The organism is Acinetobacter sp. NIPH 1852 (assembly GCF_022549455.1).
Lineage (GTDB): Bacteria > Pseudomonadota > Gammaproteobacteria > Pseudomonadales > Moraxellaceae > Acinetobacter.
Genome location: NZ_JAKZGG010000021.1, coordinates 1 through 57,671, shown reverse-complemented (window position 1 = coordinate 57,671; position 57,671 = coordinate 1). Strand labels below are relative to the sequence as shown.

The 57,671-nt window shown below is 40.7% G+C and carries 54 protein-coding genes and 1 pseudogene (1 of these 55 running past the window's edge); 27 read left to right on the top strand and 28 right to left on the bottom strand.

Annotated elements, in window-relative coordinates:
- Window positions 1-625 (bottom strand): annotated as a pseudogene (locus MMO38_RS14440) (tyrosine-type recombinase/integrase); it reaches 301 nt to the left of the window's first position.
- 121 nt (window positions 626-746) lie between these two features.
- Here MMO38_RS14440 and dusA point away from each other — a divergent pair.
- The gene (gene dusA / locus MMO38_RS14435) at window positions 747-1,763 is read left to right on the top strand and encodes a tRNA dihydrouridine(20/20a) synthase DusA (protein ID WP_241323985.1); all 1,017 of its coding nucleotides are present in this window, start codon (window positions 747-749) and stop codon (window positions 1,761-1,763) included.
- A gap of 544 nt (window positions 1,764-2,307) precedes the next feature.
- Window positions 2,308-2,772, top strand: a complete 465-nt coding sequence (locus MMO38_RS14430; protein ID WP_004672716.1) for a CHAP domain-containing protein — start codon at window positions 2,308-2,310, stop codon at window positions 2,770-2,772.
- A gap of 21 nt (window positions 2,773-2,793) precedes the next feature.
- Here the strand turns inward: MMO38_RS14430 and MMO38_RS14425 are convergent, their stop codons facing one another.
- The 8 genes from MMO38_RS14425 to MMO38_RS14390 form a co-directional block, all read right to left on the bottom strand.
- Window positions 2,794-3,585 carry a tRNA threonylcarbamoyladenosine dehydratase gene (locus MMO38_RS14425; RefSeq protein ID WP_241323984.1) on the bottom strand — a complete coding sequence of 264 codons (792 nt, stop codon included), beginning with the start codon at window positions 3,583-3,585 and terminating at the stop codon, window positions 2,794-2,796.
- Between the two features lie 62 nt (window positions 3,586-3,647).
- The gene (locus tag MMO38_RS14420) at window positions 3,648-4,841 is read right to left on the bottom strand and encodes an MFS transporter (protein ID WP_241323983.1); all 1,194 of its coding nucleotides are present in this window, start codon (window positions 4,839-4,841) and stop codon (window positions 3,648-3,650) included.
- A gap of 109 nt (window positions 4,842-4,950) precedes the next feature.
- The gene (acnA, locus tag MMO38_RS14415; protein ID WP_241323982.1) at window positions 4,951-7,707 is read right to left on the bottom strand and encodes an aconitate hydratase AcnA; all 2,757 of its coding nucleotides are present in this window, start codon (window positions 7,705-7,707) and stop codon (window positions 4,951-4,953) included.
- A 141-nt stretch (window positions 7,708-7,848) separates the two neighbouring features.
- Window positions 7,849-8,661, bottom strand: a complete 813-nt coding sequence (locus MMO38_RS14410) for a TatD family hydrolase (protein ID WP_241323981.1) — start codon at window positions 8,659-8,661, stop codon at window positions 7,849-7,851.
- Window positions 8,661-9,572: an RsiV family protein gene (locus MMO38_RS14405; protein WP_241323980.1), complete on the bottom strand. Its 912-nt coding sequence runs from the start codon at window positions 9,570-9,572 to the stop codon at window positions 8,661-8,663. The genes MMO38_RS14410 and MMO38_RS14405 overlap by 1 nt, the downstream gene beginning before the upstream one ends.
- A gap of 104 nt (window positions 9,573-9,676) precedes the next feature.
- A complete protein-coding gene (locus tag MMO38_RS14400) occupies window positions 9,677-10,504 on the bottom strand; it encodes a hypothetical protein (protein ID WP_241323979.1) in 828 nt (275 codons plus the stop codon).
- Window positions 10,505-10,629: 125 nt separating this feature from the next.
- Window positions 10,630-12,219, bottom strand: a complete 1,590-nt coding sequence (locus MMO38_RS14395; protein ID WP_005198595.1) for a peptide chain release factor 3 — start codon at window positions 12,217-12,219, stop codon at window positions 10,630-10,632.
- 167 nt (window positions 12,220-12,386) lie between these two features.
- Window positions 12,387-12,770 (bottom strand): hypothetical protein, encoded by a 384-nt coding sequence (locus MMO38_RS14390; protein WP_241323978.1) that lies wholly within the window; start codon window positions 12,768-12,770, stop codon window positions 12,387-12,389.
- A gap of 278 nt (window positions 12,771-13,048) precedes the next feature.
- Here MMO38_RS14390 and MMO38_RS14385 point away from each other — a divergent pair, with 278 nt between their 5' ends.
- The 3 genes from MMO38_RS14385 (at window position 13,049) to MMO38_RS14375 (ending at window position 16,574) form a co-directional block, all read left to right on the top strand.
- Window positions 13,049-13,435: a carboxymuconolactone decarboxylase family protein gene (locus tag MMO38_RS14385; protein ID WP_241323977.1), complete on the top strand. Its 387-nt coding sequence runs from the start codon at window positions 13,049-13,051 to the stop codon at window positions 13,433-13,435.
- A gap of 289 nt (window positions 13,436-13,724) precedes the next feature.
- Window positions 13,725-15,236, top strand: a complete 1,512-nt coding sequence (locus MMO38_RS14380) for a hypothetical protein (RefSeq protein ID WP_241323976.1) — start codon at window positions 13,725-13,727, stop codon at window positions 15,234-15,236.
- A 192-nt stretch (window positions 15,237-15,428) separates the two neighbouring features.
- Window positions 15,429-16,574, top strand: a complete 1,146-nt coding sequence (locus MMO38_RS14375; RefSeq protein ID WP_241323975.1) for an alpha/beta fold hydrolase — start codon at window positions 15,429-15,431, stop codon at window positions 16,572-16,574.
- 90 nt (window positions 16,575-16,664) lie between these two features.
- On the opposite strand, the gene MMO38_RS14370 is transcribed toward MMO38_RS14375, so the two are convergent.
- The 4 genes from MMO38_RS14370 to MMO38_RS14355 form a co-directional block, all read right to left on the bottom strand.
- Window positions 16,665-18,728, bottom strand: coding sequence for an EAL domain-containing protein (locus MMO38_RS14370; RefSeq protein WP_241323974.1), 2,064 nt, complete (start codon window positions 18,726-18,728; stop codon window positions 16,665-16,667).
- 718 nt (window positions 18,729-19,446) lie between these two features.
- Entirely contained in the window at window positions 19,447-20,463 is a 1,017-nt protein-coding gene (gene ilvC / locus MMO38_RS14365; protein ID WP_004672686.1) for a ketol-acid reductoisomerase, read from the bottom strand.
- Between the two features lie 105 nt (window positions 20,464-20,568).
- Window positions 20,569-21,060, bottom strand: a complete 492-nt coding sequence (ilvN, locus tag MMO38_RS14360) for an acetolactate synthase small subunit (protein ID WP_004672684.1) — start codon at window positions 21,058-21,060, stop codon at window positions 20,569-20,571.
- Entirely contained in the window at window positions 21,060-22,784 is a 1,725-nt protein-coding gene (locus MMO38_RS14355) for an acetolactate synthase 3 large subunit (RefSeq protein WP_241323973.1), read from the bottom strand. Before MMO38_RS14355 ends, ilvN begins: the two co-directional genes overlap by 1 nt.
- A gap of 506 nt (window positions 22,785-23,290) precedes the next feature.
- On the opposite strand from MMO38_RS14355, the gene MMO38_RS14350 reads away from it, so the two are divergent.
- The 7 genes from MMO38_RS14350 (at window position 23,291) to MMO38_RS14320 (ending at window position 32,815) form a co-directional block, all read left to right on the top strand.
- Complete coding sequence (locus MMO38_RS14350; protein WP_241323972.1) at window positions 23,291-23,641, top strand: DUF4124 domain-containing protein; 351 nt, start codon at window positions 23,291-23,293, stop codon at window positions 23,639-23,641.
- A 143-nt stretch (window positions 23,642-23,784) separates the two neighbouring features.
- Window positions 23,785-26,409: a leucine--tRNA ligase gene (gene leuS, locus MMO38_RS14345; RefSeq protein WP_241323971.1), complete on the top strand. Its 2,625-nt coding sequence runs from the start codon at window positions 23,785-23,787 to the stop codon at window positions 26,407-26,409.
- 48 nt (window positions 26,410-26,457) lie between these two features.
- Entirely contained in the window at window positions 26,458-26,967 is a 510-nt protein-coding gene (gene lptE / locus MMO38_RS14340) for an LPS assembly lipoprotein LptE (protein ID WP_004672680.1), read from the top strand.
- Window positions 26,968-26,976: 9 nt separating this feature from the next.
- Complete coding sequence (gene holA, locus MMO38_RS14335; protein ID WP_241323970.1) at window positions 26,977-27,972, top strand: DNA polymerase III subunit delta; 996 nt, start codon at window positions 26,977-26,979, stop codon at window positions 27,970-27,972.
- 127 nt (window positions 27,973-28,099) lie between these two features.
- Window positions 28,100-29,422: a MacA family efflux pump subunit gene (locus MMO38_RS14330; protein ID WP_241323969.1), complete on the top strand. Its 1,323-nt coding sequence runs from the start codon at window positions 28,100-28,102 to the stop codon at window positions 29,420-29,422.
- 1 nt (window position 29,423) lies between these two features.
- Complete coding sequence (locus MMO38_RS14325; RefSeq protein ID WP_241323968.1) at window positions 29,424-31,415, top strand: MacB family efflux pump subunit; 1,992 nt, start codon at window positions 29,424-29,426, stop codon at window positions 31,413-31,415.
- Window positions 31,416-31,426: 11 nt separating this feature from the next.
- A complete protein-coding gene (locus tag MMO38_RS14320) occupies window positions 31,427-32,815 on the top strand; it encodes an efflux transporter outer membrane subunit (RefSeq protein WP_241323967.1) in 1,389 nt (462 codons plus the stop codon).
- Between the two features lie 10 nt (window positions 32,816-32,825).
- Here the strand turns inward: MMO38_RS14320 and MMO38_RS14315 are convergent, their stop codons facing one another.
- Window positions 32,826-33,257 carry a hypothetical protein gene (locus MMO38_RS14315; RefSeq protein WP_241323966.1) on the bottom strand — a complete coding sequence of 144 codons (432 nt, stop codon included), beginning with the start codon at window positions 33,255-33,257 and terminating at the stop codon, window positions 32,826-32,828.
- Window positions 33,258-33,659: 402 nt separating this feature from the next.
- Between MMO38_RS14315 and MMO38_RS14310 the strand changes: the two genes are divergently transcribed.
- Window positions 33,660-34,124, top strand: a complete 465-nt coding sequence (locus MMO38_RS14310) for a hypothetical protein (protein ID WP_241323965.1) — start codon at window positions 33,660-33,662, stop codon at window positions 34,122-34,124.
- 935 nt (window positions 34,125-35,059) lie between these two features.
- Here the strand turns inward: MMO38_RS14310 and MMO38_RS14305 are convergent.
- The 3 genes from MMO38_RS14305 to orn form a co-directional block, all read right to left on the bottom strand.
- A complete protein-coding gene (locus MMO38_RS14305) occupies window positions 35,060-35,863 on the bottom strand; it encodes an enoyl-ACP reductase (protein ID WP_034595189.1) in 804 nt (267 codons plus the stop codon).
- A gap of 145 nt (window positions 35,864-36,008) precedes the next feature.
- Entirely contained in the window at window positions 36,009-36,737 is a 729-nt protein-coding gene (locus tag MMO38_RS14300) for a Bax inhibitor-1/YccA family protein (RefSeq protein ID WP_241323964.1), read from the bottom strand.
- A 130-nt stretch (window positions 36,738-36,867) separates the two neighbouring features.
- A complete protein-coding gene (gene orn, locus MMO38_RS14295; protein ID WP_004672669.1) occupies window positions 36,868-37,422 on the bottom strand; it encodes an oligoribonuclease in 555 nt (184 codons plus the stop codon).
- 124 nt (window positions 37,423-37,546) lie between these two features.
- On the opposite strand from orn, the gene rsgA reads away from it, so the two are divergent.
- The 4 genes from rsgA to secB all read left to right on the top strand — a co-directional run bounded on the left by rsgA (window position 37,547) and on the right by secB (window position 39,876).
- Window positions 37,547-38,605 (top strand): ribosome small subunit-dependent GTPase A, encoded by a 1,059-nt coding sequence (rsgA, locus tag MMO38_RS14290; protein WP_121930476.1) that lies wholly within the window; start codon window positions 37,547-37,549, stop codon window positions 38,603-38,605.
- 94 nt (window positions 38,606-38,699) lie between these two features.
- Entirely contained in the window at window positions 38,700-39,116 is a 417-nt protein-coding gene (locus MMO38_RS14285; protein WP_004672665.1) for a rhodanese-like domain-containing protein, read from the top strand.
- Window positions 39,117-39,127: 11 nt separating this feature from the next.
- The gene (gene grxC, locus MMO38_RS14280; RefSeq protein ID WP_004672664.1) at window positions 39,128-39,385 is read left to right on the top strand and encodes a glutaredoxin 3; all 258 of its coding nucleotides are present in this window, start codon (window positions 39,128-39,130) and stop codon (window positions 39,383-39,385) included.
- 32 nt (window positions 39,386-39,417) lie between these two features.
- Complete coding sequence (gene secB, locus MMO38_RS14275) at window positions 39,418-39,876, top strand: protein-export chaperone SecB (RefSeq protein ID WP_004672663.1); 459 nt, start codon at window positions 39,418-39,420, stop codon at window positions 39,874-39,876.
- Window positions 39,877-39,934: 58 nt separating this feature from the next.
- On the opposite strand, the gene MMO38_RS14270 is transcribed toward secB, so the two are convergent.
- From MMO38_RS14270 to coaBC, 3 genes are all read right to left on the bottom strand, one after another.
- A complete protein-coding gene (locus MMO38_RS14270; protein WP_241323963.1) occupies window positions 39,935-40,543 on the bottom strand; it encodes an alpha-ketoglutarate-dependent dioxygenase AlkB in 609 nt (202 codons plus the stop codon).
- The gene (locus MMO38_RS14265; protein WP_241323962.1) at window positions 40,530-41,369 is read right to left on the bottom strand and encodes a methylated-DNA--[protein]-cysteine S-methyltransferase; all 840 of its coding nucleotides are present in this window, start codon (window positions 41,367-41,369) and stop codon (window positions 40,530-40,532) included. Before MMO38_RS14265 ends, MMO38_RS14270 begins: the two co-directional genes overlap by 14 nt.
- Before the next feature lie 82 nt (window positions 41,370-41,451).
- Window positions 41,452-42,708, bottom strand: coding sequence for a bifunctional phosphopantothenoylcysteine decarboxylase/phosphopantothenate--cysteine ligase CoaBC (coaBC, locus tag MMO38_RS14260; protein ID WP_004672659.1), 1,257 nt, complete (start codon window positions 42,706-42,708; stop codon window positions 41,452-41,454).
- A 115-nt stretch (window positions 42,709-42,823) separates the two neighbouring features.
- Here coaBC and radC point away from each other — a divergent pair, with 115 nt between their 5' ends.
- A complete protein-coding gene (gene radC / locus MMO38_RS14255; protein ID WP_004672658.1) occupies window positions 42,824-43,558 on the top strand; it encodes a DNA repair protein RadC in 735 nt (244 codons plus the stop codon).
- Between the two features lie 44 nt (window positions 43,559-43,602).
- On the top strand, window positions 43,603-44,514 hold the full coding sequence (locus tag MMO38_RS14250; protein ID WP_004672657.1) for a bestrophin family protein: 912 nt from the start codon (window positions 43,603-43,605) through the stop codon (window positions 44,512-44,514).
- A gap of 64 nt (window positions 44,515-44,578) precedes the next feature.
- Here MMO38_RS14250 and MMO38_RS14245 read toward each other — a convergent pair whose 3' ends face one another.
- On the bottom strand, window positions 44,579-45,628 hold the full coding sequence (locus MMO38_RS14245; RefSeq protein ID WP_241323961.1) for an aldo/keto reductase: 1,050 nt from the start codon (window positions 45,626-45,628) through the stop codon (window positions 44,579-44,581).
- Window positions 45,629-45,734: 106 nt separating this feature from the next.
- Between MMO38_RS14245 and MMO38_RS14240 the strand changes: the two genes are divergently transcribed.
- The gene (locus MMO38_RS14240; RefSeq protein ID WP_241323960.1) at window positions 45,735-46,652 is read left to right on the top strand and encodes a LysR family transcriptional regulator; all 918 of its coding nucleotides are present in this window, start codon (window positions 45,735-45,737) and stop codon (window positions 46,650-46,652) included.
- A 5-nt stretch (window positions 46,653-46,657) separates the two neighbouring features.
- Here MMO38_RS14240 and MMO38_RS14235 read toward each other — a convergent pair whose 3' ends face one another.
- The gene (locus tag MMO38_RS14235) at window positions 46,658-47,509 is read right to left on the bottom strand and encodes a PHP domain-containing protein (RefSeq protein WP_241323959.1); all 852 of its coding nucleotides are present in this window, start codon (window positions 47,507-47,509) and stop codon (window positions 46,658-46,660) included.
- Window positions 47,510-47,554: 45 nt separating this feature from the next.
- Here MMO38_RS14235 and MMO38_RS14230 point away from each other — a divergent pair, with 45 nt between their 5' ends.
- The 4 genes from MMO38_RS14230 to mnmC are packed head-to-tail and all read left to right on the top strand — an operon-like array spanning window position 47,555 to window position 50,824.
- Complete coding sequence (locus MMO38_RS14230) at window positions 47,555-48,166, top strand: septation protein IspZ (protein ID WP_004672652.1); 612 nt, start codon at window positions 47,555-47,557, stop codon at window positions 48,164-48,166.
- A 24-nt stretch (window positions 48,167-48,190) separates the two neighbouring features.
- Window positions 48,191-48,493, top strand: coding sequence for a YciI family protein (locus MMO38_RS14225; RefSeq protein ID WP_121930469.1), 303 nt, complete (start codon window positions 48,191-48,193; stop codon window positions 48,491-48,493).
- A gap of 3 nt (window positions 48,494-48,496) precedes the next feature.
- Window positions 48,497-48,898, top strand: coding sequence for a hypothetical protein (locus MMO38_RS14220; RefSeq protein WP_004672649.1), 402 nt, complete (start codon window positions 48,497-48,499; stop codon window positions 48,896-48,898).
- Window positions 48,899-48,916: 18 nt separating this feature from the next.
- Entirely contained in the window at window positions 48,917-50,824 is a 1,908-nt protein-coding gene (gene mnmC, locus MMO38_RS14215; protein ID WP_241323958.1) for an FAD-dependent 5-carboxymethylaminomethyl-2-thiouridine(34) oxidoreductase MnmC, read from the top strand.
- A gap of 91 nt (window positions 50,825-50,915) precedes the next feature.
- Here mnmC and MMO38_RS14210 read toward each other — a convergent pair whose 3' ends face one another.
- Window positions 50,916-51,230 carry a rhodanese-like domain-containing protein gene (locus tag MMO38_RS14210; protein WP_004672647.1) on the bottom strand — a complete coding sequence of 105 codons (315 nt, stop codon included), beginning with the start codon at window positions 51,228-51,230 and terminating at the stop codon, window positions 50,916-50,918.
- A gap of 90 nt (window positions 51,231-51,320) precedes the next feature.
- On the opposite strand from MMO38_RS14210, the gene MMO38_RS14205 reads away from it, so the two are divergent.
- Together MMO38_RS14205 and MMO38_RS14200 are read left to right on the top strand one after the other, a co-directional pair.
- A complete protein-coding gene (locus MMO38_RS14205; protein WP_004672646.1) occupies window positions 51,321-51,809 on the top strand; it encodes a YajQ family cyclic di-GMP-binding protein in 489 nt (162 codons plus the stop codon).
- 14 nt (window positions 51,810-51,823) lie between these two features.
- A complete protein-coding gene (locus tag MMO38_RS14200; RefSeq protein ID WP_005198679.1) occupies window positions 51,824-52,318 on the top strand; it encodes a DUF4442 domain-containing protein in 495 nt (164 codons plus the stop codon).
- A gap of 62 nt (window positions 52,319-52,380) precedes the next feature.
- On the opposite strand, the gene MMO38_RS14195 is transcribed toward MMO38_RS14200, so the two are convergent.
- The 4 genes from MMO38_RS14195 to MMO38_RS14180 all read right to left on the bottom strand — a co-directional run bounded on the left by MMO38_RS14195 (window position 52,381) and on the right by MMO38_RS14180 (window position 54,696).
- Complete coding sequence (locus MMO38_RS14195) at window positions 52,381-52,860, bottom strand: GAF domain-containing protein (protein WP_241323957.1); 480 nt, start codon at window positions 52,858-52,860, stop codon at window positions 52,381-52,383.
- Between the two features lie 83 nt (window positions 52,861-52,943).
- Window positions 52,944-53,360, bottom strand: a complete 417-nt coding sequence (locus MMO38_RS14190) for an acyl-CoA thioesterase (protein WP_004672633.1) — start codon at window positions 53,358-53,360, stop codon at window positions 52,944-52,946.
- Window positions 53,361-53,370: 10 nt separating this feature from the next.
- Window positions 53,371-53,799: a thioredoxin TrxC gene (gene trxC / locus MMO38_RS14185; protein ID WP_241323956.1), complete on the bottom strand. Its 429-nt coding sequence runs from the start codon at window positions 53,797-53,799 to the stop codon at window positions 53,371-53,373.
- Complete coding sequence (locus tag MMO38_RS14180) at window positions 53,800-54,696, bottom strand: alpha/beta hydrolase (RefSeq protein ID WP_241323955.1); 897 nt, start codon at window positions 54,694-54,696, stop codon at window positions 53,800-53,802. It lies immediately after the preceding gene.
- Window positions 54,697-54,819: 123 nt separating this feature from the next.
- On the opposite strand from MMO38_RS14180, the gene MMO38_RS14175 reads away from it, so the two are divergent.
- The gene (locus MMO38_RS14175) at window positions 54,820-55,155 is read left to right on the top strand and encodes a TIGR01244 family sulfur transferase (RefSeq protein ID WP_005198691.1); all 336 of its coding nucleotides are present in this window, start codon (window positions 54,820-54,822) and stop codon (window positions 55,153-55,155) included.
- A gap of 60 nt (window positions 55,156-55,215) precedes the next feature.
- Here the strand turns inward: MMO38_RS14175 and MMO38_RS14170 are convergent, their stop codons facing one another.
- Window positions 55,216-57,207 carry a hypothetical protein gene (locus MMO38_RS14170; RefSeq protein WP_241323954.1) on the bottom strand — a complete coding sequence of 664 codons (1,992 nt, stop codon included), beginning with the start codon at window positions 57,205-57,207 and terminating at the stop codon, window positions 55,216-55,218.
- Window positions 57,208-57,671 lie beyond the last annotated feature (464 nt).

Genomic DNA, 57,671 nt, shown 5'->3' with positions numbered 1-57,671 from the left:
TCATGACCTATTAAACGTTCAATCATCGTTTTGCAGGGTTCTAAGACATCAAATGTCTTGTGGTTTCCTTTCGAGCCATTAGGATTTTTCAAATCATGAACTTTCCAATTTGACATGTTTTTCTCAGTTGTGCGGTAGCTTTATCAAAACTATATAAATCAATATCTATATCCCACATCACAGAGGCATGAGCCAAGAAATGAAGCAGCTCATGTTGCTGGGTACTTGTTGCAAGTGGGTCTAAATCCAAGTGAGGAATCCCAGCTTTTCTTAATGCGACGTGATCAGCCAAATGTACTGATTTTTTTTTTGTGATAATATTGCGCGCTATCGGAAATTTCTTAATTAAGAGTAGAGAATAGCGTTTCGTCCTTCCGTACTCGCTCCCAACCTCTTCTAAATATTTATCAATGGCATCTGCCAAGGTTAGGTCAATGAGTTGTTCTTTGCCTAATAGAATATCTGGATTTTCAACTTCTCTTTTCTTAATCCAGTTTTCCGCCATTTTCTTTGAATGGAAGGTTTTGCTTTCAGAATAGACTGGATATCCTTTTCGATTGACTCGGATAGCTACGCGGTAACTCAAACTACCATCAGCACCTTTTCTAGCTGTAACTGAACCCATAATTTACACCACAAACCTTTTCTTGGATTATGGTGTAAATGCAAACAGCAAAACCCACATTCATCGGTGTTACCATGCGTTTACGCAGATTCAAATACTAGATTTAAAGGCATGATTTTAAATGACTATTAGTAAAAACCTTAAAAACATTAGTAATCCAAGAATCAGTGTTGCCCCGATGATGGATTGGACAACCAAAGATTACCGTTTCTTTGCACGTTTATTTAATCCAAATGTGGTGCTGTATACGGAGATGGTCACTACGGGTGCAATCATTTATGGTGGAGCGAATCGTCATTTAGACTTCAATAAACAAGAACATCCGATCGTGTTGCAGCTCGGTGGTTCAAATCCACAAGAATTAGCCACTTGTACCAAAATGGCTGAAGACTGGGGCTATGATGAAGTCAATTTAAATGTCGGCTGCCCAAGTGATCGTGTTCAAAACAATAAGATCGGCGCATGCTTAATGGCTGAGCCAAATCTGGTTGCTGACTGTATTCATAGCATGCAAAAAGCGGTATCAATTCCTGTGACGGTCAAACATCGTATCGGCATCGATGACATGCACTCTTATGAAGAAATGCTGCATTTTGTTGATACCGTTGCAGCAACAGGATGTACTCACTTTATCGTACATGCGCGGATCGCAATCTTGCAGGGCTTATCGCCGAAAGAGAACCGTGAAGTGCCCCCTTTACGCTATGAAGATGTCTACCGCCTAAAACAAGAACGTCCACATCTTACTATTGAAATTAATGGTGGCATCAAAACCCTTGAGGAAACTCAACAACACCTACAACATGTCGATGGTGTGATGATTGGCCGTGAGGCTTATCACAACCCTTATTTGCTCGCGGAAATGGGACAGCTCTGGAATTTGCAAGCGCCAGACCGTTTTGAGATTATGCAGCAAATGATGCCGTATATTCATCAACGCATTGCTGAGGGTGCCCCACTCTCCATTATCACACGCCACATTTTGGGTTTATTTCAAAACTTACCGGGTGCTCGTAAATGGAGGCAAGCTCTGAGTGGTGGCAACGCAAAGACCATTATGGATATTGAACATGCGATTCAGAACATCCAAGTGGCGATGCAACGCACCGAAGACTATATTCGAGAACAGCAACACTAAAGCTTGTTCTCCATGCATGCGCAAGGGTGTCGCGTGAAGCTCATCCTCTTGCGTATCAAAATTTACTTTATAACAAGATCTTAAGCGATTTTAGCTAACTTCATATAAAGCTGAATAACGCCTAATTCGTACTTTAAAATCCAGATCTTCATCGTGAATACTCACAAAAGCCAATCACTTGTTAAATTTTCTAATGAATGATAAAAATCTTCAAATTTCACACAAAAAAATTAATACCATTATAAAACAAAGCTTTAGAATAAATAAAATGGATGATTTTTTGTTTTTTAGCACAAAAACGCTTATTTAATACACAATTTTGAAATATAATTTTACAAATTATTTTATCTAAAGTTAACACTCGCCAAACTAATGATAATTAATAAAAAAATTGTTCTGTGATTTAGCTAAGTTATCCCCAAGCCATCACAAATGATACATTATTACATTACAAAGGGGCTTTTCTGCTCTTTTTCGCTTACCATGTCTTTCGCCAAGAGTCTGGCATTAGTCTGGTTATTTAGAAATGCGATAGAGATTGAAGATGATTTATGATGCGCCCTCAGTTGATCACAGTATGGTTCACACCCCACCTCATCAAATGATTGTGACGACCAAAGATGTACCAAAACAGCCTTCACTCGATGTTATGGCATTTGCACAAAAGTTAACGCGCAGAGCGTCTTATCGTAGTTCATCTCAATGTGCCAAGTTCGTTAGAATCGCCTTACAATCTGCGGGTGCAAAAATCGTCAACCATCCTGTAGCTGCTTCTGACTGGGGTAGAACCTTACAAGAAATTGGCTATAAAAAAATTACCCCTGCTTTTGATAACCCACAGAAAGGTGATATCTATATTATTCACCGCACACAAAAACATCGTTATGGCCATATTGCTGGCTTCTCTGGCACACAATGGATTTCAGACTTTAAACAACGCAGTCACGATATATATAAAGATAAAAATGTGACTTATAGTTACTACCGCTTAGGTTCAAATTACATCTAAATTAAGCAAGGGCTGTAATCATCAACCCTTCTTTGCATCTAACTTTTTCAAAACCTCTGCCACTGCAACCATAGCAAAGCTTGATGTCACGACAACGGCTGACCCATAGCCACCACAGCGTAAGCCTGCACTTGGATTAAATGCGGCATCTCCCGACGTCGAACAAACTTCTGTATTTGAAAATGGATTATCGATTGAATACACACAAGTAATCCCAAACTTTTCTTTTGGTTTTTTACAGATGCCCTTAGAACGAAGTTGTGCTCGCAGCTTTGCCAACATCGGGTCTTGTTCAGTTTTAGATAAATCAGCCACCCGAATCTTAAGCGGATCAAGCTTGCCCCCAGCCCCACCCGATACAATCAATGGAATCTTGTTAAAGCGACAATGCAGCATCAACGCCAGTTTGGCTTTGACATCATCAATACAGTCTAAAATGATATCGGGAACAGGACTTAAAATCTCTTTGACATTTTCAGGTGTTAAATAGTCATCAATCACATTCACTGTCATGCGTGGATTGATCTGACGACAGCGCTCAGCCATCACTTCGATTTTTTCTTGTCCTAACGTTGAGGTCAATGCAGGAAGTTGACGGTTAATATTCGATGCAGCAATCACATCCATATCAACGAGCGTTAGCTGACCAATCCCTGTACGAGCCAGCGCTTCTACAGCCCAACTCCCTACGCCACCCACGCCGATCACCATCACATGACTGTTTTCATAATGGCTAAATGAACTTTCTCCATAAATCTTTGCCACACCAGCAAAACGGCGGTCATATTCATCATTTACAGGCACATCAGTCATAACAGTGGCGATCTATATCTTTCAATCAAAGCACTATTTTAACTCGTTTAATATGGTTTAGGTTAGGAAGATGAGACTTTGATTGCGAATCGATGACGTCCACTTAAAATAATCAATATTACCAAAATAAGAACACTGATTGATAAAGCCAGCAGATTAGCATTCATCCAGCCAACCTTCGTCAAAATCGGTGCAGGCAAGAAAGCACCGAGCGTCGCGAATAAGGCAATTATAGTTTCATTAATACCTTGCACACGATGCTTTTGCTGTTCGTTTAATCCTGCCAATAACGTAGATGCACCTGAATAAGCAAAGTTCCAGCCTACACCAAGCACAATCAGAGCGACATTAATATAAATTCCCTCTTGGCCAAATATTGGAATCAAAGAGGACAACATCAGCAAAACAAACCCGATATAAATCGTGCGATGTGTTCCCCAGCGTTGAATCAGCTTAGATACAAAGAATGAAGGAATAAACATGGCCAAGACATGTAACTGAATCGAGACAGAAGCATAGTGAAATGAATGATGTTCTTTCAAATGTAAGGAAGACATAATCATCATGACATTCATAATATAGTATGCAAATGCCCCACTAATCACTGCCACCACAATAAAATTGACAGGCAATTTAGCTCGCTGTAGCGACTCAGTCACGACTTGTTGTACTTGCTGTAATTTAAACTTCTGATTCCATACATATAGAATTGGCGACAACAATAATGCCAACACACTGAAAATTAAATAAATCGCAGTGAAATCAGGTAAGCCTTGCACCTGTTGAAATTGAATCGCCAAAACAGGCGCAATAATCGCTGCGACGACACCGCCAGAAATCACCATCGCTGTGGCTTTCGGGATTAAATCAGAAGCTAGACGATCAGAGGCAGCAAAACGGTAAAAGTTTGCAGTAGAAATAAATAAGCCCAGTGAAAAATGACTAAGGCACAATAAATAAAACTGTTCACTTTGTAATGCGAGATACCCAAACACACCCGCTAAAAAAAGACAAAAGCATCCAAACTGAAACACCAGATGTCGACCCAACTTTTTCATTAAAAATGAGAAGATAAAAGTCGTTAGCAACATAGCCAAAAATTGCAAACCATACGGTACTGTCGCCAAAGCCTGAGTGGGCGCAAGTTTTAAGCCAACAATCGCTGAAACTGTTACCGATAATACTGCTGCAATTAAATTAAATGCTTGTGCAACCAATAAATAATAAACATATCTCGGCAACTGATTCAAAGCCATCACCCTCACAGATTAATGGCTATCACCTTAACGTCGAAACGGTAAAATTCAAACAAAAAAAAAAAGATGAAAGACTAGCTTTCATCTTTTTACAACAACTTTTTTGGTGCTATGCAGCGATTAAATTCCGCAGTACATAATGCAAAATCCCACCCGCTTTAAAGTATTCCACCTCATTTAAGGTATCGATTCGGCATAACACCTTAAATTGCGCTTGGCTGCCGTCTTCTCGAATCACACTTACATCTAAAGCTTGATGTGGTTGAATCTCATCAGATAGACCGTGAATAGAGAGAACTTCTCGCCCGGTTAAATTTAACGACTGGCGTGTTTGCTCATCAATAAATTGAAGTGGTAATACGCCCATGCCAACAAGGTTTGAACGATGAATTCGCTCAAAGCTTTCTGCAATCACTGCTTTAATGCCAAGTAAATTTGTACCTTTCGCAGCCCAGTCTCTCGATGAGCCTGTGCCATATTCTTTACCTGCAATAATAATCAGCGGTGTTTGCTCCTGTTGATAACGCATAGAAGCATCATAAATCGACAATTTATCACCACTTGGTATATGAATAGTATTGCCGCCTTCTTCGCCACCTAACATTTCATTCTTAATTCGAATGTTGGCAAATGTTCCTCGCATCATCACTTCATGATTACCACGACGCGAACCATAGGAGTTAAAGTCATTCGGGTCTACGCCTTGTTCCTGTAAATAATGACCTGCTGGACTATCTTTCTTGATATTCCCCGCTGGAGAAATATGGTCAGTCGTTACTGAATCACCCAACACTGCCAAGATACGTGCCTGATCAATATTGGTGATTGCTTTGGGCGGTTGCTCAATTCCCTCAAAGAAAGGCGGATGGCGAATATAAGTCGAATTGTCCTGCCATGCATAAGTTTGGCTTTGCGGGATTTGAATCGCTTGCCACGTTTCATCACCATCAAATACTGCGGCATATTCTTTATGGAACATGGCGGTGGTGACTTGTTTCAGTGCTTGATCAATTTCAGCCTGACTTGGCCAAATGTCCTTCAGATAAACTTCTTGTCCCTCTTTTCCGATACCAATCGGCTGTGTGGTTAAATCGGTACGGATATTGCCAAGCAAACCATACGCCACCACCAAGGGCGGTGAAGCCAACCAGTTGGTTTTCACCAATGGATGTACACGGCCTTCAAAGTTACGATTGCCTGAAAGCACAGATGCTACATTTAAATCATGACATTGAATGGCTTCTTCAACAGGATCAGGCAAAGGTCCAGAATTACCAATACAGGTCGTACAACCATAACCCACAAGGTTATAACCCAATTGATCGAGGTATGGTGTCAATCCTGCTGCGGCCAAATAATCTGTCACCACTTTGGAACCGGGTGCGAGTGAGCTTTTTACCCAAGGTTTGCGTTGTAGGCCTTGTTCAATCGCCTTTTTCGCTAATAAACCTGCAGCCAACATAACACTTGGGTTCGAGGTGTTGGTACATGAAGTGATCGCGGATATCACCACATCGCCATGATTTAAAGGATATATCTGTCCATCAATGGTACAAGATGGACTCTCATGTGGAAGATTGGCCTGATGAGCTGCAACCGCTGTACCGCCACCACCTTCATTTTCCAATCGCTCTTTCATCTCTTGGGCTGGTTTTAATGTCAGCTCCATGAGCGCATTAAAGGTTTTGGGTACATCTGCCAGTAATACACGATCTTGTGGGCGCTTAGGACCAGCCATGCTTGCTTGCACCGTACTCATATCAAGACTCAATGTATCGGTAAAGACTGGCTCATCTCCCGCATTTCGCCATAAGCCTTGTGCTTTACTATATGCCTCAACCAAATCGATGCGTTCTTGTTGGCGACCAGTCAGTACCAAATACGCCAGTGTGACTTCATCAATAGGGAAGAAACCACAGGTTGCACCATATTCAGGTGCCATATTGGCAATCGTAGCACGGTCAGCGAGTGGCAAGTCCGCCAAACCATCCCCATAAAATTCAACAAATTTACCAACCACGCCTTTCTGACGAAGCATTTGGGTAATGGTTAAAACCAAGTCAGTTGCGGTAATGCCTTCATTGAGCTTACCAGTCAATTTAAAACCGATTACTTCAGGAATTAACATCGAAACAGGTTGTCCGAGCATGGCGGCTTCCGCTTCGATTCCGCCGACACCCCAACCCAATACGCCAAGTCCATTAATCATGGTGGTATGCGAATCTGTTCCAACTAAGGTATCTGGAAAAGCAAAGGTCTGCCCGTCTTCTTCGTTGAGCCAAACGGCTTGAGCCAAGTATTCTAAATTGACTTGGTGACAAATACCTGTACCCGGCGGCACTACACTGAAGTTATTAAATGCTGACTGCCCCCACCGTAAGAACTGATAACGCTCGCCATTGCGCTCCATTTCAATTCTGACGTTTACAGAAAATGCATTTTGATTGGCAAAATGATCGACCATGACCGAGTGATCAATCACCAAATCAACAGGTGACAATGGATTGATTCGATTCGGATCACCGCCTGCTTTGGCCATTGCTGCACGCATGGCGGCTAAATCGACCACCGCAGGTACACCGGTAAAATCTTGCATCAATACTCGCGCGGGTCGGTATTGAATTTCTTGATCGGAACTGCGCGTTTTTTGCCAGTCGACTAAGGCTTGGATATGTTCAACTTTTACACTTTCTTGGTCTTCAAAGCGAAGGAGATTCTCTAATAAAACTTTTAAAGATTTAGGTAGATGGTCAATATTACCAAGTGTCTGCGCGGCTCGTTTCAAGTTAAAAATTTGATATTGTTTTGAACCGACATCAAGCGTTTGTAATGCATTAAAACTATTGATTTTGCTATATCTGGCCATAGGATGATCCTCCCAGTTTGGCGATTTCATTCGTTTATTATGAAGTTCTTTATTTAATGTAAGCCAGTTTAGGAAATGCTGTGTTCCCTTTTAGTTATCTTATTTAAAATTACATGATTATTATTATATTAGAGACAGATATTAGTTGAGATGTAGCGCCTCAAATGAGTTGTGCCAGAGTTGCGCGGCAAGCTGTGTTTGGGGTAACTGTAGTGTTTGAGCCAAGCCTTCTAACACATAAGGCAAATTCACAGGTGTATTACGCGTTCTATGTTCGGTAGATGTCTGACAACACAACGGCGTCATATCAGGACAGTCTGTTTCAATCACCAAGTTTTCTATACCAATCGCATGTACCACTTGATGTAATTTTTTGGCATTTGGATTGGTAATTTGCCCAGTTACACCAATTTTAAAACCAAGTTTTACCAATGCCTTCGCTTCTTCAACACCACCACTAAAGGCATGTGCAATTCCACCCAATTTGAATTTTTTCGCTTTTAAGATCGCAAGGGTTTCTGCATGGGCTTTGCGAATATGGAGTAACACAGGCTTGTTATATTGGGCTGCCAACTCAAGCTGTGCGTTAAAATAATACTGTTGCTTGGCAAATAATTCGGGCTGTTTGTGTTGCTTTAAAAAAGTATCTAAACCAATCTCACCCACTGCAACACAATGATGTTGCTGTAAAATCTGTTCCAAATGATGTAAATGTTCTGACTGATGTTGCTCGATATAAAAAGGATGCAGACCGGGAGCTAAATGAGATCGAGGTACGTCTTGCCACTGTTGTAATTGTTGATGTTTGGCCATTAACTCATCAAAACGGGATGCAACAAATCCGATCAGAACCAAATCCTGCACACCCGCTTTTTTGGCTTGTCGCGCCAGTTGTTGCCGATCATGATCAAAATCAGCAACATCAAAATGGGTGTGGGTATCAAACAGTTGCATTAGGTCTTGCTTTTAGTATCTGCAACAACGGTCGAAGCTGCTGGTGCATCTACTTTTGGCAAATATTCAGGCTTGATTACCCCTTGTAATTGATCATACGGAATCACCAAGCGCGGTAAACCCACCACATAAGGACCGATTTCATATTCGCCGTATTGTAGGATTAAACCATTTTCGCCTAACAAGAAGTTATCGGTCATTTCAAATGGCCAAGCCTGCTCATATTCTTCAGGATTATTGGCTAGTTTAGAATCTACAATCCATGCCTTAAATGCATCATGGGTCAGCTTTTTCAAAGCTGCTTGCTGTTTTGCTAACAACAAATCATTGAGATTAATTTGCTTTTGATTGACCAAATCGAAATTATAATAACGTTGTGAAGTTGAGCCATGCGCTCCGCCCATATAACTACTACTATTCAATACCACCGTCGCCAAAGAGCCTTCTGTTTGTAATATCTTTGGTTTAACCAATAAACTAATTTGATGACTGATACTCAGCGCCTTTAACTCTTCATCAATTTTAATAAAAGCATTGGCGTAGTGCTGTACTTGTGTATCTAAATTTGGCTTTTGCTCAGCGGCTTGTACCGTCGATATGGCCTTATCTGCATCGACTACATCCAACATTTTGCTGAGTTGATCGAGGATTTGCTCATCCAGAAATTGATCAATAAATGAAAAATTACTCTGCAAACGTTCAACCACAAAATCAGGGCAAGTATTACCCTTACACTCTGGTAAAGTCAGTGCTACTTTTACACTCTCTCCACGCAATGTAGATTCTGTTTGCTGCTGTATCATCGCTGGGTCTTGTGACTGATCCTGTGATTCTTTTGGCTCTGATTTCGGTTGGCATGCTGCGAGTAAAATTGCACAAGTAAGCACACTATATTTATAAAAATTTTTCATCTAAACCTATCACCATTATTCGTATACAAGCTTTTTAAAATGCTATCTGACTTCGCTCGAAACTACCATAAACACATGCGATTTCTATACATATCTAAGCTAAGTTAGAACATTTGCTGATAAATATCGGGCTGTAACATCTGTTTCGTTTGCGCTGCTGTGAAATAAATATCTAGTTGCGGCGCATCTTTACTGATCTCATTGGCACGATAATGCAATCCAATGCCCTCGCCATCAAAGAACCAATCTGCTTGCCCCCAGTATAAGGTCTTTGGTACTTGTTTCTTCACTTCGATAGACTGTTGTTCAATCCATTTCTGATAATGGACTTGAATCACATCATGCATGGCACTTTGCTGCTTTTTTTGAATGACATCAAGCACCGTTAAATGCTTTTGTAATTTGCGATCGGCAACAAAGAAATAATAACGATCTTTTACTTCAATATCTTCTTGTTTGGTATCGACACCCACTTGTAACAAGACATACTGATTGCGTTGTGATGCAATTCGCGTATTTAAATGTAATGCATAGGCTTTATTTTCTGAATATTTATCCTGCCATTCATCAGACTTTTTCACATAAGCATTTATGGCTTGTTGTAGGGTCATACTTTGTTTGAGTTCTATTTGCTGTTGAATGACCATGGCTTGATTTCTCTCAATCCAAGTATTCAGCCATTCATCTTGAGTTTTAACGGTTTGAATATCAACATCAATACAATTTTTCTTTTCACAGAAAGGCAACGCATATTTCGCTTTGCTTTCTTGGATATTTAAATAAGGAAGGATCTCTGCTTTTTCAGTCTTTGCTGTTTTCGACTCAATCGTTTCTGCTGAGTCAGATTCATTTTTTTTAGGAGAATCACATGCTGTTAAAGCCATCATTCCAATCATTAACGTTATGCTGAAAATTGGTTTTAAAGCGTTCATATCATTATCCTTTATTTTTAAATCCCTCCTAACCTCCCTTTTAAAAGGGAGGTATATCACGAATTTAGATACCAATAGGACTCGTGACAAAGTCCCTCTTTTCTAAAGAGGGATTTAGGGAGATTCTAATGTTCTCGCGTACTGCTAAATTGAATATCAGGCCAACGCTCTTGCATCAACTGCAAATTGACACGGCTTGGCGCAAGATAAGTGAGGTGACCACCACCATCTACTGACAGCTGATCATGCGCCTTTTTCTTAAACTCATTGAAGATTTTTTCATCATCACAATGCACCCAACGCACAGTGTGAACACTCACTGGCTCATAGATACAGTCTACTTTATATTCTTCTTTCAGACGGTAAGCAACCACATCAAACTGTAACACACCCACTGCACCAACAATGAGATCGTTACTAATTTGCGGCATAAACACCTGCGTTGCGCCTTCTTCAGACAACTCTTTCAAGCCTTTTTGCAATTGCTTCGACTTTAATGGATCACGCAAACGGACACGGCGGAACATTTCAGGTGCAAAGTGAGGAATACCTGTGAAATGAAGGTTCTCACCGCTGGTAAAAGTATCACCAATTTGAATAGTGCCATGGTTGTGTAAACCAATAATGTCACCCGGCCAAGCTTCTTCTAGTTGTTCACGCTCACCAGCAAGGAAAGTCAAAGCATCACTAATACGCACGTCTTTGCCGATACGCACATGATTCATTTTCAAACCTTTTTCATATTTCCCTGAGCAGATACGCATAAAGGCAATACGGTCACGATGCTTCGGATCCATGTTGGCTTGGATTTTGAAGACAAAACCAGTAAAGCCAGCTTCATTGGCATCCACAACACGTTCTTGCGCAGGATGTGCCTTCGGTTCAGGCGCCCAATTGATAAAAGCATCAAGGACATGGTCAACTGCGAAGTTACCCAATGCTGTACCAAACAAAACTGGGGTCTGCTTCCCTTGTAAGAATAACTCTCGGTCTAAAGGCTCATTTGCCATCTGCACCAATTCAAGAGATTCTTCAAAAGATGCCCACGCTAAATCGCCGACTTTTTCACGAATATCAGGATAGTCATAACCATCACGCACTTCGATATCAGTAATGGTTGAGCCAAAACCTGCTTTATACACATACAATTTATTTTCGAGCAGATTATATACGCCCGCAAAATCACGCCCCATACCTAACGGCCATGTAATCGGTACACAGCGAATTTTTAGGACGTTTTCAATTTCATCGAGCAATTCTAACGGTTCACGAATTTCACGGTCCATTTTATTCACGAATGAAATGATCGGTGTATCACGCATACGACACACTTCCATCAATTTAATGGTACGTTCTTCGACCCCTTTTGCACCATCGATCACCATCAACGCAGAGTCAACGGCGGTCAAAGTACGATAAGTATCTTCAGAGAAATCTTCGTGTCCCGGTGTATCGAGAAGGTTAATGGTGTGCTTTTTATAAGGGAATTGCATCACAGAGGTGGTAATCGAAATACCACGTTCTTTTTCCATTTCCATCCAGTCCGATGTTGCTGCACGGTCAGATTTACGGCTTTTCACCATACCTGCAACTTGAATCGCTTTACCCCATAACAGCAATTTTTCTGTCATGGTGGTTTTACCCGCATCGGGGTGGGAAATGATCGCAAAGGTGCGTCGTTGGGCAACTTGTGCCGCTAATTCATCTTTAAACATGAGAAAAATCTTCAATATGCACACAGTTATGTACACATCTTTTTAATATGTACTAACTGAAAAAGTGAGAATTCAAAATTGGCGCAATTGTAGCAGATTTATAGAACTTATTTATTGATTGTTGATAGGTCTTAAATTATCCATAAAACAATCATCTTCATGATTTTCTAAGGTACGTAGATGTCTTGAATTAAGTACTCGAATACACCATCAGTCTCAAATACTCTAATCGAAAGAATTAAATCGCTACGCCCTTCTCTTTCGGTAAAAAGATCAAGAATGACATACCAATAATCCCCCATCCATAACGCTTGTGAGCTGTGCCACGTTTCATCGGGCAAGCTCACTAATGTTTCACCATAATCGGTAATATTTTCAGCAATTTCTTGCAGATGCTCTAACTCAAGTAATTGAACACCTTCAATATGATGAATAGAAACCAAATCATTATGTTTAAAAGCCTCTATTATTCTTATAAGCGTCTTTCTCCAAACAGTAGGCACTGGAGTAGCAGAATCTTCATTATATGAAACAGGAACATCAGTGCTCATATATTCACTACCATTTTATGCAAAAGATGATGATAACAAGTTAGATAAGTTAAGTATTTTTTCGGTATTAAAGATTTGTATCTACATAACTTTTACTATCAAACAAATTAAATCAACAAACTGCTATCTAGTGCTTATATTAGAAATAATTTCATCTGTCCAAATTTAGAACATCACAGTCAACAAGTATGTCTTTATCTCAAATAATGATTGAATTAGGATGAGTCTCTATCAATGGACACATTCAACTCCATCCTCATCCTTATAAGAGTAAAAAAATGTCTCAACAAGATTTTGAAAATGGGTTAAAAGTTCGTACTGAAGTTATGGGTGAAACCTTTGTGAAACGCGCTCAGGACAATACTGTACCGTTCACGCAACCCCTACAGGACTGGATTAATGAACATGCTTGGGGTTCAACTTGGCAACGTGAAGGTGTATTGCCACGTAAATATCGCTCACTGATTACCATTGCATTCTTAACTGCACTCAAAAGCCCGACTGAGCTAAAAGGTCATATTCGCGGTGCGTTGAATAATGGTGCGAGTATTGAAGAAATTCAGGAAGTTTTATTGCATAGCCTACCGTATTGCGGTGCGCCAGCAACTCAAGAAGCATTTCGAGCAGCACTTGAAGTGATCAATGAATACACACCTGAATCTTAAATTGAATCTCGTTACTTGATCTAAATACCAACAGCAAAATTGGTTCATCACGACTTAAACGCCGAATGATTGCTATTTGGCGTTTTACATTTCATTTCTAATCAAATGAAGTATTCAAACAACAAAGAAGCTTCAAATCAGCAGTAAATGTCCTCCAATATCAATCAAATAAATTTCAAGCACAATTAATACACTTTTTGCCATCTTATTTACTGCATGGAGTGACTAAGATGGCATAGATGATGAATGAGATCTTTTGAATTAAGTTTGAAGATAATGGAGTATTCAGTTGAGTAAAAAAATACAATCCAATCGTGATGGCATACAATTCCCAATACCGTCTGGTAAAAAGTCCCCCAGCACAACACATACCGCAAAACAAATTTTAAAGTCTGCACTGCAAAGCGTAGACTCCCCTTTCGTCTCACAACTCGCCAGTGAAAAAAACTGGAGAAAAAATTATCCTGTCTACTTTCAAGAGTTAGTCAAAACAGGGATTGAGTCTGTAGACCATCCTGCACGTATCGCAAAGCAAGGATTAGATACTGCTAAAGCATTATTTAACTTTAATCGAGCTGAAAAAAGTGACACTTTAAGTCATGCAATGATCAATATTAAAGATCAACCTTTTGAAAAACTCATATTAAAAGGCACAGGTAGCTCGACGATTGAACCTTGGTTTATTCCTTATAATGGTAAGAAATTACAAGGTGCTGCATTATTGCAACAAATTGATCTGTGGGAGCAACAACAGGTAATCGAACCCTGCCATGCCAAAGCATTACGCTTACTGCATGAACACCCTGAATGGTTTGATTTATCTGCTCGAACCATGGTGTTATTTGGTGCTGCCTCTGAAGCTGGGCCTCTCAGTTGGCTAGCAAAGTGGCGTGCCAATATTGTCGCGATTGATTTACCCAATCCTGCAATATGGGAAAAAATTACCAATACCGTCAAACAAGGCAATGCGACCTTGATCGCCCCACAAATCAGAACAGCAAACAACGGACAACAACTCGGGGCAAACTTACTCACCCAAACACCTGAAATTGCCAATTGGTTAAATAGCTTTACCGAAACTTTAGATTTGGCTGGGATCGCGTATTTGGATGGTGAAAAGCATGTTCGTGTTTCCATCGCCATGATCAGCATCATGGAACAAGTCAGCCAGCAAAAACCCGATAGCAGCATTATGTTTATGCTGACACCAACCGATATTTATGCGATTCCCAAATCGGTGGTGCAATCTATTCAAGATAAAATTAAACAACGCCCAATGATCGAAAAACTACTGACTAAATCGATTCATAATATTTCGCTCACTCACTTTTTTAAACCAAACTCTAAACAACTGATTAAGTCAGATAATGGCCAACAATACGGCATTTCAGATTGTATGGTGATTGAACAAGGTCCGAACTATGCGTTGGCCAAACGACTGCAACAATGGTTTGCAATTTCAGCACGCGCACGTGGTCAAAAGACAGTGATCAATATTGCTCCATCAACAACAACCCACTCAGTGGTTAAAAATCCAATATTGAAAGCTGCCTTTTCTGGCGCTGACTTATTTAAAGTTGAAACCTTTAGTCCCGAAACCACCAATGCGATTATGGCGGCACTCTGGGTTCATGATCTGAACAATCCTGAGAGTGCAACCAATCCTGAAAAAGTGTTAGCTCATCCATTGGAACTGATTATGGAAAATGCCAACCACGGTGGCCTATGGCATGTACCGTATTTGGCCAGAACTGCACTGCCTTTTGCCGCAGCTTATGGCTGGGTAAGAGAAAAGTTTTGAGTACCTACGTTAGCAGCTATTCATAGATGCCTGGATCTGCACAAATAGATCCGTCTTTTATGCAGATCCACTTGTTGAACATCCTAAATTGATCATTTTGGGGGATAAGTTAAGCAGATGAGTCACTGAGCTCATCTCATTTTTCTTCTAAGATGCGGCTACTGAATAGCAACCTTAGAGTTTTAGCTTCCAATGACTCAATTGCCGAAAGTTAAACAACGTTTACTTCACTCCAAAACTGCACAAAAAATGCTAAATAGCCCGACTGGTCAGCAAACACGCCATATCGTTTCTAATGCTGCGGATCGCTTGTTACGCGGACATCAACTTGCCTTATCAGGTAAAACACCATTTGACGTTGTTTATCAACGTGAAATCATTAGTTTACGTTATTACGCAGCAGATATAGGCGCAGCGCAAAAACACCGAATTCCATTGGTTATTGTGCCGCCTTTAGCTGCAAATATGCTGATTTACGATTTATTTCCTTCACGTAGCTTAGTCCGTTATTTTCAATCACAAGGTTTTGAGCTTTACTTGATCGATTGGGGTACACCGAGTTTGCGCCAAGCCAAATACAATTTAGGCACTTACGTAAAAACGTTTATGCCTGACTTTATCGAAAAAATCCGAGAACATAGTGGTCAGCAACAACTGTCACTGTATGGCTGGAGTTTAGGTGGTGCCCTTTCACTCTGCTATACCTCGTTATTTAAAGATAAAAATATAAAAAACTTAGTCATTTTAGCCTCACCGATTAACACCCATCAATCAGGTTATATGGGCAAGCTATACCAACGCTTAACCATTCCTGCGCAATGGATTCGCAACAACACCAATTTTCGTATTAAACAAATCCCAAGCCGTGTCTTTCATATTCATGGTTGGCAGAACACCCTTGGTTTTAAACTAACAGACCCTATCGGTAACTTTAAAAATTATTGGGAACTGGTCAGAAATCTGAATGATCGCCAATTTGTGATTAACCATGCAACCTCAAGCTCTTTTGTCGATAACATGCTGGCCTATCCAGGTGGTGTTATGCGAGATATTATTTTACGCTTCTGGATCGATAATGAGTTGTCGACGGGTTCAGTTCAATTCGGTGAACAGACTGCCAACTTAAAAGATATCGACTGCTCGGTACTCGCGGTCGGTGGTAATACTGATATTATCGTCACCACTGAAGCGATACGCCCATTAATGGACCTCATTAGCAGTGAAGATAAGCAGTTTAAAATCGTCGCAGGCGGACATATGGGACTTGTCTCAGGCAATCAAGCACCTCAAACCGTTTGGCCTGTGGTGACTGATTGGTTAGTTCAACGCTCTGATTAGTATTTATATGTATTGGCAAGGTTGCGATCACTTCAGAATAGATCCAATCTTGCTTCAATACGATCTTAGATTGAATAAATAATCGATATCCTAAGCAAAGTGCTGTTGGCGATGTAACACCAAACTCTCAATATTGACAGGTGTCCCCAATAAATATCCTTGTAACTGATGGCAGCCCAGCTTGGTTAAAATATCAGCTTGCTGTTGGGTTTCTACCCCTTCTGCAGTTACCGTCAAACCGAGTTTTGCAGCAAGATGAATAATACTTTCTAAAATTGCTTCTTCTTTAGAGTTGGGCTGTAAATCGATGATAAAACCCCGATCTATTTTCAGCTCATCTACAGGTAAGTCTTTTAAATATAAAAAGCTTGAATAACCTGTACCAAAATCATCGATTGCAATACGGATACCCAGCTGACGTAAACGCTCCAAGGTACGAATGCTCGAATCAATATGATGCATTGCAGTTGACTCAGTGATTTCTAAAATCAGATGCTGAGGTTGAATAGCATATTGTTCAATCAGTTGTTCTAAGACACCAAAGAGTTTTTTATTTTCAAATTGAAGCGCCGATAAATTGACTGCAATGGGATAAAATGGACTATTTTCTTGTTCCCATTTCTGAATTTGCTGACAAGCCTGTTCCAAAGCCCAATACCCCATGGGAATAATTAAACCAGTTTTCTCCGCCCCATCAATAAACATGTGTGGTGTTAGCAATCCTAAACTTGGGTGATTCCAACGAATCAGTGCCTCAACACCACATACCTCATAATTTGCCGTAAATTTAGGTTGATAAAATAAAATGAACTGCTGCTCATCCACTGCTTTATACAAATCATTGATCAATTTTGATTGACTACGGACATCTTGTTGATCCGTCATCGCATGAAACATGGTGTAGGTATTACGTCCCTGATCTTTAGACATCAACATGGCAATATCCGCATTAATCAGGAGATCTTGCACATTGGTTCCATGCTCAGGATACATCGCGATGCCAAGACTCGCAGAGATATTAATATCTTTACCTGCAATCAAGTAAGTTTCCTGAATGAAGTACAAAATACGTTCTGCTAGTTGCATCGCATCATTGCTGTCGGTGTTTTCCGAAATCAAGACAAACTCATCACCACCAATACGAAATAACCTTTGATTGGCATTGAGTTGATTATGTAAACGATTTGCCATTTGAATCAGTAATTGATCACCAACATGATGACCAAAAGCATCATTCACAGATTTAAAGCGGTCTAAATCAATATATAAAAAAGCCACTTTCTGTTCACGTAAACGATGATGAGTAAAAACAACCTCGGCATAATCGGTTAGATATAAACGATTGGGCAATTTAGTTAATGCATCATGTAAAGACTGTGTCGCAAGCTCTTTATTGATTAAAGTGAGTTGTTGATTGCGTTGCTCTAATCGAGCTTCCAATATAGCTACCGCGAAACCAGCGACAAAAACTAAACTGGTAATGACAATAATCGTGAATAATAAAACGCTTTGTTCAGTTTGTGCAGGAGTAATTACTTTAACGAGGTTTTCATTAAAGTACGTTGCAGCCATGCCGATATAGTGCATGCCAACGATACTCAATGCCATTAATACAGCAACAATTACTTTTAAAGTAATTCTATAATTCACCGCAGCTTTATATTTAAAAATAAAAAAGAAACTTAGTCCTGAACCACTAATTGCGATCAAAATCGAGCAGATCACAAGCAATGGATCATAATACATCTGATGATATTTAACGGTGAGCGCCATCATCCCCGTATAATGCATGCCAGATATCCCAAGCCCCATAAAAACAGCGCCTAGAATCAAACGAGCAAGAGGTAAAGTTTGACGCGAAGTCAACCATACCGCAAAGACAGAGGCGACCGCTCCAATCAGATAAGAGAGAACCGTCAAACCAACATCAAAATGATATCCTTCTGGCAAATGGCTAGCCAGCATCCCCACAAAATGCATCGACCATATCGCTAGGCCTAAAATCAGACCACTCGCTACTAAAATGCTTTTTTCAAACTTTTTATAAGCAGCTTTAAAAACGAGCTCTTCCATTGAAACTGCAGCGTAACAGATCACGACTGCAACCAGAATGGAAACGATGACCAATGTGCTATCGTAATCAACGTGTACCATAAAGGACTTCCATGATTATTCAGTACTTTTTTTTATTTACTGAGCAAATTGCTCAAAATCAGAACGATCCTTCACACTCAAAGAAATATGAAGTTTATCTTCATAAACTTTTCCTAACAATAACATCATCTAGCATAAGGTCAAGTCTTTTTCACTTTATAAATCAATAGAATAAAAACATAAAATACAGTTTATTCCTATAAAAAATATTGTTTCCCCCGTTCCATTTTTTTATCTAAAGACTTACTTTATTTTTTACTCAATTATTTTAAAGTTTAAGTGATTACTCTTTTGATGCTGTGAATCGTGCAGATACCCCAAAGTATGCAACGATATTGCCTCGATCAGATACGAAATATACGCATTAAATCGATTAAAACATGAACAATATTAAACCTATTTTTTATTTATATTGTTATAACTCTGTTATCAACAGCAAATAAAAAAACCTTGTATAAACAAGGGTTTTTTAAAGAGGGAACTAAAACTTAGTTCTTTTCTTTATCAACGATTTTATTCGCTTGAATCCTGAGTAGGGAATAAGAAAGCATCGCTTTCGCCCTACGCAAGGAACGAGGATATAGCAGAGTTCCGCCATATATGGCTCATCTGCCCGAGTGCAAGAGTGAAGCTATGCTTCGCTAACGCACGTAACACCAAAACTCTAAAAACAAAAAACCCTTGTATAAACAAGGGTTTTTAAAGATTAAACTAAATATTAGTTCTTTTCTTTATCAACAATCTTGTTCGCTTGAATCCAAGGCATCATCGCACGTAACTTGTTACCAGTTACTTCGATACCATGTGCAGCGTTTTGACGACGACGAGCAGTCATAGAAGGATAGTTTAACGCACCTTCTTGGATAAACATTTTCGCATATTCACCAGACTGGATACGCTTCAATGCATTACGCATTGCTTCACGAGACTGTTCGTTAATAACTTCAGTACCCGTTACATATTCGCCATATTCAGCATTGTTTGATACTGAATAGTTCATGTCCGCGATACCGCCTTCGAACATCAAATCAACGATCAATTTCAATTCGTGTAAACATTCGAAATATGCCATTTCTGGTGAATAACCCGCTTCAACCAAAGTTTCGAAGCCCATTTTCACCAATTCAACTGCACCACCACAAAGAACTGCTTGCTCACCGAATAAGTCAGTTTCAGTTTCTTCACGGAAAGAAGTTTCGATGATACCAGTACGACCACCACCTACGCCAGAAGCATAAGAAAGTGCAACGTTACGTGCATTACCAGACGCATCTTGATGAATCGCGATTAAATCAGGAACACCTGAACCACGTTGGAATTCTGAACGTACAGTATGACCTGGCGCTTTTGGTGCAACCATAATCACGTCTAAGTCTTTACGTGGAACAACTTGGTTATAAAGAATAGAGAAACCATGAGCAAAGGCTAAAGTCGCGCCTTCTTTGATATTTGGTTCAATCACATCACGATAAAGCTGAGATTGGAACTCATCTGGAGTCAAGATCATGACTAAGTCAGCTTGAGCAACAGCAGCTGGAACTTCAGAAACTTTAAGACCTGAATTTTCAGCTTTTTTCCAAGAAGTAGAACCTGCACGTAAACCAACAGTGACATCTACGCCAGAGTCTTTTAAGTTAAGTGCGTGAGCATGACCTTGTGAACCATAACCAATAATTGCAACTTTCTTGCCTTGGATGATTGATAAGTCACAGTCTTTATCGTAAAAAATTTGCATCTGTTTTCTCCGCTAAAATTTTTGTCATTTTCCTTGTTATACAAGGACAGATTTGGTCGCTCCCGATTTTGGCATTGCTTTGGCCAAAATTGGGAGAAATATATACTAAATTGTTAGAACTTTTTCGCCACGCGCGATGCCTGAAACACCAGAACGTACAACCTCTAGGATTGTATTTTCAGCCAATGCATCAATAAAACCATCAATCTTGTCGGTAGTACCAGCGATCTGAATGGTATAAGTCGTTGGCGTTACATCAACGATTTGAGCGCGGAAGATATCAGCAGTACGTTTGATTTCAGCACGAGCCGCTCCCAACGCTTTTACTTTAATCAACATCAACTCACGTTCAATGTGTGCACCTTCAGACAGGTCAACCACTTTCACGACTTCAACCAGTTTGTTCAACTGCTTGGTAATTTGTTCAATTTTATGGTCATCACCATAAGTCGTTAAGGTCAGACGAGATAAGGTTTCATCTTCAGTCGGTGCAACATTCAAAGTCTCAATGTTGTAGTTACGTTGGCTGAATAAGCCCACCAAACGAGAAAGCGCACCAGCTTCGTTTTCAACGAGTACCGAAATAATATGTCTCATTAGGTACGCTCCCCTTTTCCTAACCACATGTCTTGCATCGACTGACCTGCGATTAACATTGGATAAACATGCTCAGTCCGATCGACCATGACATTAATGAATACACATTTATCATTAATTGCCATCGCTTCAGCGAGTTTAGACTCAAGCTCATCTGCATGATCGATTTGAATACCGACATGACCATAAGCTTCCATTAACTTAGCGAAATCAGGCAATGAATCGACATAAGAACTTGAATGACGTCCTTCGTAGTTCATATCTTGCCACTGTTTCACCATGCCCAAAGCTTGGTTATTTAAGCAAAGAATTTTCACATTCAAGCCATATTGCTTACATGTTGATAATTCTTGGATACACATCTGAATCGATGCTTCACCTGTAATACACACCACTTGCTGATCAGGGAATGCAAGCTTGGCTGCCATCGCATATGGCAAGCCAACACCCATGGTGCCTAAGCCACCAGAGTTAATCCATTGGCGTGGACGTTTGTATTTATAGTAGTTTGCACCAAACATTTGATGCTGACCGACGTCAGAGGTAATGATCGCTTCACCATTGGTCACACGGTCCAGTGCTTCAACCACTTGTTGTGGTTTCATTTCACCATTTTTAGCCGCTTCATAACGCAAACCATGCACTTTACGCCACTCATTAATTTGAGACCACCATGCCGCAATCGCTTCAGGGTTTGGCTTAGAAACATTCATTTGCTTGAGTTGTGCCAACATTTCTTGCAACACAGGCTCTACCGCACCCACGATCGGGATGTGCGCCATAATGGTTTTTGAAATGGTTGCTGGATCGACATCGATATGAATGACTTTGGCATTGAGACAGAATTTAGCTGGGTTGTTGGTTACACGGTCATCGAAACGCGCACCAATCGCTAAAATCACATCTGCATTATGCATCGCCATATTGGCTTCATAGGTTCCATGCATCCCCAACATACCCACGAATTGTGGATCATTTCCTGGGAAAGCACCTAAGCCCATCAAAGTATTGGTGACTGGATAACCCAATAAATGTGCAAGTTCAGTCAACAATCCAGAAGCATTACCTTGAACAACACCACCACCTGTATAGATCATTGGGCGTTTCGCGGTAATCAGCTCATCAATTGCTTTACGAATCTGACCTGAGTGGCCACGTGATGGTGGTTGATAAGAACGCATCTTCACTTTTTCAGGATATTCGTAGGCAAACTTATCTGTTGGATTGGTTACATCTTTAGGAATATCGACCACAACTGGACCCGGACGACCAGAAGATGCGATATAAAATGCTTTTTTAATAATGGCAGGAATTTCGCTGGCATGACGCACTTGGAAACTGTGTTTTACGATTGGGCGCGAAATCCCAACCATATCTGTTTCCTGAAAGGCATCTTCACCAATTAAATGACTCGCAACCTGACCAGACAAAATCACCATTGGGATTGAGTCCATATACGCAGTTGCGATTGGAGTTACAGTATTTGTTGCACCTGGACCAGAAGTAACAAGAACAACACCTGTTTTCCCTGTTACGCGTGAATAAGCATCTGCCATATGACCAGCAGCTTGCTCATGACGTACAAGGTAATGATTGATTTTGTCTTGTTGAAAAAGCGCGTCATAAATATGTAAAACTGCGCCGCCTGGATAACCAAAAACATGCTCTACGCCTTCGTCCGCGAGGGCACGAACGAGCATTTCACCACCAGATAAAAGTTCCAACGTGATTCACCCTATGTTTACACAATTTATGGGAGGCATAAATTGTGTTTCATTCATTAACTTATGCACTTTTTGTATGTGTGCGTATTCTACTCGTTTTTGCTGCAATAGGAAAAATTTTCTGACTCATCAGCCGTATAAGCTGTTATTACATCTCGAATCAAAACATGTTGGGATAAACATATTTCAAAAAATCATTCTCTCGGCTAGAAAGAATGTCCATTGCAAGCCATGACATTTATTCGAAGGGTGATCAAATAAACGCATATAAAACTAAAGCAAGCATTTTTGTTGCTTTCCTGCACAAAGTCAAGATTAAAGGAACAGATTTTATATAATATTTTTTGGCTGCTGTTTTTTTAAACAGCGCAGTTATAAAAATAACTGCATATTCAAATGAGTTTTATTTCAATTATTGTACTTTTGGTATTTATAATTTCCAGTTAAAGTATTTATTTTGAATATTAAACAACTGATCGGATCAAATGATCTTGGGGAAAATCACAATGCAATCATCTCATTTAAAAACAATTACATCCATAACCTTAACTAGTTTGTTCATGTTCTGTTCTGGCCAAATATATGCTCAACAATATTATAAATGGATCGATGCGAATGGTTCGACGCATTACACCACTACTCCACCACCTAAAGGAGCAAAACGCTTAGATAAAATTTCAACTTATGGTTCAAATAACAATCAAAGCAGTCCCAATGCTTCTTCACAAAATCAGCAAACTACACCTCAACATAACACCTCATCGAATACAAATCAGCTTCAACAAGAAAATATGCATGGAGATGAAACACCCCAACCACAAAATATAGGAATAGCAGCAGCACCAGTAGAACAATAACTTAAAAGTTTAGGGAGAGTGTCCAAGACATTCTCCTCACTTATATCCAATAAAAACACTGCTAAAAACTGACATTTCACCCCGTTTTGCGCTATGCTGTGCAGCAATTATTTTCCACTTATTTTGTTGTATCGCATATCCCTATGACGACTTCTCACATTGACGCCGAATATCAAGCAAGTGCCATTGAGCCTCAAGTTCAACAAGACTGGGACAATCGCAAAGTTTTTAAAGTTGCAGACACTGTAGAGGGTAAACATCGCTATATCCTATCGATGTTCCCCTATCCAAGTGGCAAACTGCATATGGGCCATGTGCGCAACTACACGATTGGCGATGTGATTAGCCGTTTTTACCGCCTAAAAGGTGAAACCGTTCTACAACCAATGGGTTGGGATGCATTTGGTTTACCTGCGGAAAATGCAGCGATTGCCCATCAAGTTGCTCCAGCAAAATGGACCTTTGAAAACATCGCTTATATGCGTGACCAATTAAAAAAATTGGGCTTATCTGTCGATTGGGATCGTGAATTTGCTACCTGTACCCCTGAGTACTATCACTGGGAACAATGGTTATTCGTTCAGCTTTATAAGAAAGGCTTGATCTATCGTAAGCTTTCAACCGTGAACTGGGATCCTGTAGACCAGACCGTTTTAGCCAATGAACAAGTTGAAAATGGTCGTGGTTGGCGTTCAGGTGCATTGGTTGAAAAACGTGATATTCCAATGTACTACTTCCGCATTACGGACTATGCACAAGAATTATTAGACGATTTAGATACCTTAAAAGATGGCTGGCCTCAGCAAGTCTTGACCATGCAGCGTAACTGGATTGGTCGTTCAACAGGGATGGAAATCACTTTCCCTTCTGCAAGCCCTGACGTGTATGCAGATAGCTTAACTGTCTATACCACTCGTGCAGATACCCTGATGGGTGCAACCTATGTCGCTGTTGCTGCTGAACACCCAATGGCATTGAAAGCAGCGGAAAGTAACCCTGTACTTGCTGCATTTATTGAAGAATGTCGCATGGGTTCAGTGGCTGAAGCTGATTTAGCCACTGCTGAAAAGAAAGGCATGGCAACGGGCTTATTTGTGAAGCATCCAGTCACTGGTGAAGAGTTGCCAGTGTGGATCGCCAACTATGTGTTGATGTCATACGGTTCGGGTGCGGTAATGGCTGTGCCTGCACATGACGAGCGTGACTTTGAATTTGCCAATAAATTCAACCTACCAATCAAACAAGTCATTGATGCTAAAGGCGTTGATGATGCTGAATACACTGCAGCTGAATGGCAGGAATGGTATGGCTCTAAAGAAGGCAAACTGGTCAATTCTAGCGAATTTGATGGCTTAACCCTCCAAGCCGCATTTGATGCATTCCTTGCAAAATTAGAACCACAAGGTTTAGCGAACGCGAAGGTTCAATTCCGTTTACGTGACTGGGGTGTATCTCGTCAGCGTTATTGGGGTTGCCCGATTCCAATGATTAACTGTAATACCTGTGGTCAAGTCCCTGTTCCAGAAGATCAATTGCCTGTGGTATTACCAACGGACGTTGTTCCAGATGGTTCTGGCAATCCATTGAACAAGATGCCAGAGTTCTATGAAACAAAATGTCCAAACTGCGGTGGCGATGCACGTCGTGAAACCGATACATTGGATACTTTCGTAGAATCATCTTGGTACTATGCGCGTTACGCATCGCCTGACTTTACGGGCGGTCTAGTTAAACCTGAAGCTGCGCAAAACTGGCTTCCAGTCAACCAATACATTGGTGGCGTTGAGCACGCGATTCTGCATTTACTCTATGCACGTTTCTTCCATAAATTGATGCGTGATGAAGGTGTGGTACAAGGCAATGAACCATTTACCAACTTGCTAACGCAAGGCATGGTCTTGGCAGATACCTTCTATCGTGAAGCTGACAATGGCAAAAAAACATGGTTTAACCCTGCCGATATCGAATTAGAACGCGATGAAAAGGGTCGTATCCTTTCAGCTAAATATTCAGGTGATGGTCAAGAAGTTGTGATCGGTGGACAAGAAAAAATGTCCAAGTCGAAAAACAACGGTATCGACCCACAAGCGATTATTGATCAATACGGCGCAGATACCGCACGTGTATTTATGATGTTCGCTGCACCACCAGATCAATCATTAGAATGGTCTGATGCAGGTGTTGAGGGTTCAAACCGCTTCTTGAAACGCGTATGGCGTTTAACGTCTGGTTTCTTGGAAAAAGACAATCAAGCAACGGCGATTGATCACAGCAAACTTTCAAAAGATGCGCAAGACTTACGTCGTAAAACGCATGAAACTATTCAAAAAGTGGGTGATGACATCGAACGTCGTCATGCTTTTAATACTGCAATTGCAGCATTGATGGAATTGCTCAATGCCAGCAATAAATTTGAAATCAAAGATGGCAATGACGTTGCCGTTGCGCGTGAAGCTATTACGACATTGTTGACTTTACTTGCGCCATTTGCACCGCACTTGAGTCAAACCTTGTTAACGCAGTTTGGAATGGATTTAACCACAGTTGAATTCCCACAAGTCGATGAGTCTGCGTTAACCCGTAATACACAAACGATTGTTGTACAAGTGAATGGTAAACTTCGTGCTAAGTTAGACGTCGCTGTCGATATCTCTAAAGAAGATTTATTGGCTCAGGCAAAAGCGTTACCAGAAGTTCAACAATTCTTAACTGGTCCAACCAAAAAAGAAATCGTTGTACCAAACAAATTGGTGAATTTAGTCGTTTAAACTGTAAGGGCGTATTATATACGCCCTCATTGTCTATGAGGAATGGATATGCACTTAGCACAACGTTTAGCTGCGATTGTTTTAACCTTAGGTCTAAGTGCAGGCTTAGTCGGCTGTGGCTTTCACTTAAAAGGCAACAATCCAGCAGCAACACCACTGGTCTATAACAAGCTGACTTTAGTTTTGCCTGACTATACTGATGAGCTGGAAAACCGACTGAGTATTTATCTCAGTGCAACAGGCGTACAACTGAGCAATTCAAATGATGCTTATGTACTGCGCATTTTGGATTACACCCCTCGCCGCCAATTACTGAATGGTAAATTGACTGAGGTTCTGCTTCGTTTGACAGTGACTTTTCAAATTGAAGACCGTCAAGGCAATAAAATTACTGAACCGCGTACTTTAACTGCATCACGCACTTACCAATACGATGTCGCAACAGTCAACACGGATAATCAACAAGAAGCTTATCTGAATCGTATTGTGATTGATGATGTAGCTCAGCAAGTGACGCGTCAGATCGCAGCAAATCGCCTACCTAAAGCTCAATCATAATCTGTATCTATGAAACTAGATTATGTTCAAGCGTTAAAAAGGGTTAAAGATGCTCGCGGTGCATGGATCATTCATGGTCAAGAGCCTCTACTTGAGCAGAACCTGCTCGACACCTTTCGTAAGAGCTGGCAGCAACAAGAAGTTGAACGCCAGCGTTATGATATTAGCAGTGTCAACGATTGGAAAAATGTCTTTAATGCCCTGAATAGTTTGTCACTGTTTTCTCAACAACTGGCAATCGAAGTTCATGGCAATATCAAACCCGATGCCAATGGCTTAAAACAACTCAAAAGTTATATACAACACAATGAACATAATTTATTACTGATTGTTTTACCAAAACAAGACAGTGGCAACCTTAAATCTGCATTTTTCCAAGTGGTCGAAGCCAATGGTGTGGTGGTGCCACTCACCGCCACTTATCCTCAAGACCGACAACGTATTTTAAGTATTGAAGCAGAAAAACTCGGTATTCAGTTGGATCAAGCGGCATGGCAATGGCTGATGCAGCATCATGAACATAACTTATTGGCTGCTAAAAATAGCTTGATGCGTGTTGCTGACACCTTCCCTGATATCCAACACATTCAGACTGAACAATTGTATGCCTGTTTACAGGATCAATCACGTTATACCACGTATGATTTAAGCGATGCCTTACTGGCAGGAAACTTAGCGCAATCTGTTAAAATTTATCAATACCTCATTGCAGCAGGTGAGCCTGATAGTCTGATTTTATGGACGCTGAGCAAAGAAATGCGTTTATTGATGCAACTGTTTGAACAACCACAAAACGCTTTGCAACTGGGTATTTGGAAAACCAAAGTATCAAACTATCAACAGGCGCTACGTCGTCTAAATCCGCAGCAGTTTCTCACATGGCCTGATTTATTATTGCAGATAGATGCTGCCATCAAAGGCATGTCCAAACAGAACAGCAATCATTTAATGTTGCAAGCGATTAGCAAACTTTGTGGCACAACTTTATTTACTCAATCTTCGTAAACCGATACAAAGCGCTAGATCAAATAAGAAAATAGAGAATAATTCTCATTATAGATTAAAAATATTCACGCTTTATCCTTATTTCACTTTTATACTAAACAAAATTTTTTAATTACGCGCTTGTACCATGCCAAAAATGATTTCTAAAAAAGTTAGACCTGTAAAAACAATCATCATTGTGGTCAGCATTCTGGTGATCGCCCTACTCAGTTGGCTCATGTTAAAGCCTAAAGAAACTGCACCACAGTACATTACCGCTGAAGTAAGTCGTGGTGATATCGAAAGTTCAGTTTTAGCGACAGGCGTATTAGAAGCGACTAAGATGGTCAGTGTCGGCGCACAAGTCTCTGGTCAAGTTAAAAGGATGTATGTGCAACTTGGTGATCAAGTTAAACAAGGACAACTGATTGCCCAAATTGATTCTGTTCGCCAAGAAAATGAATTAAAAACGGCCGAAGCCAGTATTAAAAATCAACAAGCGCAATTGGCAGTTCAACAAGCCAACCTTGCGAAAGTAGAAGCAGAATACAAACGCCAACAAACCATGTTCAGTCAAGATGCCACCTCTCGTGCTGAGCTAGAATCTGCATTAGCCAGTTACAAAACGGCTCAAGCACAAATCGCGGCCATCAATGCGCAGATTGAACAATCACGCTTAACCCTTGCAACCACAAAAGAAGACTTGGGATATACCCAAATCGTTGCGCCGATGGACGGTACGATTGTGGCAATTGTGACCGAAGAAGGTCAAACGGTGAATGCCAATCAAACTGCACCCACCATTGTGAAACTTGCAACGTTAGATACCATGACGGTTAAAGCACAGATTTCTGAAGCGGATGTGATGCGCGTTGAAAAAGGCCAAACGGTTTATTTCACAACTTTAGGCAATAGTGAGAAAAAACATTACGCCAAATTACGCCAAGTCGAACCTGCACCCAATTCAATTAATACCGAAAATACCAATACCAGTTCGTCATCTACCAGCTCTGCTGTGTACTATAACGCGCTGTTTGATGTGCCAAATGAAGATGGCAAATTACGTATTGATATGACAGCGCAGGTTTATATTGTGTTGGCTGAGGCAAAAAATGTGCTCACCGTGCCAGCTTCAGCGTTACAAACAAGTAAACGTCCAAATCGAAAAGATCGCGGAACAGATAAAACCGAAACCAAGGATGGCGCAAAATCGCAACAACCGAAACGCCTCGAGTTGACCGCGGATGAACAAGCATTAATTACGCAAGGCAAAGCATCAACCAGCATGATTCGTGTACTACAAGCAGATGGCAGCATCCAACCACAACCTGTGTTAATTGGTCTCAATAATCGTGTCACAGCGCAAGTCATCAAAGGTCTGAAACAAGGTGATCAAGTAGTGATTGCCGATGCTTCAGATAGCTCAAATGAAGCGGCAAAACGTAGTAGCCAACGTGCGATGAGAATGTAATATGACTCAAAATCAAATACATTCATCTCAGCCTCTACTTGAGGTCACTGACCTCACGCGTGAATTTCCTGCGGGCGAAGGAACAGTACAGATCCTCAAAGGCATTAATTTAAAGATTTATGCAGGTGAGTTGGTCGCGATCGTCGGCCAGTCAGGTTCAGGCAAATCAACCCTAATGAACATTTTAGGATGTTTGGATAAGCCGAGCGCTGGAAGTTATCTGGTGAGTGGACGAGAAACGCGGCAGCTCGAACCTGATGAACTGGCGCAATTACGCCGAGAATATTTTGGTTTTATTTTCCAACGCTATCATTTGTTGGGTGATCTCAGTGCTTCAGGAAACGTAGAAGTTCCAGCCATTTATGCAGGTGTGGATAGTCATTTACGTCAGCAACGTTCTGCTGAATTATTATCCGAGCTTGGGCTTGAAGAACGCCTACATCATCGACCAAGCCAGCTTTCTGGCGGACAACAACAACGTGTTTCAATTGCTCGCGCCTTGATGAACGGCGGCGATGTCATCTTGGCAGATGAGCCAACAGGTGCATTGGATAAGAACAGTGGCGTTGAGGTGATGCGTATTTTACGTGAACTCAATGCCAAAGGTCATACCATTATTCTGGTGACCCATGATATGAATGTCGCTAAAAATGCGACACGAATTATTGAAATCAGTGATGGTAATATTATTTCAGACCGCGCCAATACACCCGAAAATACCGATCCTGATTTAGAGCATCACCCCTTACAACGCAATCCGCAAAAGAAAACCTCCGCTTGGCGATCTTTCTTTGATCGTTTAGGTGAAGCATTCCGTATGGCACTTTTGGCCATGAATGCACACCGAATGCGTACTTTTTTGACCATGCTCGGCATTATTATCGGGATTGCATCTGTCGTCTCCGTAGTTGCGCTCGGTAATGGTTCGCAAAAACAAATTCTAGAAAACATTAGCAGTCTCGGAACCAACACTATCACGGTCTATCAAGGTCGAGGGTTTGGTGATACCTCCAGAGCGTCACAAGTTAAAACCCTCGTCCCTGCCGATGCTGATGCATTAGCTGAACAGCCTTATGTCGATGGTGTCAGTCCATCTGCCAATACCAGTGTGACACTACGTTTTAAAGACACCGAAGCATCAGCAACGGTCAATGGTGTCAGCGAAGACTTTTTCTATGTTCGAGGAATGACTTTTAAATCAGGTCAGCCTTTTGACAAAGATGGCGTCACCCAACGTGCGCAGGATGTGGTGATTGATACCAATACTGAGAAAACCTTTTTTGCGGATGGGACCAATCCCGTCGGTCAAGTGATTCTTCTGGGCAGTGTACCGAGTCGAATTATTGGTGTGATTGATGCTCAACAAGGTTTCATGGGCAATTCAGACAGCCTAAATGTCTATCTGCCATACTCGACGGTCATGAGTCGTATGCTAGGCCAATCCAACGTTCGCAGCATCATCGTGCGAATTAAAGATGAATACCCAAGCAGCGCCGCTGAAAATGCCATCCTGACACTGCTTGAACAGCGTCATGGTGCACAGGATGTATTTACTCAGAACTCAGACAGTATCCGTGAAACCATCCAGCAAACCACCGCAACCATGACTTTGTTGATTTCAGCCATTGCTGTTATTTCATTGGTGGTGGGTGGTATTGGCGTCATGAATATCATGCTGGTTTCTGTGACTGAGCGTACTCAAGAAATCGGGGTACGTATGGCGGTCGGTGCTCGACAAAGCGATATTTTGCAACAATTCCTGATCGAAGCCATTCTGGTCTGTTTGTTGGGTGGCGTGCTTGGAGTACTGCTCTCTTTGGGCATTGGACAAATCATCGGGCATTTTGCCAAAGGCATTATTGAAATGAGTTATTCAACCACGTCAATCGTCGCAGCCTTTGTCTGTTCAAGTCTGATTGGTATTGTTTTTGGCTTCCTACCAGCACGAAATGCCGCCCAACTCGATCCAGTTGCCGCTTTAGCGAGAGAATAAGGAATTTAAATATGTCTTTTCATTTCAGAAAATTAGGACTCGCGATTGTAGTAACCAGTTCATTCGCAGGTTGTACCGCTATTGTCAAAACACCCTACAATGCACCCGCTGTACAAGTACCACAACAGTTCCAATACGATGCACAAAAAAATCAAAATGTGAATCTGACCGATCAATGGTGGACACTGTTTAATGACGCTCAACTCAACCAACTCGTTGATCAGGTTTTGGCTAAAAACAGTGATCTTATCGTTGCAGGCATCACCTTAAAACAAGCCCGTTTACAAGCAGGATTGGCAGAAAATAGACAAGGGCTGCGTACCAGTTCCAGTGTATCTACAGGTCATAATTATGACCTACGCTCAGGTGATGGCAGTGATCGCGGTCTATCAACCAGTTTGGGTGTGAGCTATGAGTTAGATTTATTTGGAAAATTGGCAAATCAAACTGAAGCCAGTCGTTGGGAGGCGCAAGCCAGTGAACAAGACTTACAGGCTACGGCGCAAAGTCTGGTCGCAACAACAGCAAAACTCTACTGGCAACTCGGCTATCTGAATGAACGCTATCAAACGGTTCAACAAAACTTAGCTTCCACGCAGAAAATCTACACTTTGGTACAATCACAATATAGAGCAGGTGCGGTATCAGGTCTGGATTTGACCCAAGCGGAACAATCGGTACAAAGCCAAAAAGCCAGTCTCAGCCAAATTGAACAACAACGTGTAGAAGCACGTACAGCGATTGCGGTACTGCTGCATCAGCCTGTACAACAGCTGAATATACAAGAGCCAGCTCAGCTACCAAGGAATGCTTTGCCTAATATCGGGGTTAGTTTACCTGCGGAAATCTTATCTCGTCGTCCAGATTTGCAAGCTTCGGAATTACGTTTACGTAAAACCCTTGCCAATAAAGATGCGACCAAAGCGAGTTATTATCCATCGATTAATCTGACAGGCAACTTAGGTGCTTCGAGTACCTCATTGACTCAACTGCTACAAAATCCAGCGTTAACTTTGGGTGCAAGTTTAAGCCTACCTTTCCTTCAATATAATGATATGAAGAAAGATATTGCCATTAGTGATCTTGAATATGAAAAAGCCATTACTCAATATCGTCAAGGTCTATATCAAGCCTTTGCCGATGTCGAAAATGCTTTATCCAATCGAATGCAGTTAAATCAACAAGTTCAACTTCAACAACGAAATGTAGAACTTGCAGAAAAAACTGAACATTTAACGGAAGTACGATATCGCAATGGTGCAATTGCCTTGAAAAACTTACTCGATGCTCAAGCAACCACCCGTAACGCACGACTCAGTTTGGTTGAAACCAAGCAAAATCAATACAATGCCTATGTCACTTTAATGCAAGCACTAGGTGGAAGCCCGATCAAACAATAGTCTATCCAGACTATTGTTTTAATTCTGCATGATCATCCACATTCGTATTGGTATGAATCAACTGAGAGGATTTCACCTTATCTTGTGCATCAAATACAATCTCATATGAGAGTTTTTGACCATTAAAGTAGATCTCAGTTGGTGAACCAATAATTTCCCATAGACCAATCGTGGCGATATCCGCAGTGGTATGCCACATTGTGCGGCTGATTCGTGCTACTTTTGAATAGCCCTGCTGGAAGGTATAAATTTCTTTTCGCTCACCATTTAGGGTTTCTGATACTACAGGAGCACCTAGTTCAGAAATCACGTGATTACGATGTTTTCCGACCTCTAAAACGGTCAAGTTCTTTTTATGAGGTTGATTACTTGCCATAACTGCTGCACAACCTTGTAGCGAAAGTAGCATCGCTAAACCTAATACAATGATAATTTTCTTCACGTTATGCTGACCTTCCCCGAAGCGATAAAAATAATATGTTTATCGATACTCTGTTTAAAATTTTCGATTAAACAAAAAACCAGCATTAATTATCATATAAAGTATAGAATGACAAATGATTAATTATACTTATTGATATATTTTCAATAGATCGCTCATTGTCGAATTAAATATAAGATCAAAACCTATGAAATGATATTTCACTTCATTTGTACCTTGACGTAAATATTACTATTTTATATTATGATCAAAAAACAACCGCATCAAGAATGAGAAATCAAATTGATTATATAGGGTATTCTTATTTTGGTTATGTGGTAGGTGTGATAACTATAATTGGACATCATAGACGTTGATCAGGGAAGCCAAAAACCCTCTAAAATAAGATACAGGATAATAATTATGAACAACTCAGCGAAGCAAGCTATTGAGGCCCTACAGAACCTAACCTCTGATGAACTCAAAGAGATCTATCAGCCAATTTCTGAAGAAGAAACGACATACTCAATTGCAATAACATTTGAAGAAGAGGAAGTACAGGAAGACGATTCGGGAAAATCCTACAAGACCATAGTGCAGCAAAGCGCAATACTGCACGGGATGATTAAAAGGACATGCTATATCGCCTACGCGAAATTTCAGTACCGCGCATGGGTAACGCTCAATGGCAAAAGTTATGCCGTTGATGAAATATCAGCCAAGATGAACAGTGGCAATGGTTACTTCACGAAAAAAAAGGAGAACACCAGCGAGTTGAAAAAGCTTGATGAGGTCTACGAGTATGGAAATGCTTGCAGATCAGCCTATATGCTTGCTAAAGCTCGAAAAGGCATGGCAACTGCTACCATTGAGGTTCGCCTTAAATAAATTTCTTCGACGAATCTACATGGTGCACAGATGACTTCAATTTACAAAACAGCGACTTGAATGCACATCAAATAATCTATCTCTTTTGAAGCAAGTAAAAGAACAACAATGAAGGAGATAAAAATAGGGAAAATACTAGAGACTAGACCCGCATCCGAGGGTGACATCGACTTTATGTATGTTACCTTTGAGGGCGCTGTACAGACTACTGTCGAACCGAAATTGAAGAATAGTAACTGAGGCAAATTTCCTTTAGTTAGTCGCCGAATCCATGAGGGCTTGGTACATATCGCCCAAGTTGACAACGCTCCAATCAGTTGGCTTGTGGGAGACGAATTTAATTCAGCTTATGGCATAAAAATGTGCCAATCTCTAGTTTTGACAATGATGAAGATGAAGCCCTCACTCTGCTGACTCCACTTGTGACTGATGGTGTTATAAAGCATGAGTTCCGATACATGGAGCATACAAAATCTCAAAAACAACATTCCCATAAAAGTCTAAAGTATCGAGATACCAACACATAACCACCCCTGATAGAGTTGACTAGAGCTTACACATAATTGCAAGTGATTCAATTTTTTCGAAGGATACTCTTACCTAACTAGTGATTGTTTTTTCATACCTAGAGGTTATGAATACGAATTTGTAACTAACTCCAAAACAACTACGGTTGTCTTTTATAAATACAAGCTTAGTAACACAGATGAAAAATTCTCTTTCTCAGAATGGTAAAGAGCAATTGGAGTAGCGTAGATGGGTTGTCATCTGATGGGAAGTTAGGGTAAGAGGACTTCGAGCATCTAATAATTTCAAGCCGACGCCACTTCGCGGTACAGTTTACTTCAGGTGTTATCGTTTTTAGAATGTCGCTATATTATAAAAAAACAAAGCCGCTATAAAGCGGCTTTATCAAATGATTTAGATCAATCTAATTATTCATCATCCATCATTGATTGGCTCATACCCACAGTATTAAAACCACCATCGACATACATGATTTCACCTGTAATGCCCGAAGCCCACGGTGAACAAAGGAATAATGCAGCATTACCCACTTCTTCGATGGTCACATTACGTTTCAAAGGTGCAATCTTTTCATTCGCATCAAGCATTTTACGGAAAGACTTAATACCAGACGCCGCCAAAGTACGGATTGGACCTGCTGAAATCGCATTCACACGAATACCATCAGCACCCAAGCTAGATGCTAGATAACGAACACCTGCTTCTAAAGATGCTTTCGCCATACCCATCACGTTGTAGTTTGGCATCACACGCTCAGAACCTTGATAAGTTAAGGTCAATAAACAACCTTGACGTGCTTGCAACAACGGTTTAGCAGCACGAGCCATCGCAACAAAGCTATAAGCACTGATGTCATGCGCAATTTTAAAACCGTCACGGTCGGTCACGTCTGTAAAATCACCATCTAATGTATGTGCTGGTGCGAAACCAATTGAATGCACAACACCATCCAAACCATCCCAATGTTTTGCTAACTCAACAAAGGTGTTGTCAATTTCTGCGTCAACAGCAACATCACAAGGGAAAACCAAGTCTGAACCAAATTGTGCGGCAAAATCATCAACACGTTTTTTCAGCTTATCATTTGGATAAGTAAACGCCAGTTCTGCACCTTCACGGTGTAAAGCCGCTGCAATGCCGTAAGCAATCGACAACTTACTTGCAACACCTGCGATTAGAAAACGCTTACCAGTTAAAAGTCCTTGTGACATCTTATTCTCACTCGAAAAATTTTCACCCATAATGCCAATATTCAGCATTTTCCGAAATTGCATAATGCATCTTTTTTACAATCTTGCATAAAAAAACGCCCTCAATTGAAGGCGTTTGGTGTTTTTACTGACCTAAGCACGATCATTACTTTTGGATCAGGCTCAATAAACGCATAAATGAGTAATACATCCAGACCAAAGTGGCTAACAATGCAATACCACACACCCATTCAAATGTTTTAGGTGCGCCCTGCGCCGTAGCACGTTCAATCAAATCAAAATCCAAGATCAGGTTCAACGATGCAATCACCGCGACAAAAGCCGCAAAACCGATGCCTAACCAATTACTTTCAAACAGATAAGGAATGCTAGAACCCAATGCCAAACTTAAAAAGATCTGCACCACAAAAACCAAAGCAATCGCAATCGAAGCTGAAATCACAACTGCTTTAAACTTCTCAGTTGCACGAATCACTTGGAACTTATACAAGGCAAATAATACCAATGTGGTGACAAAGGTCGCCAGTAATGCTTGTAACGGTACACCTGGAAATTTCACTTGGAAAATGAAAGAAACACCACCTAAAAATGCGCCTTCAAATAAAGCAAAGGGAATCGCCAATACAGGTGCAGTATTCGGTTTAAAAGTTGTGAGCAATCCAAGAATAAGGCTGCCAACAATCCCTACGATGGTTGCGGCATAAGCAATTGAAAAATTAGCAGTAAAGGCACAATATAAAAATAGTCCGATCCCAAGCGTTGCTGCGATTACAGTTAACAGGACTGATTTCTGAATAGCCCCTTGGATGGTCATTGGCTCGGCCAAATCACTATAGGTTTCAACTCGGGTCAAAATAGGATTATCGCTTTGCATGTCTGCTCTCTTTTTATAGTTAACGAAAATAAAATGTGAGTTTAAGCGATTTTAGCATCGCCCCCAAATATTTTTTACGTTCGATAAAAAAAGAGGCTTTCGCCCCTTTATTTAAACTCTTCGAGAAATCTTATTTATTCATAATAAAAAAGTATTCACGATAATATTTCAATTCTGCAATCGAATCACGAATATCATCCATCGCTAAATGTGATGCATTTTTCTTTAGACCGCTCATAATTTCAGGTCTCCAGCGTTTAGCCAGTTCTTTCACTGAAGATACATCCAGGTTACGATAATGGAAAAATTGTTCCAACTCTGGCATTAAACGATGTAGGAAACGGCGATCTTGGCAAATTGAGTTGCCACACATCGGTGAAGTCTTTGCATTGACCCATTTCATTAAAAATTCTAAGGTTTGCTGTTCCGCATCTTCAGCAGTCAGTTTACTGCGACGGACACGCTCAATCAGCCCCGATTGACCATGCTGTTTGGTATTCCACTCATCCATTGCGTTGAGCAAGCGATCTGATTGATGGATCGCTAACACTGGGCCTTCAGCCAAAATATTTAAATGATCATCTGTAATAATTGTTGCAATTTCAATAATTTGGTCATTATCCGTATCTAAACCCGTCATTTCGAGGTCAATCCAGATTAATCGTGTATCAGGGGTGCTGCTCATGGATAATATTTCTAATAGGTGTGAAAAACATCAATAGTAGCAAATTAATGCGAACTTGACTGTAACTCTCTCATCACTTCATGCTATTTTTGCGGTCTTATACATGTGGATTTTTGGGATATGAATGGCTTTAATTCGTAAGCGTCGTTTAACTGACCAGCAGCAACGTCGTATTGAAAAACAACACAAATCGCGTCAAGACGACATTGATACGTCGCAAGACCTTGATGGATTGGTTGTTCAACATTATGGTCGTCAACTCGAAGTACAAGCTTTATCTGTGCCTGAACAGCACCCAGAATCCCCACAAGTGAACGCAGGTGAGCCTGCACCATTTTGGAAATCGATTGAACTGGATAGTGTGTGGCGCTGCCATACTCGCACCAACCTCGAATTATTGGTCACAGGTGATCGCGTAAAGTGGCAAGCGGATCCCAATACGGGGCTTGGTATTATCACGGCGATCTATCCAAGACAGTCATTATTGACACGTCCAGATCGTTATCACAAAGTAAAACCCGTTGCTGCCAATATCAGCTTGATTGTCATTGTATTTTCACCGTTACCAGAACCTGCGCCAACACTGATTGATCGCTATCTGGTGGCTTGTGCCGATGCCAATATTCCCGCCTTATTGGTGCTAAACAAATCTGACCTACTCAAAGAAAATGATCCGATTCTGACCCTGTTAAGTGAATATGAGACTTTGGGCTATGAAACGCTTATCTGCCACTCATACGGTGATTTATCTGCGCTTTCAGCTCGCATAGACAATGAAACGGTCGCTTTCGTTGGGCAGTCAGGCGTCGGCAAAAGCTCACTGATTAATACCATCGTTCCTGACGCTGCGCAAAAAACCAATATCATTTCTGAAAACTCTGCGCTGGGACAACATACCACTACATCCACCCGTTTGATTAAATTTGGAACAAACGGCGCATTGATTGATTCACCGGGAATTCGTGAGTTTGGGCTGTGGCATTTAAGCCTAGAAAAAGTACGTACTGGTTTTCCTGAGATTGAGGCACATTTAGGGCTTTGCCAGTTCCGTAATTGCACCCATACCCATGAGAAAAATTGTGCTTTGAAACAAGCAGTTGTTGCAGGTGAGATTTTGCCGCGTCGTTTAGATAGCTACTTACGACTGTTGGATGAGATTCAAGAAGCACAGCAAAAAAATTAGCATTAATTCAAATGAGCCCTTGAACTAAAGTTTTTGATCACCATACAGATAAGTTATACTCAGTGGCAGTTTTGATTTTAACTTTAGGTGACTTGTGGAACGTTGGTTTGAGTTTATGGGGAATCACCCCTTCTTATTTGGTACGCTTGCGGTACTCATCGTATTGTTCTTTGTTTTAGAAGGACAACGCAATGGTCGTAAAATTTCACCACAATCTCTCGGTATTTTGGTCAAAGCGAAAAATGCGATCTTGATCGACTTACGTGATGCGAAAGATTTCCGTGAAGGCCACATCAGTGGTAGCCGTAACATTTCATATAGCCAGATCACAAGCCACCTTGATGAACTCAAAGCAAGTGACCGCCCATTGGTCTTTATATGTAACTTAGGACAAGTGGCCGGCACTGCATTGCAAAAAGTGGGTCATGCTGACAGCTACCGCTTAGACGGTGGCATTAGCAACTGGAAAGCTCAGGGCTTACCTTTAGTCAAAAGTAAAACCAAAGCTTAAGGAGAGATGAAATGACAACCAATGTCACTATTTATTCAACGCTTTCTTGCCCATATTGCGTACGCGCCAAACAATTGCTTGAGCGCAAAGGTGTTGCTTATAAAGAAATTAATCTTTCTAATGAAGCACCTGAGGTTCGTATTGAATTAATGCAACGTACCAATCACCGTACAGTGCCTCAAATTTTTATCAACGACCAGTTTATTGGCGGTTTTGATCAACTTTATGCCTTAGAGCGTGAAGGAAAACTCGATCCATTATTGGCTTAATTAACAACAGTTCCATAATTTAAGGAAAAACGATGAGCGAAGAACAAGTTCAACCACAACTCGCGTTAGAACGTATTTATACAAAAGATATTTCATTTGAAGTTCCTGGTGCACATGTCTTTACTAAACAATGGCAACCAGAACTGAATATCAACTTATCTTCTGCCGCAGAAAAAATTGATCCAACGCACTATGAAGTGTCTTTAAAAGTTGTGGTTCAAGCAAATAATGAAAATGAAACTGCGTTCATCGTTGATATTACTCAATCAGGTATTTTCTTGATTGATGGTGTAGAAGAAGATCGTCTTCCATACATCTTAGGTGCTTACTGCCCAAATATCCTATTCCCGTTCTTACGTGAATCAGTGAATGATTTAGTGACGAAAGGTAGCTTCCCACAATTGCTACTAACACCAATCAACTTTGATGCTGAGTTTGAAGCGAATATGCAACGCCTACAAACTGAAGGTGCTGCACAAGGTCAAGCATAATCGTTATAACGATTGCTTCGATATAAAAAAGGACTGATTTTTCAGTCCTTTTTTAATGTTAGTTAATAATCGTTCTAAAGGTCAGATTGACTCGTGCCGTACTCACTTTTTTGGTCGGCGGCAAACGATGCCACCAATAATGTTGCGTGGTATCTTTCATCACCAGCAAACTACCATGCTCTAAATACAATTCTACTTTTTCCTTAGTCTGCTTATGTTTAAAAGCGAACTTTCGTTCCGCACCAAAGCTTAACGATGCAATCGCACCTTCTTTTTTCAGATCTGTTTCCGCATCACTGTGCCATGCCATTCCCTCTTCACCTGTATGGTAAAGATTGAGTAGACAAGAATTGAATGTTTCACCTGTTAATTGTTCAACTAATGCTTTTAGTTCAATCAGCTCAGATGTCCAAGGCAAAGCGTATTTGTTGATGTTTGAATAGGTGTATTCAAATGCGCGATCGCCATACCACGCTACTTTTCTTTTGGTGGTGATCTGCCGACCAAAAATGATGGCCTGATCATTTTGCCATGCGATGTTATGCATCAGCTTCTCAAAATAATCATCCGCACTCAAACCTTCAACGACTTTGCCATAATACTGTACCGTGCCGTCATAAGGTAAATGGTTATGATTGGGATCAGCTTCGATATCAAACAGTTGCATGTGTTTGCACTCCCTCCCAACCAATCATTGCCATTTTTCGGGTTGCTCCCCATTCATAGCCACCAAATGCTCCAGTGGACTGAATCACCCGATGACAAGGAATCAAAAAAGCCACAGGATTATTGCCGATTGCGGTACCAACTGCCCGCGCTGCTTTGGGATGCTCAATGGCTTTGGCCAATTCGCCATAAGTGGAAAGTTGTCCCATTGGGATTTTGAGCAAACTTTGCCAAACTTTCAATTGGAAGTCTGTGCCTTTCAAATGCAATTTAATATCAGCCAATCGACACTGATCTTTTTGAAAAAGAACTAAAGCACTTTGTTGAAACTGATCAGCTTGTTGTTTAAAAATTGCTTGGGGAAATTGAGATTTTAATTGTTCTAGCGCATCGGCTTGATGTTGCACAAAGGTGAGCGCACAAATCCCTTTATGCGTTGAGGCGATCAACACCTCACCAAAAAGTGTCTCTGCAAACTGATAATGGATGCTTAGGTTCTGCCCACCATGTTTATATTCGGCAGGTGTCATACCTTCGATTTGAATAAAGAGATCATGCAACCGGCTGGTGCTGGAAAGTCCTGTTGCAAAAGTTGCATCAAAGACACTGCCCTGTTGCTTTAAAATATTTTTGGCATATTCCACACTGATATATTGCAGAAACTTTTTCGGACTGGTCCCCACCCATTCACTGAATAAACGCTGAAAATGGGCTGGGCTTAGATGAATATGAGCCGCGACCTCATCAAGTTGCGGCTGTTGCTGGAAGTTTTGCTGTATATAGGCAATCGCTTGAGCAATACGATCATAATTCCGTTGCTGTTGCATCTGTCTGCCCTCTTGTTGCTATTTCTCCACATTAACAAGCTTGCAGTCAGAAGAAAATCCGAAAGATGCTAACAATGATAAATTACAAACGACGACGTAATGCGTCAGCAATCGATTCAACCAATTGCTGCGAAATTTCCTGTTTAGAGGCTTTCTCTAATTCACGCTTTTTCATGTGGTAAGACTGAGCAAAGAATACTGTCATGGCATTTTCATCAGAAGCAAAACCAATATCAGGACGAGAGACGTCATTACACGCAATCATATCCAGCTTCTTCGCAACCAATTTACCCGCAGCATATTCTTCAACATTTTGCGTTTCAGCTGCAAAACCGACCATAAATGGACGTTCCTGTTGCTGCGCGATGGTCGCCACAATATCTGGATTTTTCACTAAAGCAACCGCAAGTTCATCGCCTGCTTTCTTAATTTTATGTTCTGCCACTTGTGCCACGCGATAATCAGCAACCGCAGCGGTGGCGATAAAGATGTCACAACCATCTGCCAGTTGATTCATACTGACATCTAACATTTGCATGGCAGAACTGACATTAATTCGTTGCACACCATTAGGTGTATCCAGACTCACAGGACCTGCGACCAAGGTGACTTTCGCACCTGCTGCATAGCAAGCGGCTGCGAGCGCAAAGCCCATTTTACCTGTGCTATGGTTTGAAATATAACGGACAGGATCAATTGCTTCGCGGGTTGGACCTGCTGTAATCGTGACGCGCTTGCCAGCCAATAAACCAAATTTCTCTGCGATGGCACGCTGTGCTTTATGGAAGTAAGCTGCAACTTGACGAGCTAAATCTTCAGGCTCAGGCATACGCCCTAAACCAACATCACCGCACGCCTGCTCACCCGCATCTGGCATAATCACATGCACGCCATCTTCAACCAAGGTTTGTAGGTTACGCTGAGTCGCTTTTGCAGCCCACATTTGCTGATTCATGGCGGGTGCAACCCAAACAGGTGCTTTGGTCGCTAAATACAAGGTACTGAGCAGATCATCGGCCAAACCATTGGCAAATTTGGCAATACTGTCACAGCTTGCAGGTGCAACTAAAATCAAATCAGCCCAACGCGCCAACTCGATATGTCCCATACCAGCTTCGGCCTCTGGATTTAACAATTCAGTATGAACTGGGTTTCCAGAAAGTGCTTGGAAGGTCAAAGGCGTAATAAAAGCTTGTGCGCCATGTGTCATGACCACGCGGACATCAAAACCAAAGTCTTTTAAACGACGTACTAAAATGGCACTTTTATAGGCTGCAATGCCACCCGTGACCGCTAATATAATGTTTTTGTGGGGAATAACACTTAGATCGAAGCTCACAAACAGGATACCTTACTGTTGCAGTGGCGCTCACAATAGCATTAAATACGATCAGACCCAAGTGATGGGTTTTTAAAAAAGTCATAAACACAATAAAATCAAAGTGAACTGAACAATGAATCAATCGATTAAACAGTCCATCAAAGCATGGCCTGAACAAGAACGACCAAGAGAACGCTTATTACTTCAAGGGGCACAGAGTTTATCCGATGCAGAACTACTGGCAATTTTTCTGCGCTCAGGCTCGAAGCAACATTCTGCAGTCGAATTATCTCGTATTTTGATACAACATTTTGGCGGCTTAAACCCAATTTTTGATGCTTCACTTGAGGATTTGTCCCAGTTTAATGGCATCGCCTCAACCAAATATGCACAGCTTATGGCAGTCAAAGAGCTTGGACGGCGTTATCTGAATAATCATTTTCATCAACAAAGACTTTGTTTAGATCACTCAAACCTGGTACTTGATTATTTACGTTACGAACTGCAAGGTGAAAAACAAGAAGTATTTGCGGTGCTGTGTTTAGATGCTGAATTAAGAAAATTACATTTCAAAAAACTGTTTTTTGGCTCGCAACATTCATGTAGTGTTTCACTGAATCAGACCTTGCGTTATGCCTTACAACAGCAAGCCTGCCAAATCGTGGTTGCCCATAATCATCCCTATGGCATCGCTCAACCTTCTCAAGAAGATATTTACCTGACACAGCAACTCAAGCAAGCGTGTAAATTACTTGAAATTAACCTCATTGATCACTTTATTATTGCATCAGATGGCTATTTTTCATTTTCTGAACAACAACTACTCAACCCTATTAAAATCAAACAATCTCGTCTTGACAAAGGCTGAAGCAAGCCTGAACATCAACAGATAAAATTAATGATCCAAATAACATGATTGTTCGTGACCAGCCGAGTATTTTTAAAGTTTTATTCTCATGGCGTGGGACGATTTTACCCAAAATTTTACCTTCTCTCGGATTTGTTATGCTCATCTCTGCCATCATTGGCGGTATTGAATATATACAATTATTTCGTTTCCCCGAGATTCCTTTAGTTGGCTTCACCCTGATCGGTGTTGTGCTTTCTATTTTCTTAGGCTTTAAGAACAGCGCCTGTTATGAGCGTTGGTGGGAAGCACGTAAACTATGGGGTGTTCTGATTGCCACAGCGCGACATTTTGATCGCGATTGCCGCGTTTTAACCCAAGCACGACGTGAACGAGTCATTCAAAATGTAATTGTATTTGCGAATGTTTTACGTGACCGCTTACGTCACCAAACTGCAAATCCAACGGAATTGACCGAAACCAGTGGCTTAAGCCAACAAGCGCTTACACAGCTTTATCAACAACATAATGCACCTCAATACACGCTGAGCCTGATTCAGTGGGAGCTTTTACAAGCACTCAAAGACGGTGAAATCTCAGATATTATTTACACGCAAATGAACCAGCATGTTGTTGCGTTAAGTGAAATGCAAACAGGCTGTGATCGTATTGCCAATACCCCAATTCCTTTTGCATATTCAGTACTGCTCAACCGTACAGTGTATTTCTTCTGTGTGATGTTACCCTTTAGCTTAGGTTCTTTACTGGGGCTGGTAACGCCACTTTTGGTTGGCATTTTGGCTTATACCTTCTTAGGTTTAGATGCATTGAGCAGCGAAATCGAAGAGCCTTTTGGTACGCAAAGTAATGATCTGCCACTCGATGCCATGGTTCGAAACATCGAAATTGAATTGCTCGGAACACTCGGTCGTCCTACCCCACCGCCAATTCAGGCACATGATCATAATTTATTGTAAAACTAAACCGCCCCTTAGCGTTGACGTATAGGGGCGACTTTCTTTTCCTGATCTCAATCCCTCTTTACTGAATAAAATGGGATGAAACCAAGGACTTAAAGCGCTCAGTAAATTGTCCATTCCAATAAGGATAATACGGATAAGGTGGATAAATCGCACTTACCTGATCGAGTCTATCCATCTGTTCCTGCGTCAATTGAATATCTTTAGCTTTTAAATTATCTCGTAGCTGTGTTTCATTTCGAGCACCTATCAGTACACTGGACACGGTTGGGCGTTGTAATAACCAATTTAATGCAATCTGTGGAATCGAATGACCTGTTTCATCTGCGATTTCCTGCAATATATCAATCACATCATAGAGCAGCGCTTCATTCACTGGGGGAGCAAACTGCGCCGTCTCATGTAAACGGCTGCCCGCGGGAATCGGATGCTCCCGATCAAACTTACCCGTTAGACGGCCCCAACCCAAAGGACTCCAAACCACGGCTCCAATGTGTTGGTCATCATTTAAAGGCATCAGTTCCCACTCATAATCACGTCCAATCAATGAATAATAGACTTGATTCACCACAAATTTTTCATAACCATATTGTTCAGCAATCGCTTGAGCTTTCATGAGTTGCCAACCAGAGAAATTTGACACTCCGATATAACGCACCTTACCACTCCGCACCAGTTCATCGAGGGTTTTCATCAATTGGTGCAAGGAGGTAAAGCTATCAAACTGATGCAATTGCAACACATCAATATAATCTGTTCCTAATCGCGTCAATGATTGTTCCACGGCATGCTGTAAATAATTTCGACTAAAGCCTGCATCATTGAGTTGATCAGTACTTCGGATTCCCACCTTGGTTGAAATAATATTATGTTGACGCTCTGAGGTGAGTGCCCGACCCAACATTCGCTCAGATTCACCATTAGAGTAAACATCCGCAGTATCAAAGTAGTTAATACCAGCATCTAGACAAAGTTGGATCATGCTATTGGCTTCTGCCTGATCGGCTTGTCCCCACGCTGAAAAAATCTGACCTTTCCCGCCTAATGTTCCTGCACCAAATCCAAGTTCGGATACCTTTAAACCCGAATTTCCTAAGAAATGATATTTCATCCTACGCCTCTCTCATCAAGTTTTATTCGCTTGAGATCACAATAGCGCTATGAGATTTTTTAAAAAACCACGATAATCAAGAAATACTTTTCTGGTTTTATTGATAATGAATACAGAAGATTTCCAATTTTTTATTCGAGTTGCTGATTTAGGTTCAATCAGCAGAGCCGCTCAAGAAGCCAATATTTCTGTTTCTGTGGCCAGTCAGCGAATTCAACGATTAGAACAAAATCTACAACTTCGTTTGTTGCATCGCACCACTCGTAAAATCAGTCTGACTGAGGAAGGGAAAACCTTGCTTGAACATGGTCGAATCTGGCTTCATGAATTTTCAAGCCTACAGCAATCACTAAAAGTTCAAGACAAGTGCCTCTCTGGCACGCTCAGAATCACCACCTCTGCCACGTTTGGCACAAAAATTCTAATGCCAGTGATCGCTGAATTTTCATTATTACATCCTGAACTGAAAATTCACTTAGATTTAAATGACCAAAACATTGATCTGATTCAATATGGGATGGATTTAGCAATACGCATTGGAAAATTAAAAAGTTCAACATTGATTGCCAAAGCACTGACATCAAATCCACGTTTACTCTGCGCTTCGCCTACATATTTAGAAAAATATGGTCAGCCGCAAACATTGTCAGATCTCAAATTACATCGTTGTATTTTGCAACAACATGAACATGGCTTAACAGATCAATGGAATTTCATAACAAAACAGGGAGAGCTGCAACAAATCCAAGTGGCTGGTTATTTCACAACCAATTCAGGTGAAGGCGTTCGACAAGCATCTTTATCTGGCTTAGGCATATCCAATCATTCGATTTGGCATGTCAGTGATGACTTAAAAGCAGAAAAACTCGTTCAAGTTCTTGCTCAGTATCCAGTTGAACCCACTTCAATTTATGCTGTTTTTCCGAATAGAAATTTAATCCCACCCAAAGTTCAATTATTTTTAGAATATTTATTGGACTATTTTCAGAACAGATACCCTGCGCATGTGCACAATTTGCTTTAAAAAACTTATCTAAAACTTTCCCAAACGCCTCTCTGCCCTTCATTTACTTTCGGCGTGTGTCCAAGCTTGACCCAAGGCATATTGTCACCATGAAAATCACTGCCAATGGAAACCGCCAAATCAAACTGCTGAATCATTCGATCCACCATTTGCCGTGTTGACGCAGGCTCTATACTCGGTGGCAGCTCGACTGCATCACCGCCACTCTCAGCAAATAACTCAATCAAATAGCGAATATTAGTAGCAGATAAATCATAGCGTGTCGGATGTGCCAAAACGGCAAAACCTTGACTGGCATGAATCACCTCAATGGTTTCTTTTAAACCCACTCCATCAAATTTCACAAAGGCCTTCTTGCCTTCTTTTAGAAAACGATCAAATGCTTGCTGTGGGCGACTCACAATATTTTTTCCGACCAGTGTTTTTGCAATATGAGTTCGAGTCACTCGATCCGCATGACCATCCACTTTGGCGACCACATCTGGGTAAATATCAAAACCGATACATTTCTCTAATAAACAACAGATCACCCTTGCTCGCTCAGCGCGTATTTTTTTCTGCTTCTCGAGCATGATCTTTATCGGTGTTTCGTCTTGCATATTCAACGCAACAATATGTACACCATAACTCTTTTTGGTATTTTCTCTCGCCCATTGACTAGAAACTTCAACACCCGAAACAATCTGAATATCATGGTCTTGAGCATACATTCGAGCCTGCGCCAAGCCATCCATGGTGTCATGATCGGTTAAAGCCAAAGTATGAATTTTTACATCCACAGCAGCCTGCACCAATTGCTCTGGAGACAAAGTACCATCTGAGATAAGGCTATGGGTATGTAAATCGACACCGAACATGGATTGTATTATGCTATCTGACCTATTTCATTGCCGTACTGTAACATGAAAGCGTTGCTCGACTATCTTCCGATTATTATCTTCTTTTATTTTTATAAAACTACCGACCCGAAAGATAATCATCACCCATTATTAGAATTAGTGGGTAGTGCAGGAAATACGGATCAAAATCATATTCTTGTTGCAACCTGTGCCTTACTCATTTCCACACTGGTGGTTTACGGCTGTTTGTTCATTTTCCAAAAATTTAAACTGGAAAAGATGCAATGGTTTATCGTGGTCATGTCGGTTATTTTTGGTGGAATCACCTTGGTTTTCAGTGACGTCACCTATATCAAAATGAAAGCGGTCATTATCAATGTCGGTATCGGCATTGGCTTTTTGGTTACGCCTTTATTTAATAAAGAGCGAATGCCAATTATTCAAAAAATGCTCGGTTCAGTATTAGAGTTAAACAAAAAGGAATGGATACGATTGAACTGGGCGTGGTGTGGTCAGTTCTTTTTGTTAGCTGCTTTACATTTCTTCTTTGGTTTTATGTTCTTACAAGGAAAATATTGGGGAGAATTCACCGCTTTTGGCGATATTATCGTGTCGCTCAGTTACCTTGCTGTTATACTCTTTTGCTTAAGAAAACGTTTTAAAACCACAGACTAAATTCTGAATCATTGAGCAACTGTTATGCCATATTTTGTACTAACTTGTACTGATCGTGAAGGTACTTTGGAGAAACGTCTAGCGACTCGTCCACAACATGTAGCACGTCTACAGAAACTGGATGATGAAGGGCGTTTAATTGCCGCTGGCGCACACCCCAAAGACCCTGATGACCTACAAGCTGGTTTTATTGGCAGCACCATCATTGTCGAGTTTGATAGTCGAGAAGCACTTGATGCGTGGATTGAAGAAGAACCTTTTTTAAAAGAAGGGATTTACGCCAAGATTGATGTAAAACCTTTTAACAAAGCGTTTCCAAAAGGGTAAACCATGCGTATTGCATTCCAAAGCTTATTTGCTCTTTGTTTACTCACTTCTAGTGTTTGGGCTGTTGAATCATCAACGGTTCAAACCACTGCAAGCGCAGTAACCAAACCGTTGACAGCAGAACAAATTGCCAAAGCCAAACAGCAACAAGAAGCAAAAAATAAGGCGCTTATTCAAGATCAAGCCAGCCGTTTAAAGCAACTTGAAAATGCCAATCTTGAAGCCCTGACTCAAAACCAAGAATTACAGTTAAAAAATGACAGTTTAATTGTGCAAGTCCAAGTGTTGCAAAGTGAACGTAGCGCGCAAATGTTCCTCTACGGTGCGATGACCATTGCGGTCGGTGTCATTCTTGGCTTTTTTATCGCAAGTTATGTTTATACTAAACGCCGTCGCCAGTGGTAAACCGCAACACACTTATTTATGTCTGAGTCATCAAAACTACAAACAGCCGCATTAGACTGGGAACTCATCGATGGTATTGAAGTTCCCATTTCTAAACAATTCGGCGATGTCTACTTTTCCAAAGACAATGGCTTATTAGAAACACGCCACGTCTTTTTAAATGGCAATGATCTCACTGAGCGTCTTTCCCAACTCAACGATTATCAATATTTTTGTGTGGGCGAAACAGGCTTTGGTACAGGTTTAAACATTTTAGCGTTATGGCAACTTTGGCGACAAATTCGTCCCGATAATCACAGCCATTTACACGCCATCAGCGTAGAAAAATTTCCACTCAGCAAAGCGGATCTCATCCGTGCCCTCAATGTTTGGACTGAGCTACAACCGCTAGCCGAAAAGTTGATTGCACAATACCCATTACCGATCGCTGGTTGTCACCGCCTTGATTTTCCTGAAGAGCGCTTTAGTCTCGATTTATGGTTAGGTGATGCACAAGATATTTTTCCAAGTATTCCTAAAACCCAAGCAGTAAATGCTTGGTTTCTGGATGGCTTTGCCCCTTCTTGTAATCCAGATATGTGGCAAGAAAATGTACTCAATCATATTGTTCGTTTATCTGACTTGGGTACAACCTTTGCATCATTTAGCGTTGCAGGTGTACTGAAACGTGGACTCAAGCAACACGGTATTCAAATCAGTCGCCCACGTGGTTTTGGTCATAAACGAGAAATGCTTAAAGCCATTTGGCTTGAGGCTGTTTCACAAACTGAAATAGCATCGCGAAATACCGAAGAAAATGTGGTGACGCAACAACAGCCTGTATCCAAAACAACAACGCAGCAAAATATCGCCATCATTGGCGCAGGAATCGCGGGTTTAAGTAGTGCATGGGCATTTGCTCAACGTGGGCATCAAATCACGATCTACGAGCAAAATGAGCCACTCTCGGGGGCATCAGGCAACCCTCTCGCCTTACTCAACCCAAAGCTATGTCCAATTGAACAAGCACATGACCACTTAATGACTTTGAGTTGGCAACATGCTTTGAATTTTTATCCACGTTTTAAAGCGTTTAGACCGATTCAGGTTCAACAAATTGCTTTAAAAAATCCTGATGAACTTTTGGGATTGGTAGAACAATATCCTGATCATGTTTTATCTGCTCACTCTTCGCTAGAGACTCTCCCTGAAACTGAACTTTCCAGTTTAAAGTTACGACAAGCAGGCGCCGTTTCCCCGCATCAACTCCGTGATGAGATTTTGCAACATCCCAATATCACGATCCTAAAAGCCAAGATCTCAGATTTAAAGCAAGTAGAAAAGCAAACTGAGCTATGGCAAGATCAAGAACGACTTGCAACGGCTGATCATGTGATTGTGTGTTGTGCCAAGCAAAGTGCAGAACTGTTTGAAAACTATCCAGTACTTAAACCAATTCGTGGACAAGTCAGTTGGGTAAATAACAGCAATCAACCGCTTCCTCTTGATCAAGCTTATAGCTATGGCGGTTATTGTATGCAGCTTGAAGCGACTCAACTGATCTTAGGCGCTTCATTTTATCCAAATCGAGACGATACCGAAGTATTACCAGAAGACCATGTGCATAACCATGAACTTATCCACAGTGTCTTTCCCGAATACGCGCAACAGCTCCCATCGACAGACTCATGGCAAGGCCGAGCATCTGTGCGCGCACAAAGCTTAGATTACTTTCCTTTAGTCGGCAAAATGCAAAATACAAATGAGTGCTATACCTTTGCAGGTTTAGGTTCTAAAGGTTTCTTGTTTGCGCCGCTGTGCAGTGAAGTATTAGCTGCATTGGTTTTAGGTGAGCTTTGTCCAATTCCACAAAGCTTATTAGATAAACTCAATCCTCAACGTTTCCAAAAGAAAGTTAAAGTAAAAAAACCTTATTATTCTGGCTAAACCATCGTTTTAAGAAAAATTATTTTAATCAGATTCTTATTTTTTTAAATTTGCCAAAATACCGAAGTATTTTGGCAAATTTTCTTAGCGATTAAGCACCTTGCTCTAAAGCTAAGCCTGCATCACGTGCTGCACGTGTGCCACCCATCAAGACAACATATTCACGAGAACCATCAATACCTTCTAAAAGTTCTGCTGCTCGAGGTGCTTTACTGCCACCCCCGCATAGAATATAAATCGGCTGATCCGCTGCAACCTGAGTCAAACTATCCGCAGTTAATTCAGCAATTGGGCGATTTACTGCCCCTTTGACATGAGCCTCTGTATACGCTTTGGTATCTCGGACATCCCAAATGACAGCGTCTTTTGGGAACTCAAATGTTGTAATTTCTTGTTTACGGATCATTGCGCACTCCTTTGATGTAAACAACACTTGGCAAATGAAGAAAACCCCCTTAGCATCTCAAATATTCTTTCCCTTTGTAAAGGTCTAACTATGCCTTCTTTTGATATTGTTTCTGAATTAGAGTTATTTGAAGTCAATCATGCCGTACAAAACACTCAAAAAGAGATTGCGACACGTTTTGACTTCCGCGGACAGGATGTTTCTATTGAGCTAAATGAAAAAAATAAGGAAATCAAAATCTCAACTGAAAGTGATTTCCAATGTGAACAAGTCTATAGCATGCTCGAAAACCATTTTTATAAACGCAAGATTGACGTACAAGCATTAGATCCTCAAAAAGCCACCGCATCTGGTAAAAATGTGGTTCAAGTTGTCAAGCTTAAAGATGGACTTGACTCAGATACCGCAAAAAAAATTAATAAAGCCATTAAAGAAAGCGGCATCAAAGCGCAATCTTCTATCCAAGGCGACAAAATTCGTGTCACGGATAAAAAACGCGATACTTTGCAACAAGTCATGAACTTTTTACGTGAACAACAATTTGGTCTGCCACTCCAATTTAATAATTTCAAAGACTAAGCAATAGGTTCACTATGGCAAAAGATAACCGTCTTTATACGCTGGTTAAAACCACGTCTAAGTTTCCTAAAGGCATTCGTAGCACGCTATGGAGCAAAGCTTTTGGCCGCGTTGTTCCAATGGTGGGAACAGCAAATATTCGCTATTTAGAAGTGGATAAAGACCATGTGACTGTGCGTATTGAAAACCAACGTAATATGCAAAACCATATTAAAGGGGTTCATGCCGCAGCAATGGCGCTATTGGCTGAAACAGCAACGGGTTTTTTAACTGGTCTACATGTTCCAGATAGTCGCATTTTGTTGATTAAATCTTTGCATGTCGATTATTTAAAAGTTGCTCAAGGTGGCTTAACAGCGACAGCAACATTATCAGCTGATCAACAAAAGTTTATCGCTGAAAATGAAAAAGGCGAGTTATTGATTCCTGTCACTGTCATTGATGATGCTGGCAATGAACCAATCCAATGCCAAATGCTTTGGGCTTGGCTGCCAAAACGCAAAAAATAATTTTTTGAATGATAAAAACAAAGCCCAAATGATTTGGGCTTTATTTTTTGCAGTGTCCCGCCCTACATGAACTTTTCAATGATTAAAATTAGCTGCTGAAGATACTCAGCATCGACGTCATCAAATTGATCCAGTTCATCGCTATCAATATCTAAAACCCCGATACACACACCATTTTTCATGATCGGTAATACAATCTCAGACTTAGAAGCCGAACTACATGCGATATGCCCAGGGAATTGATCCACATCGGGCACAATCATCACTTGCTGTTGTTGCCATGCTGTTCCACAGACACCACGACCTTTTGCAATACGTGTACAAGCAATCGGCCCTTGAAAGGGTCCTAGCACCAGCTCATCGTCTTTCACAAGATAGAAACCAACCCATAGCCAATCAAATTGCTGTTTTAATGCTGCACAAATATTCGCGAGATTGGCAATGACATCAGATTCACCATCAACAATCGCTTGAATCTGCGGCACTAGACTTTGATATTGTTCAGCTTTATGACCTTGTTGCAAAACGAGTTCTTCAGCCATGATCTACACTCCAAATGCCAATATGATATAAAACAAAAAGATAGAGCATACATAATCAAGCTCATATCCGTTTGCGTTATATTTTACAAGTTCGCTAAATAAGCTTGTTTAACCTCATCAGAAATCACACGTTTATTGCCATTCACATCAACAGCAACAAAAGTAAAGACCCCTTCCGTAATCCGCACAGGATCTCGAGAGTCATCATGACTATTCCAAACTTCAATTTGTACCTGCACCGAACTATTTCCGATTTTCAGGATTTTGGTGTAGCAGCTAATTACATTGCCGACTTTAACTGGAACCAAAAAAGTCATCTGATTAATCGCGATTGTGGCACAACGACCTTTACTCAGACGTTCAACATGAATCGCACCCGCTAAATCCATTTGGGAGACAATCCAGCCCCCAAAAACATCACCACTCCAATTGGTATCGGCTGGCATTGCAATATTTTGCAGTGATAAAGTACCCTCTGGATGATTCAAGCGTTCCGTCATATTCATTCTCTTAATGTTGCTGTAATTGCTGATCTAACCATTGCTGTAACTCAGGCGTACGTAATGCACCGCTGATTCTTGCTAACTCGGTGGTTTTATTCATCAAGACCAAGGTCGGAATACTTCGGACATTGAATGCAGCACTTAAGCGTGGATTTGCTTCCGTATCAATCTTCGCAAAGATCACATACGGATTTTGCTGAGCAACTTGAGCAAAATGTGGTGCCATCATCTTACATGGACCACACCACTCGGCCCATAAATCAATCAAAACCGGTAAATCGGTATTACTGATAAAGTGACTAAAATTTTGTTCATTTAACTCAATTGACGCTTGAGGTAATAATGCCTGATGACATTGACCACAATTCGGATGAACTGCTAATTTTTCTTCGGGTACGCGATTTTTTGCACCACATGATGCACAGACAATCATCATTTACATCACTCCAATATGTTGATGTAAAAATTCTAATTGGGTTGTGACTGCTTTTTCAAACCATGAACCGTGATAAATATCAAAATGCTTCATATCCCACTCATGGTAGCTCACAAAAGGAGCAATATTGGTTGCAGCTTCACGACTCGACTCAATCGGAATCAATGTATCATGCTTCGCTGCAATAAATAAAACAGGAATATTAATCTTCCGTACGAACTGAATTGGGCGATAACGCATCAAATTGAAAAATACCCGTGCTGGGACTTCGCCACTCCAGTAATAGTCAGGATTTATAATCGAATGATAACCATAATAACTATCCGATGTCGGTAAGAAACACAGTCTATATTGATCAACAACAGGTAGAGTCTTAGGTACCAACCCCATCTTAGACCCCATGTAGTCCTGACTGGAACGCTTTAAAGCCTCAGGGTAGCGCTGAAGTGGGTAATGCTTGGCCGTCTCTGCACCATCCACATAGGGCACCTGTACCATCACTGCTTGGATGTTTTTGAGGTCACTTGCCAAACTCAGTGCATAACCACCACTCAAGGATGTTCCCCAAAGAATAATCCGTCGGCTATCGATCAACTTACAGTGAGATGCATGTTGAATCATGGTTTTCCAATCATCTAATTGAGCAGTTAAGGAAACCAATTCTCGTGGTTTTCCCGTACTCCCTCCCCAAAAACGATAGTCGAATAGAATGACGGCATAACCCGCTTGAGCAAAACGTTGTGCATATTGCACTAATTTAAATTGACGCAATCCTGCAAAGCCATGTGCCATTAAAATTACGGCAGGTTTAATATTTGTCTTAGGAAGATAAAAATCAGCAGCGATCGTTTCATCACCACTTGGAACATACAACGGCTCAACAGTGTAGGTGTGCATGCGCGCTCCATTACGTTATCTTTTTTAGGTTCATCGTTTATTTACTATAGACATTTAAACTCAACATTAAGCTTAATGCTATGATAGAGCATAAAATGTTTTGTTTGTTTTTGGAGTGACAAGATGTCAGAGAATATTGGTTTTGCAGGTCAAATTGGACCAGATCACGTCGAGCAGGTCGTAGAGAAAGGATTCAAATCTATTATCAATAATCGCCCTGATATGGAAGGAGGCCCTGAACAGCCGACGAGTGCTCAAATCGAGGAGTCTGCACGTAATGCAGGATTAGATTATGTCTATCAACCTGTTGTTGCAGGCCAAATTACCGAGTTAGATGTTCGTACTTTTGCAAACCATTACAACGAATTACCAAAACCTATTTTAATGTTTTGTCGTACAGGTAATCGTTCAAATAATTTATACCAATTAGCAAAACAAATGGATTTGTTAGATGATTAATCTGTAATTGATACAAAAAAACAGTGCCGTAGCACTGTTTTTTATAATAAATTTAAATTCTTATTGATAATCAACAAAAATAGTTGAAACCTTACCATCTGGGGATGTCACCGCAACTTTGAAAGTATCACCCACTGCACATTCTTTTAAGCGATAGCCATAAAATGTCTGCGTACTATTCTTAAATGTTGTTGGTGTTAAGAGATTAAATACACTTGCAACTGGTGAACTACCTTGAACAAACTCTGCTACACAAGACAAATCATTGTTTTTGGTATTATCTTCAGCCGTCACATTCACAGTTGAACCTGTAGGCATAGGAACACTTTGAGCGCTATTTCCATACAGATTAAAAGATAATAAATTACCGCTGGCACCTACATTGGTAAAGATAGCTGTATTTTCAGCAAATGCAAATAATAGTTGTTGGCGAAGGATAGCATCTAAATTTTTACTACATGTATTTGCAATGTTTGGTTGAGCAATAGTAGATGCTGCACATGCTTCTGTTCCAGCATTACGTCTATAAACAAACTCGCCATTATTTGCATTATAGGCTTCATCTTCATTATCATCTCTGAAAAAGTCACCAATATTTGTATTATTACCCAATATATCTGTCAGCGCATCTACGCCAGCAGTATATAAATTATCACCATTTTTATCGATATAGGATTTATCACCTTCGACATATGCCAATACCGTTACGCGGTTATCTAACGGGCGAGGGTTTTGTACGGATAGAGTTACCGAACAACGCCCATTAGCGGTAGAACAATTAGGCGTAACGACCCCACCCTCACTTACGAAGCTAACAACAGTGCCATTTGGTACTGGATTACCATTACGATCTCGCAACATAACTTGAATATTTGCACTATCGCCATCCACTCTATTCTGTAAAGAGTTTTTACTTACTGATAAGCTAAAACCATCTTGAGTTGCACGCCCTGTTGATACAGCAACATTTTTAGATAGTGCAAATACATTTATATTAGAGACTAATGTTGCCTTTATTTCCACCGGCCCTGGCTTATCACCTGGATATAAAGTGACGATCACTTTACCATTTGGATCACTTTTCACGGTCTTAATATTTTGATTTCCTAAAGATATAAAACTTAAATCTTCAGGAGCACGTAATAACTCAATCTGAACATCCTTATTTGCAGCGGGTACACCATTCGAATAAAGTGTAAATTCAACTTGACCAGAGGAAGCTGAACCACTGCTGTTGATGCCTAAATTTACTGCATCAGATGTATAAACAATTGAATTTGCCTCAATAGCAGCAATACTAACTTTAACTTTAGACTCTGGAATATTTGAGCCAGTTGCTGTAATGGTTTGCTCACCCTCACACAATTTACCAGCAGCATCAATTGACTTATAGGAAGTTGTCACGTCCCCTTGATTTGAGGACACAATTGTTGCAGGCTCGAATGTACCACATGTCGCATTGAAATTTACTGTGACATTATTTTGATTAACTTTTGTAATCGCATCTTGAGTCTTTAAAGTAATATTAGTTGAAGCGCCAGATTCTAATGATCCACTTGCAGCCATCATTCCGACTAAAACAATATTACTTGCTTGTAAAGCAAAGTTATAGGGTTTGGTCGTTGCTGACAAACCGTTATAACTCACCATAGCGGTAATTTGATATGCACCCGTAGCATTCAAATCTTGAGGTTTGATTGAAATACTCGCCTCACCATCTGCATTTGTAAGAACAGCACCATTGCTTGTACCAAAGACAACTCCATCACCGCTAAATGTAACAATCGCGCTACTTAGCCCCTTTCCTGAAGCATCTGTCACTTTAACTTTCGCAGTAACACCAGCCGCTGTAATAGAGGTTACAACTGTATTATTAGCATCATATAGTACAATATCTGCGATATTAACTGTAGTTACAGGAGTTTGGCCATTTCCACCACCTGAGTTATTACTATTATTTGAACCATAGTACCCATCTCCCCCACCACAACTTGCTAATAAAATTGATACAGCAATTACAGACAACTTTGATATAAGCTGTTTTTTATTCATCATCATTCCTTTATATCCCCAACCCAACCCCAATATGGAATAAGATTTTTTTCATTATAAAAATATGCCTAATGTAACCATACTATTAATTTTCTGTAAATATACTTTATTAATGAGTAAAAAAAATTAAAGAGAAACAAGTCAAGCTTTTGATTAAAATTGATAATTATAGATTAATTTTTTTCATTCTTTCAGACGTACAATAAATTAAATAGATGCAAAAAAGTTTTATCCATAGATAGATTAATCTAAGTAAAATACATTAAATCAGCGTTCCAACTACCCCTTAATTTTATCCGACAAGGAACTCATATTAAGACGAACATTCTTTAATAATGAACCAACTTTTTTTGATTGTCTTATTTTCCTCAATAAAAAACCTCCCAACATAAGTTGGGAGGTTTTGAATTTAAAAGCTGGCGATGACTTACTCTCACATGGCAAGTGCCACACTACCATCAGCG

Bases quoted from the DNA above. Each gene is read 5' to 3' on its own strand.
- holA (WP_241323970.1), top strand. From the start codon at position 26,977: ATGAAACTAGATTATGTTCAAGCGTTAAAAAGGGTTAAAGATGCTCGC.
- MMO38_RS14230 (WP_004672652.1), top strand. From the start codon at position 47,555: ATGAAAGCGTTGCTCGACTATCTTCCGATTATTATCTTCTTTTATTTT.
- MMO38_RS14205 (WP_004672646.1), top strand. From the start codon at position 51,321: ATGCCTTCTTTTGATATTGTTTCTGAATTAGAGTTATTTGAAGTCAAT.
- radC (WP_004672658.1), top strand. From the start codon at position 42,824: ATGAATCAATCGATTAAACAGTCCATCAAAGCATGGCCTGAACAAGAA.
- MMO38_RS14240 (WP_241323960.1), top strand. From the start codon at position 45,735: ATGAATACAGAAGATTTCCAATTTTTTATTCGAGTTGCTGATTTAGGT.
- MMO38_RS14245 (WP_241323961.1), bottom strand. From the start codon at position 45,628: ATGAAATATCATTTCTTAGGAAATTCGGGTTTAAAGGTATCCGAACTT.
- ilvC (WP_004672686.1), bottom strand. From the start codon at position 20,463: ATGCAAATTTTTTACGATAAAGACTGTGACTTATCAATCATCCAAGGC.
- ilvN (WP_004672684.1), bottom strand. From the start codon at position 21,060: ATGAGACATATTATTTCGGTACTCGTTGAAAACGAAGCTGGTGCGCTT.
- MMO38_RS14180 (WP_241323955.1), bottom strand. From the start codon at position 54,696: ATGCACACCTACACTGTTGAGCCGTTGTATGTTCCAAGTGGTGATGAA.
- MMO38_RS14375 (WP_241323975.1), top strand. From the start codon at position 15,429: ATGACTCAATTGCCGAAAGTTAAACAACGTTTACTTCACTCCAAAACT.
- MMO38_RS14425 (WP_241323984.1), bottom strand. From the start codon at position 3,585: ATGACTGATGTGCCTGTAAATGATGAATATGACCGCCGTTTTGCTGGT.
- MMO38_RS14395 (WP_005198595.1), bottom strand. From the start codon at position 12,219: ATGTTTAAAGATGAATTAGCGGCACAAGTTGCCCAACGACGCACCTTT.
- MMO38_RS14350 (WP_241323972.1), top strand. From the start codon at position 23,291: ATGCAATCATCTCATTTAAAAACAATTACATCCATAACCTTAACTAGT.
- MMO38_RS14300 (WP_241323964.1), bottom strand. From the start codon at position 36,737: ATGCAAAGCGATAATCCTATTTTGACCCGAGTTGAAACCTATAGTGAT.
- MMO38_RS14420 (WP_241323983.1), bottom strand. From the start codon at position 4,841: ATGGCTTTGAATCAGTTGCCGAGATATGTTTATTATTTATTGGTTGCA.
- MMO38_RS14195 (WP_241323957.1), bottom strand. From the start codon at position 52,860: ATGGCTGAAGAACTCGTTTTGCAACAAGGTCATAAAGCTGAACAATAT.
- MMO38_RS14370 (WP_241323974.1), bottom strand. From the start codon at position 18,728: ATGGTACACGTTGATTACGATAGCACATTGGTCATCGTTTCCATTCTG.
- MMO38_RS14390 (WP_241323978.1), bottom strand. From the start codon at position 12,770: ATGAGCACTGATGTTCCTGTTTCATATAATGAAGATTCTGCTACTCCA.
- MMO38_RS14265 (WP_241323962.1), bottom strand. From the start codon at position 41,369: ATGCAACAGCAACGGAATTATGATCGTATTGCTCAAGCGATTGCCTAT.
- MMO38_RS14190 (WP_004672633.1), bottom strand. From the start codon at position 53,360: ATGACGGAACGCTTGAATCATCCAGAGGGTACTTTATCACTGCAAAAT.
- MMO38_RS14385 (WP_241323977.1), top strand. From the start codon at position 13,049: ATGTCTCAACAAGATTTTGAAAATGGGTTAAAAGTTCGTACTGAAGTT.
- MMO38_RS14320 (WP_241323967.1), top strand. From the start codon at position 31,427: ATGTCTTTTCATTTCAGAAAATTAGGACTCGCGATTGTAGTAACCAGT.
- mnmC (WP_241323958.1), top strand. From the start codon at position 48,917: ATGTCTGAGTCATCAAAACTACAAACAGCCGCATTAGACTGGGAACTC.
- MMO38_RS14250 (WP_004672657.1), top strand. From the start codon at position 43,603: ATGATTGTTCGTGACCAGCCGAGTATTTTTAAAGTTTTATTCTCATGG.
- MMO38_RS14170 (WP_241323954.1), bottom strand. From the start codon at position 57,207: ATGAATAAAAAACAGCTTATATCAAAGTTGTCTGTAATTGCTGTATCA.
- MMO38_RS14220 (WP_004672649.1), top strand. From the start codon at position 48,497: ATGCGTATTGCATTCCAAAGCTTATTTGCTCTTTGTTTACTCACTTCT.
- grxC (WP_004672664.1), top strand. From the start codon at position 39,128: ATGACAACCAATGTCACTATTTATTCAACGCTTTCTTGCCCATATTGC.
- MMO38_RS14405 (WP_241323980.1), bottom strand. From the start codon at position 9,572: ATGAAAAATTTTTATAAATATAGTGTGCTTACTTGTGCAATTTTACTC.
- rsgA (WP_121930476.1), top strand. From the start codon at position 37,547: ATGGCTTTAATTCGTAAGCGTCGTTTAACTGACCAGCAGCAACGTCGT.
- orn (WP_004672669.1), bottom strand. From the start codon at position 37,422: ATGAGCAGCACCCCTGATACACGATTAATCTGGATTGACCTCGAAATG.
- MMO38_RS14235 (WP_241323959.1), bottom strand. From the start codon at position 47,509: ATGTTCGGTGTCGATTTACATACCCATAGCCTTATCTCAGATGGTACT.
- MMO38_RS14430 (WP_004672716.1), top strand. From the start codon at position 2,308: ATGATTTATGATGCGCCCTCAGTTGATCACAGTATGGTTCACACCCCA.
- MMO38_RS14200 (WP_005198679.1), top strand. From the start codon at position 51,824: ATGGCAAAAGATAACCGTCTTTATACGCTGGTTAAAACCACGTCTAAG.
- leuS (WP_241323971.1), top strand. From the start codon at position 23,785: ATGACGACTTCTCACATTGACGCCGAATATCAAGCAAGTGCCATTGAG.
- MMO38_RS14175 (WP_005198691.1), top strand. From the start codon at position 54,820: ATGTCAGAGAATATTGGTTTTGCAGGTCAAATTGGACCAGATCACGTC.
- lptE (WP_004672680.1), top strand. From the start codon at position 26,458: ATGCACTTAGCACAACGTTTAGCTGCGATTGTTTTAACCTTAGGTCTA.
- MMO38_RS14400 (WP_241323979.1), bottom strand. From the start codon at position 10,504: ATGAACGCTTTAAAACCAATTTTCAGCATAACGTTAATGATTGGAATG.
- MMO38_RS14325 (WP_241323968.1), top strand. From the start codon at position 29,424: ATGACTCAAAATCAAATACATTCATCTCAGCCTCTACTTGAGGTCACT.
- MMO38_RS14410 (WP_241323981.1), bottom strand. From the start codon at position 8,661: ATGCAACTGTTTGATACCCACACCCATTTTGATGTTGCTGATTTTGAT.
- MMO38_RS14330 (WP_241323969.1), top strand. From the start codon at position 28,100: ATGCCAAAAATGATTTCTAAAAAAGTTAGACCTGTAAAAACAATCATC.
- trxC (WP_241323956.1), bottom strand. From the start codon at position 53,799: ATGATGATTGTCTGTGCATCATGTGGTGCAAAAAATCGCGTACCCGAA.
- MMO38_RS14310 (WP_241323965.1), top strand. From the start codon at position 33,660: ATGAACAACTCAGCGAAGCAAGCTATTGAGGCCCTACAGAACCTAACC.
- secB (WP_004672663.1), top strand. From the start codon at position 39,418: ATGAGCGAAGAACAAGTTCAACCACAACTCGCGTTAGAACGTATTTAT.
- MMO38_RS14225 (WP_121930469.1), top strand. From the start codon at position 48,191: ATGCCATATTTTGTACTAACTTGTACTGATCGTGAAGGTACTTTGGAG.
- MMO38_RS14210 (WP_004672647.1), bottom strand. From the start codon at position 51,230: ATGATCCGTAAACAAGAAATTACAACATTTGAGTTCCCAAAAGACGCT.
- MMO38_RS14305 (WP_034595189.1), bottom strand. From the start codon at position 35,863: ATGTCACAAGGACTTTTAACTGGTAAGCGTTTTCTAATCGCAGGTGTT.
- dusA (WP_241323985.1), top strand. From the start codon at position 747: ATGACTATTAGTAAAAACCTTAAAAACATTAGTAATCCAAGAATCAGT.
- MMO38_RS14270 (WP_241323963.1), bottom strand. From the start codon at position 40,543: ATGCAACTGTTTGATATCGAAGCTGATCCCAATCATAACCATTTACCT.
- acnA (WP_241323982.1), bottom strand. From the start codon at position 7,707: ATGGCCAGATATAGCAAAATCAATAGTTTTAATGCATTACAAACGCTT.